Annotated in this window: 62 protein-coding genes, 1 other RNA gene and 2 pseudogenes (2 of these 65 cut by a window edge); 38 read left to right on the top strand and 27 right to left on the bottom strand. The window is 62.9% G+C overall.

Annotated features, from left to right (window positions below):
* From livM to NKH52_RS15215, 9 genes are all read left to right on the top strand, one after another.
* Positions 1-301, top strand: partial view of a high-affinity branched-chain amino acid ABC transporter permease LivM gene (gene livM / locus NKH52_RS15255; RefSeq protein ID WP_127296226.1) — the 3' end only. It extends 1,295 nt beyond the left edge of the window; 301 of the gene's 1,596 nt are visible here — the last part of the coding sequence; its start codon lies beyond the left edge, outside the window; its stop codon occupies positions 299-301.
* Positions 301-1,869, top strand: coding sequence for an ATP-binding cassette domain-containing protein (locus NKH52_RS15250; protein ID WP_352730980.1), 1,569 nt, complete (start codon positions 301-303; stop codon positions 1,867-1,869). The genes livM and NKH52_RS15250 overlap by 1 nt, the downstream gene beginning before the upstream one ends.
* Entirely contained in the window at positions 1,869-2,597 is a 729-nt protein-coding gene (locus tag NKH52_RS15245; RefSeq protein WP_013529095.1) for an ABC transporter ATP-binding protein, read from the top strand. The genes NKH52_RS15250 and NKH52_RS15245 overlap by 1 nt, the downstream gene beginning before the upstream one ends.
* A gap of 111 nt (positions 2,598-2,708) precedes the next feature.
* Positions 2,709-3,056, top strand: coding sequence for a DUF6867 family protein (locus tag NKH52_RS15240; protein WP_127296223.1), 348 nt, complete (start codon positions 2,709-2,711; stop codon positions 3,054-3,056).
* Positions 3,057-3,193: 137 nt separating this feature from the next.
* Complete coding sequence (locus tag NKH52_RS15235; protein WP_127296222.1) at positions 3,194-4,312, top strand: branched-chain amino acid ABC transporter substrate-binding protein; 1,119 nt, start codon at positions 3,194-3,196, stop codon at positions 4,310-4,312.
* A 284-nt stretch (positions 4,313-4,596) separates the two neighbouring features.
* On the top strand, positions 4,597-8,055 hold the full coding sequence (pyc, locus tag NKH52_RS15230) for a pyruvate carboxylase (RefSeq protein WP_352730983.1): 3,459 nt from the start codon (positions 4,597-4,599) through the stop codon (positions 8,053-8,055).
* A gap of 155 nt (positions 8,056-8,210) precedes the next feature.
* On the top strand, positions 8,211-8,471 hold the full coding sequence (locus NKH52_RS15225; RefSeq protein WP_013529099.1) for a DUF2312 domain-containing protein: 261 nt from the start codon (positions 8,211-8,213) through the stop codon (positions 8,469-8,471).
* A gap of 175 nt (positions 8,472-8,646) precedes the next feature.
* Complete coding sequence (locus NKH52_RS15220) at positions 8,647-9,087, top strand: hypothetical protein (protein WP_352730985.1); 441 nt, start codon at positions 8,647-8,649, stop codon at positions 9,085-9,087.
* A gap of 7 nt (positions 9,088-9,094) precedes the next feature.
* Complete coding sequence (locus NKH52_RS15215) at positions 9,095-9,406, top strand: hypothetical protein (RefSeq protein ID WP_127270382.1); 312 nt, start codon at positions 9,095-9,097, stop codon at positions 9,404-9,406.
* 83 nt (positions 9,407-9,489) lie between these two features.
* Here NKH52_RS15215 and msrB read toward each other — a convergent pair whose 3' ends face one another.
* The 5 genes from msrB to NKH52_RS15190 all read right to left on the bottom strand — a co-directional run bounded on the left by msrB (position 9,490) and on the right by NKH52_RS15190 (position 13,477).
* Positions 9,490-9,894: a peptide-methionine (R)-S-oxide reductase MsrB gene (gene msrB, locus NKH52_RS15210; protein ID WP_127270383.1), complete on the bottom strand. Its 405-nt coding sequence runs from the start codon at positions 9,892-9,894 to the stop codon at positions 9,490-9,492.
* A 196-nt stretch (positions 9,895-10,090) separates the two neighbouring features.
* Positions 10,091-10,888, bottom strand: a complete 798-nt coding sequence (locus NKH52_RS15205; protein ID WP_352730987.1) for an MBL fold metallo-hydrolase — start codon at positions 10,886-10,888, stop codon at positions 10,091-10,093.
* 19 nt (positions 10,889-10,907) lie between these two features.
* Positions 10,908-12,098, bottom strand: coding sequence for a vWA domain-containing protein (locus tag NKH52_RS15200; RefSeq protein ID WP_352730989.1), 1,191 nt, complete (start codon positions 12,096-12,098; stop codon positions 10,908-10,910).
* A gap of 7 nt (positions 12,099-12,105) precedes the next feature.
* Entirely contained in the window at positions 12,106-12,552 is a 447-nt protein-coding gene (locus NKH52_RS15195) for a GNAT family N-acetyltransferase (protein WP_352730991.1), read from the bottom strand.
* 85 nt (positions 12,553-12,637) lie between these two features.
* Positions 12,638-13,477 (bottom strand): AAA family ATPase, encoded by an 840-nt coding sequence (locus NKH52_RS15190; protein ID WP_352730993.1) that lies wholly within the window; start codon positions 13,475-13,477, stop codon positions 12,638-12,640.
* Between the two features lie 148 nt (positions 13,478-13,625).
* Here NKH52_RS15190 and ssrS point away from each other — a divergent pair.
* The 4 genes from ssrS (at position 13,626) to NKH52_RS15170 (ending at position 16,195) form a co-directional block, all read left to right on the top strand.
* Positions 13,626-13,781, top strand: a non-coding RNA gene (gene ssrS / locus NKH52_RS15185) — 6S RNA.
* Between the two features lie 96 nt (positions 13,782-13,877).
* Complete coding sequence (locus NKH52_RS15180) at positions 13,878-14,465, top strand: 5-formyltetrahydrofolate cyclo-ligase (protein ID WP_352730996.1); 588 nt, start codon at positions 13,878-13,880, stop codon at positions 14,463-14,465.
* A 69-nt stretch (positions 14,466-14,534) separates the two neighbouring features.
* Complete coding sequence (locus NKH52_RS15175) at positions 14,535-15,359, top strand: TIGR00282 family metallophosphoesterase (RefSeq protein ID WP_023811815.1); 825 nt, start codon at positions 14,535-14,537, stop codon at positions 15,357-15,359.
* Positions 15,360-15,433: 74 nt separating this feature from the next.
* Positions 15,434-16,195, top strand: coding sequence for a TerC family protein (locus tag NKH52_RS15170; protein ID WP_128305329.1), 762 nt, complete (start codon positions 15,434-15,436; stop codon positions 16,193-16,195).
* Positions 16,196-16,211: 16 nt separating this feature from the next.
* Here the strand turns inward: NKH52_RS15170 and NKH52_RS15165 are convergent.
* The 4 genes and pseudogenes from NKH52_RS15165 to NKH52_RS15150 all read right to left on the bottom strand — a co-directional run bounded on the left by NKH52_RS15165 (position 16,212) and on the right by NKH52_RS15150 (position 17,983).
* Positions 16,212-16,638: pseudogene (locus NKH52_RS15165) on the bottom strand (SRPBCC family protein).
* A gap of 26 nt (positions 16,639-16,664) precedes the next feature.
* Entirely contained in the window at positions 16,665-17,027 is a 363-nt protein-coding gene (locus NKH52_RS15160) for a hypothetical protein (protein ID WP_352730999.1), read from the bottom strand.
* A 53-nt stretch (positions 17,028-17,080) separates the two neighbouring features.
* Positions 17,081-17,421: pseudogene (locus NKH52_RS15155) on the bottom strand (VOC family protein).
* Positions 17,422-17,500: 79 nt separating this feature from the next.
* Complete coding sequence (locus NKH52_RS15150; RefSeq protein WP_352731000.1) at positions 17,501-17,983, bottom strand: SRPBCC domain-containing protein; 483 nt, start codon at positions 17,981-17,983, stop codon at positions 17,501-17,503.
* A 52-nt stretch (positions 17,984-18,035) separates the two neighbouring features.
* Here NKH52_RS15150 and NKH52_RS15145 point away from each other — a divergent pair, with 52 nt between their 5' ends.
* The 3 genes from NKH52_RS15145 (at position 18,036) to NKH52_RS15135 (ending at position 19,626) form a co-directional block, all read left to right on the top strand.
* Positions 18,036-18,359, top strand: a complete 324-nt coding sequence (locus NKH52_RS15145; RefSeq protein ID WP_352611388.1) for an ArsR/SmtB family transcription factor — start codon at positions 18,036-18,038, stop codon at positions 18,357-18,359.
* A 207-nt stretch (positions 18,360-18,566) separates the two neighbouring features.
* Positions 18,567-19,316: a YebC/PmpR family DNA-binding transcriptional regulator gene (locus tag NKH52_RS15140; RefSeq protein WP_352440974.1), complete on the top strand. Its 750-nt coding sequence runs from the start codon at positions 18,567-18,569 to the stop codon at positions 19,314-19,316.
* Between the two features lie 13 nt (positions 19,317-19,329).
* Positions 19,330-19,626, top strand: coding sequence for an Rdx family protein (locus tag NKH52_RS15135; RefSeq protein WP_352440973.1), 297 nt, complete (start codon positions 19,330-19,332; stop codon positions 19,624-19,626).
* Positions 19,627-19,644: 18 nt separating this feature from the next.
* On the opposite strand, the gene NKH52_RS15130 is transcribed toward NKH52_RS15135, so the two are convergent.
* Both NKH52_RS15130 and NKH52_RS15125 read right to left on the bottom strand, forming a co-directional pair.
* The gene (locus tag NKH52_RS15130; RefSeq protein ID WP_502895188.1) at positions 19,645-19,806 is read right to left on the bottom strand and encodes a glycine zipper domain-containing protein; all 162 of its coding nucleotides are present in this window, start codon (positions 19,804-19,806) and stop codon (positions 19,645-19,647) included.
* Positions 19,807-19,811: 5 nt separating this feature from the next.
* On the bottom strand, positions 19,812-20,291 hold the full coding sequence (locus NKH52_RS15125; protein ID WP_352554264.1) for an anthrone oxygenase family protein: 480 nt from the start codon (positions 20,289-20,291) through the stop codon (positions 19,812-19,814).
* 129 nt (positions 20,292-20,420) lie between these two features.
* Between NKH52_RS15125 and NKH52_RS15120 the strand changes: the two genes are divergently transcribed.
* The gene (locus NKH52_RS15120; protein ID WP_352554263.1) at positions 20,421-21,062 is read left to right on the top strand and encodes a TetR family transcriptional regulator; all 642 of its coding nucleotides are present in this window, start codon (positions 20,421-20,423) and stop codon (positions 21,060-21,062) included.
* A gap of 63 nt (positions 21,063-21,125) precedes the next feature.
* Here NKH52_RS15120 and rpmE read toward each other — a convergent pair whose 3' ends face one another.
* The gene (rpmE, locus tag NKH52_RS15115; RefSeq protein ID WP_352731004.1) at positions 21,126-21,347 is read right to left on the bottom strand and encodes a 50S ribosomal protein L31; all 222 of its coding nucleotides are present in this window, start codon (positions 21,345-21,347) and stop codon (positions 21,126-21,128) included.
* A gap of 206 nt (positions 21,348-21,553) precedes the next feature.
* On the opposite strand from rpmE, the gene NKH52_RS15110 reads away from it, so the two are divergent.
* Positions 21,554-23,353 (top strand): ABC transporter transmembrane domain-containing protein, encoded by a 1,800-nt coding sequence (locus tag NKH52_RS15110; protein WP_352731007.1) that lies wholly within the window; start codon positions 21,554-21,556, stop codon positions 23,351-23,353.
* 7 nt (positions 23,354-23,360) lie between these two features.
* Here NKH52_RS15110 and NKH52_RS15105 read toward each other — a convergent pair whose 3' ends face one another.
* Genes NKH52_RS15105 through NKH52_RS15095 form a run of 3 tightly spaced genes read right to left on the bottom strand, consistent with a single transcriptional unit; the run spans position 23,361 to position 25,628 of the window.
* Positions 23,361-23,792 (bottom strand): type II toxin-antitoxin system VapC family toxin, encoded by a 432-nt coding sequence (locus NKH52_RS15105; protein ID WP_127296201.1) that lies wholly within the window; start codon positions 23,790-23,792, stop codon positions 23,361-23,363.
* Positions 23,789-24,085 carry a hypothetical protein gene (locus NKH52_RS15100; protein ID WP_127296200.1) on the bottom strand — a complete coding sequence of 99 codons (297 nt, stop codon included), beginning with the start codon at positions 24,083-24,085 and terminating at the stop codon, positions 23,789-23,791. The genes NKH52_RS15105 and NKH52_RS15100 overlap by 4 nt, the downstream gene beginning before the upstream one ends.
* Positions 24,086-24,140: 55 nt before the next feature.
* Complete coding sequence (locus tag NKH52_RS15095; RefSeq protein WP_352731010.1) at positions 24,141-25,628, bottom strand: carboxypeptidase M32; 1,488 nt, start codon at positions 25,626-25,628, stop codon at positions 24,141-24,143.
* A gap of 140 nt (positions 25,629-25,768) precedes the next feature.
* On the opposite strand from NKH52_RS15095, the gene NKH52_RS15090 reads away from it, so the two are divergent.
* Positions 25,769-26,122 carry a DUF1304 domain-containing protein gene (locus NKH52_RS15090; protein WP_352731012.1) on the top strand — a complete coding sequence of 118 codons (354 nt, stop codon included), beginning with the start codon at positions 25,769-25,771 and terminating at the stop codon, positions 26,120-26,122.
* Between the two features lie 59 nt (positions 26,123-26,181).
* On the opposite strand, the gene NKH52_RS15085 is transcribed toward NKH52_RS15090, so the two are convergent.
* The 9 genes from NKH52_RS15085 to NKH52_RS15045 all read right to left on the bottom strand — a co-directional run bounded on the left by NKH52_RS15085 (position 26,182) and on the right by NKH52_RS15045 (position 34,172).
* Positions 26,182-26,610, bottom strand: a complete 429-nt coding sequence (locus NKH52_RS15085) for a hypothetical protein (RefSeq protein ID WP_352731014.1) — start codon at positions 26,608-26,610, stop codon at positions 26,182-26,184.
* A gap of 238 nt (positions 26,611-26,848) precedes the next feature.
* Positions 26,849-27,880: a peptidoglycan -binding protein gene (locus NKH52_RS15080; protein ID WP_023811834.1), complete on the bottom strand. Its 1,032-nt coding sequence runs from the start codon at positions 27,878-27,880 to the stop codon at positions 26,849-26,851.
* Position 27,881: 1 nt separating this feature from the next.
* Positions 27,882-28,907, bottom strand: coding sequence for a MotA/TolQ/ExbB proton channel family protein (locus NKH52_RS15075; RefSeq protein WP_013529124.1), 1,026 nt, complete (start codon positions 28,905-28,907; stop codon positions 27,882-27,884).
* Between the two features lie 104 nt (positions 28,908-29,011).
* Positions 29,012-29,698 (bottom strand): PAQR family membrane homeostasis protein TrhA, encoded by a 687-nt coding sequence (gene trhA / locus NKH52_RS15070; protein WP_352731016.1) that lies wholly within the window; start codon positions 29,696-29,698, stop codon positions 29,012-29,014.
* Between the two features lie 106 nt (positions 29,699-29,804).
* Entirely contained in the window at positions 29,805-30,605 is an 801-nt protein-coding gene (locus tag NKH52_RS15065) for an inositol monophosphatase family protein (protein WP_023811836.1), read from the bottom strand.
* 86 nt (positions 30,606-30,691) lie between these two features.
* The gene (gene efp / locus NKH52_RS15060; RefSeq protein WP_013529127.1) at positions 30,692-31,258 is read right to left on the bottom strand and encodes an elongation factor P; all 567 of its coding nucleotides are present in this window, start codon (positions 31,256-31,258) and stop codon (positions 30,692-30,694) included.
* Positions 31,259-31,432: 174 nt separating this feature from the next.
* A complete protein-coding gene (locus tag NKH52_RS15055) occupies positions 31,433-32,473 on the bottom strand; it encodes a tetratricopeptide repeat protein (protein WP_352731019.1) in 1,041 nt (346 codons plus the stop codon).
* Between the two features lies 1 nt (position 32,474).
* The gene (locus tag NKH52_RS15050; RefSeq protein WP_352731021.1) at positions 32,475-33,122 is read right to left on the bottom strand and encodes a thiamine phosphate synthase; all 648 of its coding nucleotides are present in this window, start codon (positions 33,120-33,122) and stop codon (positions 32,475-32,477) included.
* A gap of 132 nt (positions 33,123-33,254) precedes the next feature.
* The gene (locus tag NKH52_RS15045; protein ID WP_352731024.1) at positions 33,255-34,172 is read right to left on the bottom strand and encodes a DMT family transporter; all 918 of its coding nucleotides are present in this window, start codon (positions 34,170-34,172) and stop codon (positions 33,255-33,257) included.
* Positions 34,173-34,304: 132 nt separating this feature from the next.
* On the opposite strand from NKH52_RS15045, the gene NKH52_RS15040 reads away from it, so the two are divergent.
* The 3 genes from NKH52_RS15040 (at position 34,305) to NKH52_RS15030 (ending at position 36,499) form a co-directional block, all read left to right on the top strand.
* Positions 34,305-34,784, top strand: a complete 480-nt coding sequence (locus NKH52_RS15040) for an Lrp/AsnC family transcriptional regulator (protein ID WP_352731027.1) — start codon at positions 34,305-34,307, stop codon at positions 34,782-34,784.
* A 97-nt stretch (positions 34,785-34,881) separates the two neighbouring features.
* A complete protein-coding gene (locus NKH52_RS15035; protein ID WP_352731029.1) occupies positions 34,882-35,610 on the top strand; it encodes a class I SAM-dependent methyltransferase in 729 nt (242 codons plus the stop codon).
* Between the two features lie 118 nt (positions 35,611-35,728).
* Positions 35,729-36,499: a sulfite exporter TauE/SafE family protein gene (locus tag NKH52_RS15030; protein ID WP_352554255.1), complete on the top strand. Its 771-nt coding sequence runs from the start codon at positions 35,729-35,731 to the stop codon at positions 36,497-36,499.
* Positions 36,500-36,532: 33 nt separating this feature from the next.
* Here NKH52_RS15030 and NKH52_RS15025 read toward each other — a convergent pair whose 3' ends face one another.
* Positions 36,533-37,084, bottom strand: coding sequence for a DUF2269 family protein (locus tag NKH52_RS15025; protein ID WP_352731031.1), 552 nt, complete (start codon positions 37,082-37,084; stop codon positions 36,533-36,535).
* A 331-nt stretch (positions 37,085-37,415) separates the two neighbouring features.
* On the opposite strand from NKH52_RS15025, the gene NKH52_RS15020 reads away from it, so the two are divergent.
* From NKH52_RS15020 to ruvB, 7 genes are all read left to right on the top strand, one after another.
* Positions 37,416-37,796 (top strand): hypothetical protein, encoded by a 381-nt coding sequence (locus tag NKH52_RS15020; RefSeq protein WP_352731034.1) that lies wholly within the window; start codon positions 37,416-37,418, stop codon positions 37,794-37,796.
* Between the two features lie 396 nt (positions 37,797-38,192).
* Complete coding sequence (gene rcdA, locus NKH52_RS15015) at positions 38,193-38,726, top strand: protease adaptor protein RcdA (RefSeq protein WP_352731037.1); 534 nt, start codon at positions 38,193-38,195, stop codon at positions 38,724-38,726.
* A gap of 76 nt (positions 38,727-38,802) precedes the next feature.
* Complete coding sequence (ruvC, locus tag NKH52_RS15010) at positions 38,803-39,312, top strand: crossover junction endodeoxyribonuclease RuvC (RefSeq protein WP_352731039.1); 510 nt, start codon at positions 38,803-38,805, stop codon at positions 39,310-39,312.
* A gap of 56 nt (positions 39,313-39,368) precedes the next feature.
* The gene (locus tag NKH52_RS15005) at positions 39,369-39,638 is read left to right on the top strand and encodes an AbrB/MazE/SpoVT family DNA-binding domain-containing protein (protein WP_027162524.1); all 270 of its coding nucleotides are present in this window, start codon (positions 39,369-39,371) and stop codon (positions 39,636-39,638) included.
* Positions 39,616-40,035: a type II toxin-antitoxin system VapC family toxin gene (locus NKH52_RS15000; protein ID WP_127296187.1), complete on the top strand. Its 420-nt coding sequence runs from the start codon at positions 39,616-39,618 to the stop codon at positions 40,033-40,035. Before NKH52_RS15005 ends, NKH52_RS15000 begins: the two co-directional genes overlap by 23 nt.
* Before the next feature lie 27 nt (positions 40,036-40,062).
* Complete coding sequence (gene ruvA / locus NKH52_RS14995; protein ID WP_027037190.1) at positions 40,063-40,683, top strand: Holliday junction branch migration protein RuvA; 621 nt, start codon at positions 40,063-40,065, stop codon at positions 40,681-40,683.
* 43 nt (positions 40,684-40,726) lie between these two features.
* Positions 40,727-41,764: a Holliday junction branch migration DNA helicase RuvB gene (gene ruvB / locus NKH52_RS14990; RefSeq protein WP_023811851.1), complete on the top strand. Its 1,038-nt coding sequence runs from the start codon at positions 40,727-40,729 to the stop codon at positions 41,762-41,764.
* 102 nt (positions 41,765-41,866) lie between these two features.
* Here ruvB and NKH52_RS14985 read toward each other — a convergent pair whose 3' ends face one another.
* Positions 41,867-43,117: a glycoside hydrolase family 5 protein gene (locus NKH52_RS14985; protein ID WP_352731042.1), complete on the bottom strand. Its 1,251-nt coding sequence runs from the start codon at positions 43,115-43,117 to the stop codon at positions 41,867-41,869.
* A 55-nt stretch (positions 43,118-43,172) separates the two neighbouring features.
* Here NKH52_RS14985 and ybgC point away from each other — a divergent pair, with 55 nt between their 5' ends.
* The 9 genes from ybgC (at position 43,173) to ftsH (ending at position 53,214) form a co-directional block, all read left to right on the top strand.
* Positions 43,173-43,655 (top strand): tol-pal system-associated acyl-CoA thioesterase, encoded by a 483-nt coding sequence (gene ybgC / locus NKH52_RS14980; protein WP_352731045.1) that lies wholly within the window; start codon positions 43,173-43,175, stop codon positions 43,653-43,655.
* A 273-nt stretch (positions 43,656-43,928) separates the two neighbouring features.
* Positions 43,929-44,639: a protein TolQ gene (gene tolQ / locus NKH52_RS14975; RefSeq protein WP_023811854.1), complete on the top strand. Its 711-nt coding sequence runs from the start codon at positions 43,929-43,931 to the stop codon at positions 44,637-44,639.
* 10 nt (positions 44,640-44,649) lie between these two features.
* The gene (gene tolR / locus NKH52_RS14970) at positions 44,650-45,105 is read left to right on the top strand and encodes a protein TolR (protein WP_352731046.1); all 456 of its coding nucleotides are present in this window, start codon (positions 44,650-44,652) and stop codon (positions 45,103-45,105) included.
* Between the two features lie 8 nt (positions 45,106-45,113).
* Positions 45,114-46,271: a cell envelope integrity protein TolA gene (tolA, locus tag NKH52_RS14965; protein WP_352967255.1), complete on the top strand. Its 1,158-nt coding sequence runs from the start codon at positions 45,114-45,116 to the stop codon at positions 46,269-46,271.
* A 66-nt stretch (positions 46,272-46,337) separates the two neighbouring features.
* Positions 46,338-47,621: a Tol-Pal system beta propeller repeat protein TolB gene (gene tolB / locus NKH52_RS14960; RefSeq protein ID WP_502908031.1), complete on the top strand. Its 1,284-nt coding sequence runs from the start codon at positions 46,338-46,340 to the stop codon at positions 47,619-47,621.
* A gap of 248 nt (positions 47,622-47,869) precedes the next feature.
* Positions 47,870-48,376, top strand: a complete 507-nt coding sequence (gene pal / locus NKH52_RS14955; protein WP_352731052.1) for a peptidoglycan-associated lipoprotein Pal — start codon at positions 47,870-47,872, stop codon at positions 48,374-48,376.
* A 226-nt stretch (positions 48,377-48,602) separates the two neighbouring features.
* Positions 48,603-49,712: a tol-pal system protein YbgF gene (gene ybgF / locus NKH52_RS14950; RefSeq protein WP_352731054.1), complete on the top strand. Its 1,110-nt coding sequence runs from the start codon at positions 48,603-48,605 to the stop codon at positions 49,710-49,712.
* Positions 49,713-49,769: 57 nt separating this feature from the next.
* Positions 49,770-51,161, top strand: coding sequence for a tRNA lysidine(34) synthetase TilS (gene tilS / locus NKH52_RS14945; RefSeq protein WP_352731057.1), 1,392 nt, complete (start codon positions 49,770-49,772; stop codon positions 51,159-51,161).
* Between the two features lie 124 nt (positions 51,162-51,285).
* Positions 51,286-53,214: an ATP-dependent zinc metalloprotease FtsH gene (gene ftsH / locus NKH52_RS14940; protein ID WP_023811859.1), complete on the top strand. Its 1,929-nt coding sequence runs from the start codon at positions 51,286-51,288 to the stop codon at positions 53,212-53,214.
* Positions 53,215-53,624: 410 nt separating this feature from the next.
* On the opposite strand, the gene NKH52_RS14935 is transcribed toward ftsH, so the two are convergent.
* Positions 53,625-53,889, bottom strand: partial view of a hypothetical protein gene (locus tag NKH52_RS14935; protein WP_127297436.1) — the 3' portion only. It continues 188 nt past the right edge of the window; 265 of the gene's 453 nt are visible here — the last part of the coding sequence; its start codon lies off the right edge, out of view; the stop codon is at positions 53,625-53,627.

Below are 53,889 nucleotides of genomic sequence, written 5' to 3'. Positions count from 1 at the left end.
GGAATCGGCCATCATCCTGGCCATCGTCGTTCTCGGTGGCATGGGCTCGCTGGTCGGCATCGCGGTCGCCGCAATGGTGATGATCGGCGGTACCGAGGCGTTGCGCGAACTCGACTTCCTCAAGCAGGTCTTCGGACCGGACTTCACACCGGAACTCTACCGCATGCTTCTGTTCGGCATGGCCATGGTCATCGTCATGCTGTGGAAGCCGCGCGGCTTCGTCGGCAGTCGTGAACCAACCGCCTTCCTCAAGGAGCGAAAGGCTGTCTCAAGCTCCTTCACCAAGGAAGGACACGGCTGATGAATGCGAACCCTGTTCAGAAAGCCACTTCGGGCATGAACGACGCTATCCTTCAGGTCGATCATCTGTCGATGAAGTTCGGCGGCCTGGTGGCCATCGGCGATCTGTCTTTCGCCGCCAAGCGCGGCGAGATCACCGCGCTGATCGGCCCCAATGGCGCCGGCAAGACCACGGTGTTCAACTGCATCACCGGCTTTTACAAACCCTCGGAAGGCATGATCACGCTCAACCGGAACGATGGTTCGACCTTCCTGCTCGAGCGGCTGCCCAACCATGAAATCCCGGCGCGCGCCAAGGTGGCGCGCACCTTCCAGAACATCCGCCTGTTCTCCGGCATGACCCTGCTGGAGAACCTGCTGGTCGCCCAGCACAACAAACTGATGAAGGCATCGGGCTACACGGTGCTTGGCCTGTTCGGCTTCAGCGGCTATCGCAAGGCCTCGGCCGAATCGGTGGAACTCGCCAAGCATTGGCTGGAAAAGGCCGATCTTGTCGACCGTGCCGACGACCCGGCCGGCGACCTGCCCTATGGCGCGCAGCGCCGCCTCGAGATCGCTCGCGCCATGTGCACGGGACCCGAGCTTCTGTGCCTCGATGAACCGGCGGCCGGCCTCAATCCGAAGGAGTCGGCGGCGCTCAACGAGCTGCTGATCGACATCAAGAACACATCCGGCACCTCGATCCTGTTGATCGAGCACGACATGTCGGTGGTCATGCAGATATCCGACCATGTCGTGGTGCTGGAGTATGGCCGCAAGATCTCCGACGGCAGTCCGCAGTCGGTACGCACAGATCCGCGCGTCATCGCCGCCTATCTCGGCGTCGACGACGAGGAAGTCGAGGCGGTCCTCACCGAAGTCGGCGACGAAGATGTCATCGAACAGCTCGATACAGGGCCGGATGCCGCGCATGGTCCGGGAACATCGTCGTCCTATCTCGCCGGGCCGGTGACCGACACGGTCGGCCATAGTTCGGGCGAGCGGGTTACGGTGGCCAAGGGAGCGTCAAAGGCCGGTCAGGTCGACGCCAGGTCGCTCGCCGCGGCAAACAAGGCAGCCTCGCTGGCAGCCGTGCCGGCGGCGAAGGCAAAGCCTGCTCCGAAAGCGGCGTCAAAGGCGGCAACCGGCACGGCGGCGAAGTCGGCCGCGTCGGCCAAGCCGGCAGTCAAGGCCACGGCGAAGGCTGGAGAGATCTCCAACCGGCTGGCGGCGCCTCGCGGCGGCAAGGCCGACAATTTGACCCGCATCAAGGGCATCGGCACGGTCAACGAGAAGAAGCTCAACGATCACGGCATCTTCCACTTCGACCAGATCGGAGCCTGGAAAAAGGCCGACGTCGAGGCCGCCGAAGCCTATCTCGCCTTTGACGGACGTATCGCGCGCGAGGAATGGGTCAAACAGGCCAGGTTGCTCGGCCAGGGCAAGGACACGGAATTCTCGCGCCGCGTCGACACGGGCAAGGTGGCGACAAGCCATGCTTCCGCAAAGACTGCAAAGGCAGCCTCCGGAAAGACCGCGAGCAAGACCGCTGCCAAGCCCGTGGCGGGCAAGCGTGGAGGGGGCAAGTGATGGCCGCGACAACGCTGCTCGATATCAAGGGCGTGCAGACCTATTACGGCAACATCCGGGCGCTGAACGGCGTCGATGTCACCGTCAAGCAGGGTGAGATCGTGGCGCTGATCGGTGCCAATGGCGCCGGCAAGTCGACGCTGATGATGACCATTTTCGGCGCGCCGCGGGCTCGCGCCGGCACCATCACCTTTGCCGGCACCGACATCACCCAGATGCCGACGCACGAGATCGCGCGCATGCGCATTGCCCAGTCGCCCGAGGGCCGGCGGATCTTTCCGCGCATGACGGTGATGGAAAACCTGCAGATGGGCGCCAGCCTCGACAACCTCAAGCACTATGACGAGGACGTCGAGAAGGTGTTCACGCTGTTCCCGCGTTTGAAAGAGCGCATCACCCAGCGCGGCGGCACGCTGTCGGGCGGTGAGCAGCAGATGCTGTCGATCGGACGCGCGCTGATGGCGCGGCCGAAGCTGCTTTTGCTCGACGAGCCGTCGCTGGGTCTCGCGCCGCTGATCGTCAAGCAGATCTTCGATGCCATCCGCGAACTGAACCGCACCCAGGGGCTGACCGTGTTCCTGGTCGAGCAGAACGCCTTCGGCGCGCTCAAGCTCGCCACGCGCGGCTACGTCATGGTCAACGGCAATGTGACGATGAGCGGCACCGGCAAGGAGCTGCTCGCCAATCCCGAAGTGCGCGCCGCCTATCTCGAAGGCGGACACCACTGAGTTAGGAGCGGAATGCGTGCATTCGCCATTCCGCTCCAGATTGTTTGTTTGTCGCATGATCTTGTCCGGAAAGTCCGCAACTTTTCGGGGTCATGCTAAGGAGACTTCACCATGCAGGGCATTCTTTACGAGGAACCCTCGATCTGGCAGTTTTTCTTCGTCACCTGTCTGCTCGGCGGCTGGGCGGCCTGGATGACCGGCAAGGCCAGTGCTCAGACGTGGCGCAGCTTCATCCAGCTGTTCGCCTATATGCTGGGCCTCGGCATCGCGATCCGCTTCATCCATCACGCGCTGTTCGGCGGCACCATGTTCTCGCTGCACTACTACATCGTCGACACCATCGTGCTGATGATCCTCGGCTTCGTCGGCTATCAATACACGCGCACCAACCAGATGGTGACACAGTATAATTGGCTCTACGAAAGAGCTTCACTCTTGAGCTGGAAACCGAAAGGTTGACGTTCATCATTAACGCCGTCTCGAAATTGAATCGGCGTGACAAGTGCCTGAAAATCGGCAAACTATGCTTTCTGCGATAAGGGTGGGCATCGCATGAAAGCTTCATCCACGCCCACTCCGTAAATGGGAGCGTTTAAATGAAAAAGTCACTTTTGTCCGCCGTCGCCCTGACCGCGCTGGTCGCGTTCGGCGGCAACGCGTGGGCTGACGTCATGTTCGGCGTCGCAGGTCCGATCACCGGTCCGAACGCCGCCTTCGGCGCGCAGCTTCAGAAGGGCGCGGAAGCTGCTGTCGCCGACATCAATGCCAAGGGCGGCATCAATGGCGAGCAGATCAAGCTCGAAGTCGGCGACGACGTTTCCGATCCGAAGCAGGGCATCTCGGTCGCCAACAAGTTCGTCGGCGACGGCGTCAAGTTCGTGGTCGGCCACTTCAACTCGGGCGTCTCGATCCCGGCATCGGAAGTCTATGCGGAAAACGGCATCGTCGAAGTGACGCCGGCCGCTACCAACCCGCAGTTTACCGAGCGCGGTCTGTGGAACGTGTTCCGCACCTGCGGACGCGATGACCAGCAGGGCAGCATTGCCGGTGCTTATCTCGCCGCGAACTTCAAGGACGCCAAGATCGCCGTCGTGCACGACAAGACCACCTACGGCCAGGGCCTTGCCGACGAAACCAAGAAGGCAATGAATGCCAAGGGCCTGACGGAAGTCATGTATGAAGGCATCAATGTCGGCGACAAGGACTTCTCGGCGCTGATCGCCAAGATGAAGGAAGCCGGCGTTTCGATCATCTATTGGGGCGGCCTGCACACCGAAGCCGGCCTGATCATCCGCCAGGCGGCCGACCAGGGCCTCAAGGCGACGCTGGTCTCCGGCGACGGCATCGTGTCGAACGAACTGGCTTCGATCGCGGGTGACGCTGTTGCGGGCACGCTCAACACGTTCGGTCCGGATCCGCGCCTGATCCCCGCCAACAAGGAACTCGTCGAGAAGTTCCGCGCGCAGGGTTTCGAACCGGAAGCCTATACGCTCTACTCCTACGCCGCAGTACAGGCTATCGCCGAGGCAGCGACCGCTGCCAAGTCGAACGACCCGCAGGCAGTTGCCAAGGCGCTGCATGAAAACGGCCCGTTCAAGACCGTGCTCGGCGATCTGTCCTATGACGCCAAGGGCGACCCGACGCTGCCCGGCTACGTGATGTACGAATGGAAGAAGGGCGACGACGGCAAGTACACCTACATCCAGAAGATGTAAGACTCGTCAGTCTCCAGACCGTTTACGGATGCCCGGCGCCTCGCGCCGGGCATTTTCTTTTGCCATCAGGCGGTGGCCGATGGAGCCGGGTCCCTTAGCCGGGAATGATCGTGCGTCACGGCAGAGCCGGCGCTTTTTCTGGCTGTTTGGATGAATGCGAAGGCCTCTGGCGCAATGATTCCATTTCAATCGGTTTAAATTCGCGTCAAATTTGTTTGCACTGCAGCATTTTCACGCTAATCATTGCGCCGATTTCTCTTCCTTCCGTTGCTGGAGCCCAGTCCTTGGCCATCACGAAGATCCTCGTCGCCAACCGGTCCGAAATCGCCATTCGCGTCTTTCGCGCGGCCAACGAACTCGGCCTCAAAACCGTGGCGATCTGGGCCGAAGAAGACAAATACTCCCTGCATCGCTTCAAGGCCGACGAGAGCTACCAGGTCGGACGCGGGCCTCATCTGACCCGGGACATGGGGCCGATCGAAAGCTATCTGTCGATCGAGGAGGTGATCCGCGTCGCCAGGCTGTCGGGTGCCGATGCTATCCATCCCGGCTACGGATTGTTGTCGGAAAGTCCCGAATTCGCCGACGCCTGTGCCGAAGCCGGCATCACGTTCATAGGGCCGAAGCCGGACACAATGCGGCGGCTCGGCAACAAGGTCGCGGCGCGCAATCTCGCCATCGGGGTAGGCGTGCCGGTGATCCCCGCCACCGATCCGTTGCCGGATGACATGCAGGCGGTCAAGAAACTGGCCAAGGAAATCGGCTATCCGGTGATGCTGAAGGCATCATGGGGTGGCGGCGGACGCGGCATGCGCGCCATCCGCGCCGAAGCCGACCTTGCCCGTGAAGTCACCGAAGGCAAGCGCGAGGCGAAAGCCGCCTTCGGCAAGGACGAGGTCTATCTCGAAAAGCTGATCGAACGCGCTCGCCATGTCGAGGTGCAGGTGCTGGGCGACACGCATGGCAATGCGGTGCACCTGTTCGAGCGCGACTGTTCGATCCAGCGCCGCAACCAGAAGGTCGTCGAGCGGGCACCCGCGCCATACCTTGAAATGTCGCAGCGCGAGGAGCTTTGCGGCCATGCGCTGAAGATCGCGCGCGAGACCAGCTATATCGGCGCCGGCACGGTCGAGTTCCTGCAGGACGCCGACACCGGCAAATTCTATTTCATCGAGGTCAACCCGCGCATCCAGGTCGAGCACACCGTCACCGAGCAGGTGACCGGCATCGATATCGTCAAGGCGCAGATCCATATCCTCGACGGCTTTGCCATCGGCACACCGGAATCAGGCGTGCCGGCGCAGAAGGACATAAGGCTGAACGGCCACGCGCTGCAGTGCCGCATCACCACGGAAGACCCCGAGCACAATTTCATCCCCGACTACGGACGCATCACCGCCTATCGCGGCGCAACAGGCTTCGGCATCCGCCTCGATGGCGGCACCGCCTATTCGGGCGCTGTCATCACCCGCTTCTACGATCCGCTGCTGGAGAAGGTGACGGCGTGGGCGCCGACGCCGGCCGAGACGATCGCCCGCATGAACCGGGCGCTGCGCGAGTTCCGCATCCGCGGCGTCGCCACCAATCTGACCTTCCTCGAAGCGATCATCAACCATCCGAGCTTCGCCGACAATTCCTACACGACCAAGTTCATCGACACGACGCCGGAACTGTTCCAGCAGGTCAAGCGCCAGGACCGCGCCACCAAGCTCATCAACTATCTCGCCGACGTCAGCGTCAACGGCCATCCCGAGACGCGCGGCCGGCCGCAGCCGAAGGCCGATGCGGCCGCACCCGTGGTGCCTTACCTCAACGGCAATGTGCCCGGCGGCAGCAAGCAGAAGCTGGATGTGCTCGGGCCGGAGAAGTTCGCCGCCTGGATGCGCGATCAGAGGCAAGTGCTGGTCACCGACACGACGATGCGCGATGGCCACCAGTCGTTGCTCGCCACCCGTGTGCGAACGCATGACATTGCCGGCATCGCCGGTACCTATGCGCGTGCCTTGCCCCAGCTTCTATCGCTGGAATGCTGGGGCGGCGCCACCTTCGATGTCGCCATGCGCTTCCTCACCGAGGATCCGTGGGAGCGGCTGTCGCTGGTGCGCGAGGCGGCGCCCAATCTGCTGTTGCAGATGCTACTGCGCGGCGCCAATGGCGTCGGCTACACCAACTATCCCGACAATGTCGTGCAGCATTTCGTCAAGCAGGCAGCAAGCGGCGGCATCGACCTGTTCCGGGTCTTCGATTGCCTGAACTGGGTCGACAATATGCGCGTCGCCATGGATGCGGTCGGCGCCGAGGGCAAGCTGATCGAAGCGGCGATCTGCTACACCGGCGACATCCTCGATCCGGCGCGGGCGAAATACGACCTGAAATACTATGTCGGCCTGGCCAGCGAATTGCAGGCGGCGGGCGCCCACATCATCGCCGTCAAGGATATGGCCGGCCTGCTGAAGCCGGCGGCGGCACGCGTGCTGTTCAAGGCGCTGCGCGAGGCGACCGACCTGCCGATCCATTTCCACACCCACGACACGTCGGGCCTGTCGGCGGCGACGGTGCTGGCGGCGGTGGAAAGCGGCGTCGACGCCATAGACGCGGCGATGGATGCTTTCTCCGGCAACACCTCGCAGCCATGCCTTGGCTCGCTCGTCGAGGCGCTGAAGGGCACCGAACGCGACCCCGGTCTCGACCCGCAATGGATCAGGAAAATCTCGTTCTACTGGGAAGCGGTGCGCAACCAGTACGCCGCCTTCGAAAGCGATCTCAAGGGGCCGGCCTCGGAAGTCTATCTGCACGAGATGCCGGGCGGGCAGTTCACCAATCTGAAGGAACAGGCGCGCTCGCTCGGACTGGAGACGCGCTGGCACGAGGTGGCGCAGACCTATCACGACGTCAATCTGATGTTCGGCGACATCGTCAAGGTGACGCCGTCCTCCAAGGTCGTCGGCGACATGGCATTGATGATGGTCAGCCAGGATCTCACCGTTGCCGATGTCGAAAACCCGGACAAGGATATCGCATTCCCGGATTCGGTCGTCTCGATGCTGCGCGGCGACCTTGGCCAGTCGCCAGGCGGGTGGCCGGCGGCGCTGCAGGGGAAGGCGCTGAAGGGCGACAAGCCGATCACGGTGCGGCCCGGCTCACTGCTCAAGCCAGCCGACCTAAAGGCCAACCGCAAGGAAATCGAGGAGAAGCTCGAGCGCAAGCTGTCGGAGTTCGAATTCGCCTCGTGGCTGATGTATCCAAAGGTGTTTACGGATTTCGCCGGAGCGCAGGAAACCTATGGGCCGGTCAGCGTCCTGCCGACGCCGACCTATTTCTACGGCATGAAGCCGGAAGACGAGATCTTCGTCGACATCGAGAAAGGCAAGACGCTGGTGGTCCGATGCCTTGCCATCGGCGATGTCGACGAAAAGGGCATGGTCACCGTGTTCTTCGAGCTCAACGGCCAGCCGCGTCGTGTCAAGGTGCCCGATCGGGCGCATGGCGCGTCCGCCGCCAAGGCCCGCCGCAAGGCCGAACCCGGCAACGAGGCGCATGTCGGCGCACCGATGCCGGGCGTCGTCTCGGCGCTTTCGGTGGCTGCCGGCCAAGCTGTGAAGGCCGGTGACGTGCTGCTTTCCATCGAAGCGATGAAGATGGAGACGGCGCTGCATGCCGAGCGCGACGGTACGGTCGCCGAGGTGCTGGTCAAGGCAGGCGACCAGATCGATGCCAAGGATCTGCTGATCGCTTTCAATTAGAGTTCGCAAAACGGACTGGTTGTCGGCTTCTGGCGGCAGCCCGCGTGGCTTGGTCGATAACGGCTTGACCCGTCGCCGCCGGTCGGGCATCGAACCGGCTCAAATTTTGCCGCAGTCGTCCGCGAGTCGCGGAGCCGATGCTTTTGGAGAAAAATATGGCCGACGATATCACCGATACCAGCCAGACTGTTGCCGCCGGCCAGCTGCGTGCCTTCATCGAGCGCATAGAGCGGCTCGAGGAAGAGAAGAAAACCATTTCCGACGATATCAAGGAAGTGTTCGCCGAGGCCAAGGGCACTGGGTTCGACACCAAGGCGATGCGCACGATCATCCGGCTGCGCAAGAAGGACCAGGCCGAGCGGCAGGAAGAGGAAACCATCCTCGATCTGTATAAGGCCGCACTCGGCATGGTGTAGAGACTGTCTGGAAATTCTACTCTGGCGGCCATCTGATGGCGTTTTCTGCGCTTCCGGTGCTCGCGTACTTTAAGTACGCTCCGCTCCGGTTCTCGAAACCACCACCATATGACTCGCCAGGGCGAATTTCGAAACAGTCTCGGGCCGAGCATGATGCCGGAGCGAGCATCGAGCCATGAGCGAATTCGACTTCGGCGCCCGCCGCGCCTCTGAATTCCGCCAGCGCGGCTTCTGGACGCTGTTCGCCGAGCGGCATCCGGAAGAAAGGGCTCTGATGGCGAGGCGCGGACCCTGGTTCTGGCAGCGCGGGCTGCCCGACTTCGCCTTGGTCCTTTCCATGTATGTCGCGCCGGCGCAGAGCCAGGTCGGCGTCTTCTTCGGTCGCAACGAGAAGTTCGGCGCCACGCAAGCCTGGTCGCGGCTGAACCCGTTTCAGCGTGAAATCGAAGACAGGCTGAAGCTCAGGCCGGAACAGAGTTGCGAGGGCCTCGGCATCAATTCGATGTGGCGGGTGAACTGCTATGCCGAGGACAACTGGCCAGCCATGGCCGACTGGCTGGTGACCGAATGTTCGCGCTTCGAGCGTGCGGTAACCGAAGTCCTGGGGCAGGGATAGACATCCGGTGTTGCCAGAAGGTATCGGCTCCTTTTTCCGTTCACGCTGGCAAGGCCAGGTGCCGCTCGACCGGCTGTTCTGGCGCGACCTTGTCCTCGTCGGCACCGCGGTCAGCATCGCCGCATCCGTGCTGGCGCTCGTCTTGCTCGGACTGAAGTTGCCGCTCGGGCTTGTGCTGGCAGTGCATTTCGCGTCGGTGCCCTACAGCCTGTTCCTGACCTTGGCGGTGTGGCGGACCACCGAAAAGATTCCCGGTGCCAAGGCCTGGATGATGACGCTGGGCGCCACGCTGTGGCTGGTGGCGATGATCGTGGTCTGATCGTCTGCCCAGAGGGGGGCGACGGATATTTAAACGAAAAGGGCGACAGATGCCGCCCTTTCACAGTGTCGAACCCGGATGGCTCAGGCCGAGGGCTCGAATTTCAGCGCCACGCCGTTGATGCAATAGCGCAGGCCGGTCGGCGGCGGGCCGTCCTCGAAGACATGGCCGAGATGGCTGCCGCAGCGGGCGCAATGGCATTCGGTGCGAACCATGCCATAGCTGCGGTCGACGGTGTTTTCGACCGAGCCCGGCACCGGGTCGTTGAAGCTCGGCCAGCCGGTGCCGCTCTCGAACTTCAGCTTGGATTCGAACAAGGGCTGGTCGCAGCCGGCGCAGGAAAAGGTGCCGGCGCGCTTCTCGTAGAGCAAAGCGCAGCTTCCCGGCCGCTCGGTACCGTGACCGCGCATGACGGCATACTGCTCCGGCGTCAGCCGGGCGCGCCATTCGGCGTCGGTGCGGGTTACAGGGTAGGTGTGGGTGTCCATGTGATCTCCTCAGCCTTGCCGGCTTGCTCCTACAGCGCCGCGCGTCCATCGGACGCGCAAGGGACGCTATAGCACTTTGGTTTTGCGCATGACCCTTTCCGAACCGGAGGTTCGGGGTCATGCGCGGATTGCAACCTCATATTCGCACCAAGATAGGCATTTGTTACGGCATTTTCCCGCATTTTCGATTGGGTTCTCATGCGATCGCCCTGAGATAGCGATCGACCGAAGCAGCCAACGCCGCTTTTGCGCCCCCGATGATGTTCTGGTTCCACCACGCGCCGTAGATATGCTCGAACGCGAATGGGTCCATCGCCGCCGCGATGCGGCGGACGGCCGCTGCATTGAGCGGAATGTAGTTCGGATAGCTGTACATGAAGCTGACATGGCGGCGCGTCGGCGTCACCTGCAGGATATCGCCGGCCAGCAAGACGTCGCCGCCATCGCGTTTCCAGTGCAGCACCTGACCGCCGGCAAAGTGGCCACCGCAGCGGATGAGCGTCAGCGAAGGGTTTATGGCCAGCGTCTCGCCTTCCCAGCTGACGATCGCCTTGTGCGGCCGCATGACCCACTGGCGGTCATCGGCGTGGAGATAGATCGGCACGCCGCCAAACGCCTCGCTCCAACAGACCATCACCGAATAATAATGGCAGTGCGAGATGGCGATCGCCGTCAGACCGCCGCGGCGGTTGATCTCGGCCACCGCCTTGTCGCTGACCATCGAAACGCAGTCCCACAGCACGTTGCCGTGTGGCGTCTGTGCCAGCAGCGCCCGCTGGCCGATGGCGAAGCGCGGCTCGATGCCGAAGGCAAGAACGCCGGCATCATCCTTCATCACAAGCCGATGCCCTTCGGCAAGTTCCTCCGGCGTGATCCACGCCTGCCCTTCCCAGCGCACATATTGGCGCTCGTCCTCGCAGATCGGGCAATATTTTGGAGGCGCCTCTGTCGCCGCGAACTGGACGCCGCATTGCAGGCAGAGAAAGCAGGTCATCGGATCTCCTGTCGGTCTTTCAGTGCTTTCTTGAAAGCTGCCTGGTCGCGCCTTCAAGCCCGGCCAAAGTCAGCGGGAACATGCGGCCGCCGAAGATGTCGCGGATCATCGCAATCGAATGGGTGTAGCCCCAGTTCTTGGGGTCTTCGGGGTTCAGCCATACCGCGTTCGGCCATTGCTGCAGCAGACGGCCGAGCCAGACGCTGCCTGCCTCCGGATTCCAGTGCTCGACCGAACCGCCGGGATGAGCGATCTCGTAAGGGCTCATCGAGGCGTCACCGACGACGATCACCTTGTAGTCCGGGCCATATTTGTGGAGGAGGTCGAAGGTCGGAATCACCTCGGCATGCCTGCGGCGATTATCCTTCCACACACCCTCATAGAGGCAGTTGTGGAAATAGAAATATTCGAGCTGGCGGAATTCGGCGCGGGCGGCCGAGAACAGCTCCTCGACGCTCTTGATGTGGTCGTCCATCGAACCGCCGACATCGAAGAACATCAGAAGCTTCACCGCGTTGCGCCGTTCGGGCCGCGTCTGCACGTCGAGATAGCCATGTTCGGCGGTGGCGTGGATGGTGCCGGGCAGGTCGAATTCCTCCTCGGCGCCCTCGCGCACCCAGCGGCGCAAGCGCTTCAGCGCGATCTTGATGTTGCGGGTGCCGAGCTCGACCGCATCGTCGAAGTTTTTGAACTCGCGCCTGTCCCAGACTTTCACGGCGCGGCGGTTGCGGCTTTCATGCTGGCCGATGCGCACGCCTTCGGGATTGTAGCCATAGGCGCCGAAGGGCGAGGTGCCGCCGGTGCCGATCCATTTCGAGCCGCCCTGATGGCGGCCTTTTTGCTCTTCAAGCCGCTGTTTCAAGGTCTCCATCAGTTTCTCGAAACCGCCCAGCGCCTCGACCAGTTTTTTCTCTTCGTCGGTCAGGTGCTTTTCGGCGATGCGGCGCAACCATTCCTCGGGAATGTCAGCGACATCGACGGCGTCCGGCCCGCCCAGTGTTTCGATGCCCTTGAAGACATGCGCGAACACTTGGTCGAAGCGGTCGATGTGGCGCTCGTCCTTCACCAGCGCCGCACGGGCGAGGTAATAAAAGCCTTCGACGTCGTAGTCGACCAACCCGGCTTCCAGTCCCTCCAGCAGCGACAGATATTCCCTGAGCGAAACGGGAACACGCGCGGCCTTCAGTTCGAGGAAGAAGGGGATGAACATTGTCTATCTACAGCAGATCATACTCGATGAAGCCGGTGCGGCGCGCGACATGATCGTAGAGTTTGCGTGCGGTGGTGTTGGTTTCGTGCGTCATCCAGTAAACGTTCTTGACGCCGATTTTCGCGGCTTCTTGTCTTACTGCCTCGATTAGCGCCGCGCCGATGCCCTTGCCGCGCACGTCAGGGTCGGCGAACAGGTCCTGCAGATAGCAGTTGTTTTTTTCCGACCAGCCTGAGCGGTGGTAGAGATAGTGGGTGAGCCCAACCGCCTTGCCGTCCAGCGTGGCGATGAAGCCTTTCGGCTCGAACTCACCCTCGGTGAACAGCCGCTTCCAGGTGACGGCGTAAACCTCTTCCGGCAGCTTCGTCTCATAGAAGGTGAGGTAGTCGGTCCACAGGCGGCGCCAATTGGCGTGGTCGGACTGCGCGAGCGGGCGGACGATAATCTCAGACATGTCATCTCCTCTGAAGGTTTGGCCGAGGCTGCCTGCCTGTTCGGCTGCGGGCAACGGTCCACAGAAGGGAAAGCGCTGCTGCTACCTATTGCTGCCTTCGTGCCATGAACGCCAGCCGCTCGAACAAATGCACGTCCTGCTCGTTCTTCAGCAATGCGCCATGCAACTTGGGCAGGGCGTTCTTCGGATCGGCGCGCAGATCTTCCGGCGCGATGTCGTCGGCGACCAGCAGCCTTATCCAGTCGAGCGCCTCGGAGGTCGACGGCTTCTTCTTCAAGCCGGGCACGTCGCGGATTTCGTAGAACTGGGTCAGCGCCGCGCGCACCAGGTTCTGCTTGATGCCGGGATAGTGGACATCGACGATTCTATGCAGCGTGTCGACGTCGGGAAAGCGGATGTAGTGGAAGAAGCAGCGGCGCAGGAACGCGTCCGGCAACTCCTTCTCGTTGTTGGAGGTGATGATGACGATCGGCCTGACGGCGGCGCGGATGGTTTCGCCGGTCTCGTAGACGAAGAACTCCATCCGATCGAGTTCCTGCAGGAGGTCGTTGGGGAATTCGATGTCGGCCTTGTCGATCTCGTCGATCAAAAGCACGACCTTCCTGCCGGCGGCGAACGCCTCCCAGAGCTTGCCGCGCTTGATGTAGTTCCTGATGTCGTTGAAGCGCTCGTCACCAAGCTGGCTGTCGCGCAGGCGCGAGACGGCGTCATATTCGTAAAGGCCCTGCTGCGCTCTGGTGGTCGACTTGACGTGCCATTCGATGAGTTCGAGCCCGAGTGCAGCAGCCACCTGGCGGGCGAGTTCCGTCTTGCCGGTGCCGGGCTCGCCCTTGACCAGCAAAGGCCGCTCCAGCGCGATCGCCGCATTGACGGCCACCATCAGATCCTTGTCGGCGACATAAGCCGCCGTGCCTTCGAAACGCATTCTTGCTCCTCGGTTGATCATGGCAACCGTAAGGACGCGGCTCACCCTGTGCAAGGGTGCGCCGGCCGCGACGAATGGGCTTGAACCCTGATGGAAACATATGCCCGTCTCACTGGCGCTTAGCCGGCCGGCAGCCTATATTGGGCGGGACGGTCTGTGCTTCCCGGCAGGAGAACATTTTCCCCGGGGCCTTAACGATCCTTAGGGAGCTGTCCCTGGGAAGACCCGTGGGTTTTCTCACACGGCGCCCACCTACTTTGTAGGTTCCCGGGATCGCTCTCTCCACCGGTTGTGTGGATCGTCACTTATTGCCACGCGTCCCGCATTTCGGTGGATGATTGCGGTGGAAAACGTCGCTCCCAAAACTCCATCCAGATCTGACCTTTTCTACCCTGGCTGCATGACCTCTCTCAAAGACCTGAAAAAGCAGCTTCGCCGTGAGGCCCTCGGACGCCGCGATGCGCTCGATGAGTTCTGGCGGGTGGAGGTCGCGCTTGAAATGGCCGAGACGGCACGCGACCGCCTCCACGTCGAGCCGGGCCAGATCGTTTCCGGCTTCTGGCCGATGCGTTCCGAAGTCGACGTTCGGCCGTTGATGTTTGTCTTGCGTGAAAAGGGCGCGCGGCTTTGCCTGCCGGCCATTCTCGACAAGACCACCATTGTCTTTCGCGAGCTGGTGCGCGGCGCGCCGATGGTCGAGATGGGTTTCGGCACGGTCGGCCCTCACGAGGAAGCCGAGGTGCTCGACCCCTCTGTGATGCTGGTGCCGCTCGCCGCTTTCGATGCGCGCGGCCATCGCATCGGCTATGGTGCCGGCTATTACGACCGCGCCATCGCCAAGTTGATCGACAAGGGACAGCCGCCGCGGCTGGTCGGCATCGCCTTCGACTGCCAGGAGGTGGCAATGGTGCCGGATGAGGAACATGACGTCGTCATTCCGGAAATACTGACCGAGAGCGGGTTGCGCCGCTTCGCGCCAAAATTGTAGATAAGTACAAGGGACGCATGATCTTCACTGGCGTCATGCAGCTTTCGCTGACCTTCGGTGCGGGATCATATGAGACTTCTCTTCCTCGGTGACATGGTTGGAAAGACAGGACGAACGGCGGTGTGGGAACAACTGCCCGGCCTGATCTCCGACTTCAAACTCGATTTCGTCATCGTCAATGGCGAGAACGCCGCGGGCGGCTTCGGCATCACCGAAGATATTTTTCGCGAGACGATCGCCGCCGGTGCCGATGTCGTCACCACCGGCAACCATGTCTGGGACCAGCGCGACGCGCTCGCCTTCGCGCCGCGTGAAGAGCGCTTCCTGCGTCCCTCCAACTTTCCCAAGGGCACGCCCGGGCGCGGCTCCGGTGTCTATATCGCCAGGAGCGGCGCGCGCGTGCTGGTCGCCAACATCATGGGCCGGGTGTTCATGCATCCCGAACTCGACGATCCGTTCCAGGCCGGCGAACGCGAGCTTGCCGCCTGTCCGCTCGGCGAGCAGGCGGATGCCGTGATTATCGACTTCCACGCCGAGGCGACCTCGGAAAAGATGTGCTTCGCGCATTTCGTCGACGGCCGCGCCAGCCTCGTCGTCGGCACCCACACCCACCAGCCGACCGGCGATCACCAGGTCCTCAACGGCGGCACCGGTTATATGTCCGACGCCGGCATGTGCGGGGACTACGATTCCTCGCTCGGCATGGACAAGGAGGAGCCGCTCAACCGGTTCCTGTCGAAGGTGCCGAAAGGCCGCTTCGAGGCGGCGACCGGACCGGCGACCTTGTGCGGCGTTGGCGTCGATATTTCCGACCGCACAGGGCTGACCGAGCGGATCGCGCCGTTTCGTCGCGGGCCACGGCTGGAAGAAACCGCACCGTCCTTCTGGTCCTGACATTGATATAGGCACGCTTAGTACCTAACTGCCGGCGACACTGCTCTAGATCGTTAAAAGAGGGGACGACCTCCATGCAGCTCATCGAATTCCTGGCGCCGCATTTCCAATTCGTGTCCGACCCGACCGCCTGGGTCGCGCTGCTGACGCTGATTGTGCTCGAGGTCGTGCTCGGCATCGACAACCTGATCTTCATCTCGATCCTGACCAACAAGCTGCCGGAAGCACAACGGGCCCGTGCCCGCCGGCTCGGCATCTCGGCGGCGCTGATCATGCGGCTGGTGCTGCTGGCCACCATTTCGATCATCGTCCAGCTGACCACGCCGGTGTTCACGGCCTTCGGCCACGGTTTTTCCTGGCGCGACCTGATCCTGATCGCCGGCGGCCTGTTCCTGGTCTGGAAGGCGACCAAGGAGATCCATCACACGGTCGATCCCGACGACCACAAGGATACGATGATGGGCGAGACGCTGCAGATCAGCCTTGCCGGCGCGATCTTCCAGATCCTGCTGCTCGACCTGGTCTTCTCGATCGATTCAATCATCACCGCCGTCGGCATGACCGACGAGATCGCCATCATGTACATCGCCGTGATCGTGGCAGTGAGCGTGATGATGCTGGCGGCCGGGCCGCTGGCCAACTTCATCGCCAAGAACCCGAGCATTGTCATGCTGGCGCTGGGCTTCCTTCTGATGATCGGCATGACGCTTATCGCAGACGGCATGGGTTACCATGTGCCCAAGGGCTACATCTACGCGGCGATGGGCTTTTCGGCGCTGGTCGAGGGGCTCAACATGCTGGCGCGGCGGCGCAAGAAGTCGGGCGGCGGGCATTGAGGCAGCCCCTGAGCACCTAGTGCCCTGGCACGCCCTTCGGATGACGGTCGCCGATCAGGCCGAGCGTCAGGCCTTGTTCCAGCCACGCCTTGGCGCCGGCCAGCACCAGCGTGAAGCCGCCGGTTGAGCCCGAAATTGCGAACCTCGAGAAAGGTCGTCTCGCCAGGCATTTCCGTGAAAGTCCAGACCACGGTGGTCGGCGGATCGCTCCATTGCATGACGATCTTTTCGTTCGCGACGATCTCGCTGACGTCGACTGTCGTCGAGACGCCGTACATGCGCCACTCCCAGCGAACTTCCTTGCCGCTGTCAAGCCGGCCGCTGGCGTGGGTGAACCAGAATTTCGTGGTGACGGCCGGGTCGACGATGGCCTCGAAGACTTCGCCGACAGGCCGCCGGATCAGCATGCCGGCTTCGGCGGTTGGTGTTTCGCGGATTTCCATCGGATTGTCCTTTCGGGGCTTGGCGCTCACCATGCGTCCGGCTCGCGCAGCATGTGAATGATATTGGCGGGGTTGGTGATCCAGCCGCCGCGGAAGCCCTCGCCCAGGGGCTCGATGGCATCGCAACGCACAACGCCAGCCTTGGCTAAATGATCCGCAGCCATGGGGAAATCCTTGGTGAACAGCTCCAGCCACACCTCGGCCTGGCTCATCATCGGCGCCTCGTCGATCCACAGGCGGTTGGGGCCAAGCTCGAAGCCGATGGCCGGCGCCTTGTCCGTGAAAGGCTTCAGGCCGACGACGTCGCGGTAGAAGGCGATCGTCGCCTGATACTGGTGCGGCGGCACCTTCATGGCGATGTTGATGCCGCCGGTGATCTTCGCGGTCATAGCTGGCTCCCTTGTCGTGTTCAGCTGTTGTTGGTCGGCTTTGCCCAGGCTGGTTATGCGAGATTGACCTGCCAGGAGACCCCGAACCTGTCGTTCAGCCATGCGAAGCGGCGGCTGAAGCCGTAATTGTCGGGCGGCATCAGAAACCCGCCGTCCTTTGCCAGTGTCTCGACAATTCGGTTCAGTTCGTCCTCAGAGGAACAGTCCACATAGAGCGAGACCGACGGCGTGAACGTGAAGGCGTGGTGCACGGGGCTGTTGAAGACCATGACTTCCAGGCCAGCGATCGACACGCGCGCCAGCTTGACCGTTCCGTCCGGGCCATCTTCGCCGGGGCCGTAATTTGTGACGTCAAGGACGCCGCGTCAGGAATGGTCTCGCAATAGAGCGTCATTGCCTCTTCGGCCTTGCCCTCGAACATCAGGAATGGCGTTACTTTCTTCATCGCGGATCTCCATCCTCCCCATGGTGGCTCAGATATTGGTCTCGTTGGCGGGTTCGCCCTTCATCTCGCTGCGATAGTAGCCGTCGCGCAAATTGATGCCGTATTCGACATAGGCCTTCATGCAGGCCAGCATCTGCGACCAGCCCTCGCAATTGAGGTAGGACTTCTTCAGGCCGACGGCGCCTTCCTGCCAACCGCTCTCGGCGATGGTGACGAAGGTGCCGCCATCGTCCAGCTGCTCGAAATTCATCTCGATACGGGTCTTGTAGGCGGGTTTGCCGTCGGCGTCGGTGGCATCCCAGCGCAGCACGATGCGGCTGTCCTTGACCACTTCGTCGACCTCGACCGGCACCTTGCCCCACCAGACGACGCCGGCGCCAGCTTCCAGCGGGGCGCTGGCGCCGCCGATCGTGGTGAAATAGCCGCTCAGTTTCTTCGGATTGACGACCGCGTCGAAGACGTCGGCGACCGGCTTGCCGATGCGTCCGGAAACACTGAATCCAAGTGACATATCCACAACTCCTTCCCTTGATCGGCCCAACAATATGTTATATAAACATAACATGTCAAGCCGATCGCAAGACGACAATGTTTTCAAGGCGCTGGCGCATCCGCGCCGGCGTGAAATACTGGATCAGCTGAAGGACGCGCCGAAGACGACCGGCATGCTGTGCGAGGCCTTTCCCGACATCGATCGCTGCACCGTCATGCTGCATCTCAAGGTATTGGAGGAGGCCGACCTGATCGTTGCGCGGCGCGACGGCCGCGAGCGCTGGAACCATCTCAACGCGCTGCCGATCAAGCAGATCCACGACCGCTGGATCAGCCAGTATGCCGGACATGCGCTCAGCATCATCGACCGGCTGAAGTCGGACCTCGAGGCGTGAGCGGCCGCAGCATGCCATGCAGTGCCATGTCTTGCGCGGTGCGGCTGGACGAATTGAGCCGATTTATCTATAAGCCGGCCATTCCGACAGAGAACGCCGTGCTTCCACGAGTTGCACCTGGGACGCTCTGAAATTTTGAATTCGGGCATGCGGAAGACGAGGTCAGATCGCTTCGCTTCGGGATGCTCTAGCCGAGAAGACGACACCATGGCTGGCCATTCACAGTTCAAGAACATCATGCACCGCAAGGGCCGCCAGGATGCGGTGCGGTCTAAAATGTTTTCCAAGCTGGCGCGCGAAATCACCGTCGCCGCCAAGAGCGGCACGCCCGATCCATCGATGAACCCGCGCTTGCGCCTTGCGATCCAGAACGCCAAGGCGGTGTCGATGCCGAAGGACAACATCCAGCGTGCCGTCAACAAGGCCTCGATGGGCGACGCCGAGAACTACGAAGCCGTGCGGTATGAGGGCTATGGCCCGGGCGGCGTCGCGGTCATCGTCGAAGCGCTGACCGACAACCGTAACCGTTCGGCGTCGAATGTGCGCGCCGCCTTTACCAAGGCCGGCGGAGCGCTCGGTGAAACCGGCTCGGTGTCGTTCATGTGGGACCGTGCCGGCGAAATCTACTATCCGGCCTCCGCAGGCAGTGCCGACAAGGTCATGGACGCGGCAATCGAAGCCGGCGCCGATGATGTCGAGTCGGATGAGGAAGGCCACACGATCTATTGCGCCTTCGAAAATCTCGGCGAGGTCTCGAAGGCGCTGGAAGGCGCTCTCGGCGAGGCGGAATCGGTGAAGCTGATCTGGAAGCCGCAAAACAATGTTCCGGTCGACGAGGACCGGGCACAGTCGCTGATGAAGCTGGTTGCCACGCTCGAGGACGACGACGACGTGCAGAGCGTCTACGCCAACTTTGAAGTCGACGACGAGACCATGGCCAAGCTCAGCGCGGCATGAGCGGAAGCCCGGCATGAGCGAGCAGATACTCCCCGCCATCCGCATCACCTACTGCACGCAGTGCCATTGGCTGCTGCGCGCCGGCTGGATGGCTCAGGAACTGCTGTCGACCTTCGGCACCGATCTCGGCGAGGTGACATTGGTGCCCGGCACTGGGGGCATCTTCACCATCAGCTGCAATGACGTGCTGGTCTGGGACCGCAAGCGCGACGGCGGTTTTCCGGACGCGGCCAAACTGAAGCAACTGGTCCGCGACGTCATCGACCCGGATCGCGACCTCGGTCATTCCGATCGGAAGACAAAGGCGTAGAGGTCGCCGGCGCTGCCGTCACTTGCGTGGCCACGCACCGAAGGCGGCGCCAATCGCAATACCCACGGCGACGCCCATCGGAAGGTCATCCAGAGCGGTGCCGATCGCGGCACCGACACCAACTCCGATTGCCATGCCGAAGGCCATATTTGCGTATTGATCCTTCATCGGTCGCTCCATCGTCGTCAACGCGTGGCGAACCAGAAGGATGCCAGCGCGGCCATGCCGCTGATGGCGCGGACATGGTTCCACATCACCCATTCATTGAGGTAGCGTGGCCACAGGGCTGCGCCATTGCTGCTGGCTGGATCGACGGCGGCGAGCGCATCATTCAGCGGGACGTTGAAGATCATCGTCACCACCACGATGCCGATGAGATAGAGCAGGCTGCCGGCAATCAGCCAGAGCGAACCCGGCTGGCTCCAGCCAATCACCGCACCGATGGCGACAACGATGCAGACGAGCGCCGTGCCGAACAGCGCTGTCATGAACAGCGGGGTCACAGCTGTGACATTGATCGAATTCATCGCGGCAATGCCGCTTGCGGCCGGCATGCGGGCGAGGCCCGGCATGACGAAGCTGGAGAAAGCAAAGAAGACGCCGCCGACGACGCCTGAGCCGAGTGCGGCAATGAAGATGAGGGTGGGAAGAAGTTTCGCGATCATGTCATTTTGCTCCATATGCCCGTTATGTTTTCCTTCGCGCCAAAACATGAATAATCCTCACGTTTGCAAAACGTGATAAACCCTCGTATTTTGTGAGTCAAGCGATTTTGATGCATTTGGAGTCAGTCATTGGAAGACACGGCAGCCCCCGTTTCCCCGCAGGAGCAGGTTGCTTCACCGCGCCGGGCGCCGAGCCAGCAGCGCAGCCGCGAGCGGGTCGAGCGCATGCTGGCGGCTGCCTCGGCGCTGATCGCCGAGCAAGGCAGCGATGCCATGCGCATGGGAGAAGTGGCGGAACGGGCCGGTGTGTCGATCGGCTCGCTCTACCAGTTCTTTCCGGACAAGCGGGCGATCATCTGGGCGCTGGCCGAGCGCTACACCGCCGAAAGCCAAGCCTGCATCTCGGCGGCACTCGCCGGCGTCAGCGACGCCGAAGGCCTGCAGTCCGCGTTTTCAGAGTTAGTCGACATCTATTACCGGCTGTTCCTGGCCGAGCCGGTGATGCGCGACATCTGGTCGGGCACGCAGGCCGACAAGGCGCTGCGCCAACTCGAACTCGCCGACAGCCGCGCCAACGCCGAATTCCTCACCGCGGTGCTGAAACGGCTGCGGCCGGCGGTCGATCCGGCGACACTGGAAACCACGGCGTTTCTGGTCTGGCAGATGGGCGAGGCCGCCATGCGGCTGGCGATCTCGGTTGAGCGCCAGGAGGGCGACAGGCTGGTCGCCGCCTACAAGCGCATGGCGCTAAGGGAATTGCTGGCCGAGTAGCGCCGCGCCGCAACAAAAAACCCGCCACAAGGACGGGTTTTCGATCTGTGAAAGCTCGTTGAGTTAGATGCCGAAACCTTCGAAACGCTTCTTGAACTTCGACAGGCGGCCGCCGCGGTCGAGCAGGGTCTGCTGGCCGCCGGTCCAGGCCGGGTGGGTGGTCGGGTCGATATCGAGGTTCATCGTATCGCCTTCCTTGCCCCAGGTCGAACGGGTCGAGTATTCGGTGCCATCGGTCATGACGACCTTGATGGTGTGGTAGTCGGGATGAATAGCGCTCTTCATGGCTCGGTTCCTGGCTTGCCGGCGCTGCCGACGGGCATAAGCCTGCGTCGATGCGCCTCTTTTTAAAACTCGAAGCCGCAGCTATTGAGGAGCCACGGCTTCTAAAACGGTCGGCGAGCCTATACATCAGCCGGAATTGAATCACAAGGCCGCGGCAAGCGCATATTGAGGCGTAGACCCCAAGGGCGGCTGGAGGAAACATCGGGATGGCGCAAATCACCAGCGCAGACGAGCGCCGGCGTTCGCTCAAGCCGCTCCGGCGCCTGTTCCCGTACATCACGCACTATCGCACACTGGTCGTCGGCGCCATTATCTCGCTGGTCATCGCGGCGGCAACCACGCTGGCGCTGCCGCTGGCGGTGCGACGCATGATCGATCATGGTTTTTCGTCGTCCAGCACTACCTTCATTGCCGAATATTTCGCCGCCCTGGTGGCGATGGCCGCCCTGCTGGCGGCGGCATCGGCCGGCCGCTACTATTTCGTCATCACGCTAGGCGAGCGCGTCGTCGCCGACATCCGGCGCGATGTCTTTGCCCATGTGACGACGCTGTCGCCTGCCTTCTTCGACACCGCCCAGTCCGGCGAGATCGTGTCGCGGCTTGCCGCCGACACGACGCAGGTCAAGTCGGCGGTAGGAGCCACGGCCTCGGTGGCGCTGCGCAATGTCATCCTTGGTCTTGGCGCGGTGGGAATGATGGTCATCACCAGTCCGAAACTGTCGGGCCTGGTCATTGCCGCCATTCCTGTCATCGTGCTGCCGCTGGTCGCTTTCGGCCGTTCGGTGCGGCGCAAATCACGCCAGGCGCAGGATACGCTGGCCGATGCCACGGCCTATGCCAGCGAGCAAATCGGCGCGGTGCGCACGCTGCAGGCCTTCACCAATGAGAGGCTGGTCACCGGGCATTTCTCGGCCGCGGTGGAAGCTGCTTTCGAGGCCGCACGCTCCTCGATCTTCGCGCGCTCCTTCCTTACCTTCTTCGCCATTTTCACCATCTTCTCGTCCGTCGTGGCGGTGCTGTGGTTCGGCTCGCGCGACGTGCTCGAAGGCTCGATATCGCCGGGTACGCTCGGCCAATTCCTGCTCTATTCGGTGTTCGCCGCCGGTGCACTTGGGGCGTTGTCGGAAGTCTGGGGCGAGCTTGCGCAAGCGGCGGGTGCCGCCGAACGGCTGACCGAGATCCTGGCCGAGAAGCCGGCGATCCAGGCTCCCGCCGATCCGAAGCCGCTGCCGGTCGTCGCCAAGGGCGCGATCGTCCTCGACAATGTCTCCTTCTCCTACCCGGCGAGGCCCGACCGCGCCGCCGTGCACGGCTTGAGCTTTCAGGTCATGCCGGGCGAGACGGTGGCGATCGTCGGGCCGTCAGGGGCCGGCAAGAGCACGGTGTTTTCACTGATCCTGCGCTTCTACGATCCCGAAACAGGCAAGATCCTGATCGACGGTGTCGACGTGCGCGAGGCCGATCCCGTTTCGGTCCGCCAGCGCATCGCGATCGTGCCGCAGGACGTCACCATTTTCGCGGCAAGCGCGCGTGACAATATCGGTTTCGGCCGGCCGGGAGCCAGCAAGGCCGAAATCGAGACGGCGGCGAAGGATGCACTTGCCGATGAATTCATCCTCAAGCTGGAAAAAGGCTATGACAGCCAGGTCGGTGAGCGCGGCGTGACGCTGTCAGGCGGCCAGCGCCAGCGGGTTGCGATCGCCCGCGCCATCCTGCGCGACGCCCCGATCCTGCTGCTCGACGAGGCCACCTCCGCCCTCGACGCCGAAAGCGAGACGCTGGTGCAGACGGCGCTGGAACGGCTGATGCAGGGCCGCACCACGATCGTCATCGCCCACCGCCTGGCAACGGTGCTGAAGGCCGACAGGATCCTGGTCATGGATGGCGGCTCGATCGTCGAGGAAGGCACGCATCAAAGCCTTGTCGCCAAGGGCGGCATCTATGCGCGGCTGGCCAAGCTGCAGTTCGAAACCGGCGCCAGCGCCTTCAGGGGTGCGGCGGAGTAGGCTCAGCTCAGTCCGGTTTCCAGTCCGCGAGTAGGACAACGCTGCCAAACTGTTTGGCTTTAGCAAAATGGCGCTGGTCAGCCGTGACAAAAGTGCCGCCACGTTCGATAGCCATTGCGTGATAGATGCTGTCAAACAGAGTTGGGTGGCCCTTGTCAGCAGTGGCCGACGTTGCAATTTTCTCGGCTGTAGCCAAGTCCTGGATAGTCGGCTCTTCAATTGCCAGCCCCAACTCTCGAAACTGATCGAAAAGCTGGCCGACTACGGCAAGCGGCAATTCGACATGCAAGGCGGCTGATAGTGCTTCATACAACACTATTGACGGAGCGAGATAACCTTGTCCCTGCTCCAACATGCGATCGACCAAATCGCGTGCGGCCTTGCTGTCCTCCTCTTGCTTGAGAAGCTTCACGAACACGGAAGCATCTACGACGATCATTTCTTGGTGCCTTCGAGCACGTCGAAGGGGCGGCCATCCCACTTCATCCGCTGGAGGCGTAGGAAATCGGTGGTACTTTCACCTCGAACGCTGGATTCGCGCGGCAGTTCGTCCAGCATTTTTTTAAGGCGCTTGACCGCAACGGCACGTAGCGCCTGATCTATTGCCTTCTCCACGAAACGCGATCTCTCGCTTTTCGGCACTTCGTCCTCCAGCCGGTTCTTGATTTCAGCGGCGATGGAAAAGGTGGCACGTTCTTTCGGAGTAGAAATTCCCACGATGCGTTCCTTCAATTCCTCATACGGAAATATATGCTCCAAGGGTATGAAACGCAATGCTCCTACGGCGTCAGGCCTTCCCGTACCGGTTCTTCAGGTGATCGGTGAAATAAATGGCGTTGAGCTTTTCGCCGGTGGCGCGTTCGAGCAGATCCGGCGTCGACCAGCGTGATCCCTGCGCCCAGATTTTTTCGCGGCGCCACTCGTTGATCGCCTCGAAATTGCCTTTGGAGAGATCGTCATCGGCGGCAGGATGATCCCGCGTCAGCGCCGCCCATTGCTGCGCCGCCATCATCGCGCCCAGCGTATAGGAAGGGAAATAGCCGAAGGCGGCCCCTGGCCAATGCACGTCCTGCATCGGCCCGTCGGCCGGATTGTCGATGGTGGAAAGACCGAGGTAATCGCGCATCTTGGCGTCCCAGGCTTCGGGCAGGTCGGCGACCTCCAGCCGGCCCGCGACGAGCTCCTGCTCCAGTTCGTAGCGCAGGATGACATGCAGGGGGTAGGTCACCTCGTCGGCATCGACACGGATCAGGCCGCGCTCGACGCGATGCACATGCGGCAGGATATCGTCGAGCGACCAGGCCTCACCGAGATGCTTTTCAACCACCGGCAGCGCCCAGCTCCAGAAGGCCGGGTTGCGGCCGAGCTGTTTTTCGACGAACAGGCTCTGGCTTTCATGCACGGCCATGCCGCGCGCCTTGCCGAGCGGCCAGTGCGACCATGCCTTCGGCAGGTTCTGTTCGTAGAGCGCATGGCCGGTCTCGTGCAGCACGCCCATCAGCGCCGACAGGAAGTCGGACGTCTTGTAGCGGGTGGTGATGCGCACGTCGCTTGGCACGCCGCCGCAGAAAGGATGGTGCGACACCGACAGCGACCCGTGTGTCAGGTCGAAGCCGACCGCCGCCATCATGGCAAGGCCGAGCTCGCGCTGCCGGTCGATCGCATAGGTGCCTGAGAGCGGCTTCAGCGGGTGCTTGCGCAGCCGTGCGTCCTGGATCGCCAGCGCCTCCGGCACGAAGCCTTTCAGGAAAGCCTTCAGGTCGGCGAAGACTGGCGTGATGTCGGCGGTGCGGTTGCCGGGGTCGTACTGCTCCATCAGCGCGTCATAGGGGGCGAGGCCGAGCATGTCGGCACGCAGCGCCGCTTCCTCGCGCACCAGCGCCACGACGCCCTCCAGCGCCGGCTGGAAGCCCGCCCAGTCGTTCTTGGCGCGCAGGCCGCGCCACAGCTGCTCGCAACGCATGCGCGCGGTCGTCTGGCGTTCGACGAATTCGACCGGCAGGCAGGTCAGGTTGGTATATTGGCGCCGCAGTTCCGAGACCGCGGTGCGCTGCTCTTCACCCAACGCTTCCTGCTCTGCCGCGGCGATCCAGTCTGCTATCTCCGGCGCCGTTGCCCTGGTGTGATACATGCCGGCCAGTGCCGACATCGCCTCGGCACGCTTCTCGCCGCCGCCGACGGCCATGTGGGTGGCCTCGTCGGCACCGAGGATGGCCAGCGCGTGCTCGAGTGCTTCGAGCTTGTGACCGAGGTCATCGAGTTTCTGAAAGGACATGGCGGCTTCCGCGATTGGGGACGGCGCGAAAAGACACCAACGCAAATGTGTTTGCAACCCTCAGGCACCGCGCAACGGACGCATCTTGCGTGGGGGCGGTCATGCGTGAAATGCTGCCGGCAACAATTGGGGGAAACAACATGATCGGCAACATCCTGGTCGCGCTGGTGGCCTTGATCCACGTCTACATCGTCTATCTGGAGATGGTGCTGTGGGACACGCCGCGTGGGCACAAGGCATTCAATCTGACGCCCGAATTCGCCAGTGCCTCGAAGGTGCTCGCCGCCAATCAGGGGCTCTACAACGGGTTCCTCGCCGCCGGCCTGATCTGGGGGCTTTACCTCGGTGCGGCCGGTTTTCGGGTCAAGCTGTTCTTCCTGTCGTGCGTGGCCATTGCCGGCCTCTATGGCGCGGCAACGGTTGGCCGCAAGATCCTGTTCATCCAGACCGTGCCGGCGGCGATTGCCCTGATCGCGGTGTGGCTCGGCTGGTAAAAAGGACGCCCGCGGGATGGCTCCCCGAAGGCGTCAGCGGTCCCTTCCTCTTGGACCGTTCAACCGTTCGGGTAGTTGCCGCCGTCGGCGCCGTCGCCTATCAGGAAACCGCTACCGGTATCGATCATCAACCGCTGATCGACATTGTCGAGACGACGCAACAGGTCGTGGTATTGCGCGGCCGGTATCCTGCCATGATAGGACGCGGCGACTTTCTCGGCCGCTTGACCGATGTGGGCCGTGCGCATTTCCAGGCGTTCCGCCACGGCCGGGGTGATGTTGTTGGCCTGTCTCGCGTCCACGATGCCCTGATGCACGCCCTGCACCTGTTGGATGAGCGCCTCGACACGCGGGCCGGTCATGTCGGTCGGATCGGTCGCGTCGAGAGCGCCCTTGTGATGGCCCGCGGCATAGGCACCGGCAAGCGGAACAGCGATGAGGAACGCCGTGAGTGTAGCAGTTCTAAGCGAGGTCTTGAAAGAGCGCATCACGCGTCTCCTCTTGTGGAGGAAAGCGGCGGTTGTCCGCCCGCCTTCCGGCCTTGGGCCGTCCGGTTCCGTCGCGTCGCGATGAGGGGGATTCATCGCCGGCGGTTCTCGGCCCAGGCGGCAAGCTAGGACCGCCCCGCGACAATGTGTAATTAAAAAAAGATAATCTTTTCAGGCCTTGCCGGCCTCGATATGCGCCCTAGAGTTGAGCCGACGAACAAGTTCGCGTGATGATGGATCAACGTTCGGTGAGCTTCAGTTCAATACGGCGGTTCTTGTTGCGCGCCTCTTCGGTGTCGGCGGGATCGAGCGGCTGGAACTCACCGAAACCGGCGGCGACGAGGCGGTTGGCCGGCACGCCGTTCTCGATCAGGAATTTCACCACCGAGGTCGAACGGGCCGTCGACAGCTCCCAATTGTCGCGGTAACGGCCGGCGCCGGAGAGCGGCTTGTTGTCGGTATGACCGTCGACGCGCAGCACCCAGTTGATCTCGGGCGGGATTTCCTTCTGCAGCTCGATGATGGCGTCGGCGAGCTTCTTCATCTCGACCTTGCCGGCATCGTTGATCACCTCGGAGCCGGTCGGGAACAGCACTTCCGACTGGAAGACGAAGCGGTCGCCGACGATGCGGATGTTCTCGCGGTCGGCGAGGATTTCGCGTAAGCGGCCGAAGAAGTCGGAGCGGTAGCGGTTCAACTCCTGCACGCGCTGTGCCAGTGCGACGTTGAGGCGACGGCCGAGGTCGGCGATCTTGGTGTTTGAATCGCGGTCGCGGATTTCGGAGACGTTGAGCGCATCCTCGAGCGCGCCGATCTGCTTGCGCAGTGCCGCGATCTGCTGGTTGAGGATCTCGACCTGGCTCAGTGCCTGCTGGCTGATCTGGCGCTGGCTGTCGAGTTCGCCGCCGAGCGCCGCGGCGCGCTGGTTGGCGGCGTCGCCGGCGCCCGCACCTTGCGCCAGCAACTGCTGGAGCCGGCTCCTTTCCGCTTCCGCCGCCGACAGCGATGCCTGCAGATTGGCCAGCGAGTCATCCTTGTCCTGCGCCGTCGAGCGCTCCAGCGCCAGCAACTGCGTCAGTTCGTTGATCTGGGAGTTGAGGCGCGAGAGTGCCGTATCCTTGCCGGAGATTTCGCGTCCCAGCAGGAACTGCGCCAGCACGAATACCGTGAGCAGGAACATGATTGCCAGCAACAACGTCGACAGCGCGTCGACGAAGCCCGGCCAGTAGTCGATGCGGCGATCGGTGCGCCGGCCCCTGGCGAGTGCCACTTCAGTGCACTCCGGGCTTCTTCAGGGCATCGGCGATCTTTTCCAGTGTGTTGCGCATCGCCTTCTGCTCGTCGGACTGGGCTTCGACCCAGTCGCGCATGATCTGCTGTTCCGAGCGCATGTTCTTGACCAGGCCGGAAATGCCGTCGGCGAGATTGGCCATGGCGGTGGCGACGCGCGGGTTGGAGCCGCCGCCATTCTCCTGCATGCTGCGCAGCCGTTCCGACAGCACCCGGATCTCGTCGGAGGATTCGGTCTTGGCCGGGTCGGCGACGACGATGTCCGACGACAGGTCGGTCACCGAGGACAGCCAGTTTTCCAGTTCGGTGTAGAAGCGCGTCTGGGCGCGGCCGGCCTGCAGGTCGAGGAAGCCGAGCACCAGCGAGCCGGAGAGGCCGAACAGCGAGGACGAGAAGGCCGTGCCCATGCCGGCCAGCGGCGCGGAAAGCCCCTGCTTCAGGGAATCGAGCACCGCGGCGGCGTCACCGGTGCCGGGATCGAGCGATTCGATGGTCTCGCGGATCGAACCGATGGTGTTCAACAGTCCCCAGAAGGTGCCGAGCAGGCCAAGGAACACCAGCAGGCCGACGAGATAGCGCGAGGTGTCGCGGCTTTCGTCGAGGCGGGTGGCGATGGAATCGAGCATGGTGCGCATCGAACTGGTCGAGAAGGCCATCGCCGAGGAGCGGCCGATCATCGCCTTCATCGGAGCCAGCAGCACCGGTTCGGTCGTCTCCGAGCCGGCACGGAAGGAGTTGACCCAGCGCACTTCGCGAAACAGCCGCCCGACCTGGGCGAAGGCCAAAAGGATGCCGACCACCAGCACGCCGACGATCAGGCCATTGAGGCCGGGATTGCTGCCAAAAGCGGTTGAGATCTGTCGGGTCAGAATGGCGGCGATGAAGGCGACGATGACCAGGAAGATCACCATGGTCAGCAAAAAGACCTGCGGGCTCGATAGTTTATGCGGGTCGTAGATCAGGACATCAGAACGTCTGCCCATGCCGAAGGATCTGAGAAAAGCCATCCGTGCCCCGTTTCCGATGCCGCCGCCGATCACGTAAACCGCGACTCTAAACGGAATTGTGACCAAATTGAATGGCGCTTGGCAATATAGCCGCGTCGATAGTGTCAGAGGCGATTGATGACCAGACAGTCGACCATGGCGGCCAGATGCAGGCCGGCGCCGGTGACGACGAAACCGTGCCACAGCGCGTTGTGGAAGCGCAGCCCCTTCCAGGCGAAGAAGATGACGCCGCAGGAATAGACGATGCCGCCGGCGACGATCAGCGCTATCGATGTCGTCGGCAGCGTCTGGACAAGCGGCTTGACCAGGATGATGCCGCTCCAGCCGATGGCAAGATAGAAGCCGATCGCCAGCCGGTCGAAACGGCCGGGAAAGAATACCTTGATGGCAATGCCCAGCACTGCCGCGGTCCAGACCAGCACGATCATCCAGCGCGCCAGCGGCGAGCCTTCGAGCTGCGCCAGGAAAGGCGTATAGGTCGCGGCGATCAGCAGATAGATCGCGGCGTGGTCGAAACGCCGCAACACCCATTTTGCCGGCGACGACACCGGCCACAGATTGTAGGTCATCGACACCGAGAGCACGGTGAGCAGCGAAACCACGTAGAAGGCGGCGGCGATGTATTCGCCCGGTCCGACACGAAACGCCGCCAGCGCCAGCAGTGCGGAACCGGCCGATATCGCCAGCACGATGCCGACCGCGTGGACGATACCGTCTGCGATCGTCTCGGCACGCGAATAGTGCCAGCGTCCGATGAACGGGATATCGGGGTAGGGTTCGTTGTCTCTCACTAAGCCGGGTTCCTGCACCGCGCCCTCCAATTTGGGCGCATGCCGGGCAGTATTTCAAGCTTTCGTTGCGGTTTTGCGACTGCGGCGCATCAGCGCGGCGTGCCTGTCAGCGGGAGGAGAGCGGCTTCTTGACGACCTTCAGCAAAGCGCGCTGGATGACCTCGTTGCCGGCGACGACCGAACCGTTGTCGAGCATGTCCTGGCCGCCATCCATGTCGGAGACGAAGCCGCCTGCCTCGCGGATCAAAAGCAGCCCGGCGGCGATGTCCCAGGCCGACAGGCCGGTTTCCCAGAAGCCATCCATGCGGCCGGCGGCGACATAGGCGAGATCGAGCGAGGCGGAGCCGAGGCGGCGGACGCCGGAAACCTCGGCCATGACGTTGCGCAGTTCGACCAGGAAATTGCCGTGGTGGCCGCGGCCGAGATGCGGCATGCCGCAGCCGATCACGGTGTCGACCAGCTTGATGCGGCCAGCGACGCGCAAGCGGCGGTCGTTCATGAAGGCGCCGCCGCCGCGTTCGCAGGTGTACAGTTCGTCCATCGCCGGATTGTAGATGACGCCGGCGACGATCTGGCCCTGGCGCTCCAGCGCGATCGAAACGGCAAAGAGCGGAATGCCGTGCAGGAAATTGGTGGTGCCGTCGAGCGGGTCGACGATCCAGCGATGCTGGCCGTCGTCGCCTTCGACCACGCCGCGCTCTTCCATCAGGAAGGAATAGCCGGGCCGAGCCTTGGACAGTTCGGCAAAGACGATGTCCTCTGCCTTGCGGTCGGCCTGGCTGACATAGTCGCCGGGGCCTTTCATCGAGACCTGCAGGTTCTGCACCTCGCCGAAGTCGCGCGACAGCGAGCGGCCGGCCTTCATTGCGGCCTGGACCATGACGTTGAGAAGGGCTGAGCGTGCCATAGTGCTTTTTCCCGGTGCTGCGCTTTAAACTCCGCCTCGATGCATGTCGGTGACCCAGAACCGAGGCCACTTTTGGGCGACATGCGTCAGTCGGCGCGGCGCACGTAAGTGATTTCGTTGGTGTCGACGATGATGCGCTCGCCGGCGCCGATGAAGGGCGGCACCAGGACGCGGATGCCGTTCTCCAGGATCGCCGGCTTGTAGGACGATGCCGCCGTCTGACCCTTCACCACCGGGTCGGCCTCGGTGATGGTCAGCGTCACATAGTCGGGCAGCGAAATGCCGATCGGCCGCTCTTCGTAGAGCTGGACCGTCACCATCATGCCGTCCTGCAGGAAGGCGGCGCGATCGCCGACGAAGTCCTTGTTCAATTCGAGCTGCTCGTAGCTCTGGGTGTCCATGAACACCAGTGCGTCTTCCTGCGCGTAGAGGAAGGAAAAATCCTTCAGGTCGAGCCGGATCTGTTCGACGGTCTCGGCCGAGCGGAAGCGCTCGTTGAGCTTGGTGCCGTTGATGAGATTCTTCAGTTCGACCTGATTGTAGGCGCCGCCCTTGCCGGGCTTGACGGTGTTGGTCCTGACCGCCACCCAAAGGCCGCCATCATGCTCGATGACATAGCCGGGACGGATTTCGTTACCATTGATCTTGGCCATGATGAGATGATCCGGAATGATGCCAACGGCCACGCCGTTGGTATGGGATGTTCGCTGGGAAAGCGATTTCGGGCTCCCAAGACCACAAATCGCCAGAAGAGGCAAGGGAGCGGGCAGGTCGGTGCCAGGCGAGGGGAGCCGAGGTTACACTTGCAATGACCGCGAGAACCGCCGTCAAGGCAGCCGGTTGGCCTTCTGCAGCGCCTGCTTGGTCTGGTCGTCGTCCAGCCCCTGCAGGAAGTCGTCCATCTGTGGGTCGATGAGGCCGGCACGGCGGGCGACGACGTACCAGGCGCCGGCAAGCACAAGGTCCGGATCGGTGCCGATGCCTTGCATGTAGAGCTTGGCCAGGCGGTTCTGGGCGGCGACATTGCCGCCTTCCGCCGCCTGCTTCATCCAGCCGAAGGCGGATTTCAGGTCGCGCGCACCGCCGCGGCCTTCGATCATCCAGGCGGCGAGATCGATCTGCGCGGTGTCGTAGTTCTGCCTGGCTGCCTGCGCCAGCAGGCGCCTTGCCTGGGCGTCGTCGCGTGGCTTGCCGCCGACGCCATTGGCGTAGATCTGCGACATCGCATATTGCGCGTCCGCGAGGCCGGTCGCGGCGGCGCGCTCATAGTAGGAGACCGCCTTGGCCATGCCGGCATCGCCGGGGTCCTGCTGGACCAGCATCTGCGCGAAATTGAATTGCGCCAGCCGGTTGCCGGCTTCGGCGGCGGCCTGCATCAAGGCGTAGGCCTCTTTTCCATCCTTTTTGACATAGCGGCCGTCGAGCAGCATCAGCGCATACTGGAACTGCGATTCCGGCACACCCTGTTCGGCGGCCAGCGCGTACCATTTCGCCGCTTGCGCCGAATTGACCGGTACACCGAGCCCCCGCGACAGGATCTCGGCCACCAAGGTCTGCGCCGCCGGATCGCCGTTTTGCGCCCGGACCAATGCCAGATTGTAAGCTGTCTTGTAGAGACCGCGCTGGAAGGCGCCATAGGCCGCGTCGGCGGGTTTTGCGCCGAAGCGGTCGGGATTGACCGTGTCGGCCGACGGCAGCGGCGCGGGCTCGGCCGTGGTGGCGGGCTGCGGCAATGGCTTGTCGATCGGCTTGCCGGTGTGGACGCCGATTTCCGGCTTGGGCTGCGGCAGGGGGACGGTCTCCGCGGCGGCAGCCTGGACCATCAGCACCGCAAGCAGAGCCTGGAGGGGAAGCGTCGCCGGGGACATTTCAGTCCTCGAAGCGCGGCGCGGTCTCGTCGAGCAGCGCGTTGGCGCTGGCGACCGCTGTCTTGGGATCGGTGCCGTCGGCGAACACGGCGCTCGACAGTGCCACGAATTCGGCACCTGTGGCGCCCACGGCTTCGACCGAGGCGATTTCGGATCCGGCCATGACGATGCACGGGATCTGGATCATGTCCGCCCACCATGCGCCGAGCGACAGGTTGCGCGGGTGTGGTTCGGGCTTGTTGTCGTAACCGAAGCGGCCGAAGAAGATGTAATCGGGCCGTGTCTCGCCGAGCTCAAGCGCGTCGTCACGCGTCTTGGCGCCGCCGGTGCCGACCATCATCTTTGCCTGGAAATGCTCGATCGTCTCGGCGAGCTCGGCCTTGGAGACCTCGACATGGATGCCGTCGGCCTGGACGCGGCCGGCTATGCGGGTGTCGCCGGCGATGATGACAGCAACGCCGGCGGCTTGCGCTGCCGGCACGATCTGTTCGGCGAAAGCCTGGAAGGAGGCTTCATCCATGCCGTTCTCGGGCAGGATCAGCGAAGCGACATCGCCGCCATCGAATGCCGCGATAATACGGGCAGCCGGCACGCCGGACGGCGCGATCAGCACGATGCGACAGCGATTGGGGGGCGTTGCGTCATTCATGGTTCTTCGGGTCCCGAGTTTCGCCTATGCCGGGCGAAGATGGTTGGATTGCGGCATAGAGCAAAGTGCCCGCTTTGAACAGGCGGGCAGCCGGGATCGCGATGTTGCCCCGCCGGACGCCGGCGGACCGCTTTACTTGATCGGGTGTGGGCTCGCGACTGGTGGTTTGGTCCTCCACAGCGTCCAGCCGAGATTCATGCCGGCGGCGGCGATCAGGATGGTGGTGGCGCCGACGATCTGGCTCAGGTGCAACCGATGGCCGAAGGCCACGACATCGACCAGGATCGCGACCACCGGGTAGATGAAGGACAGCGACCCCTGCAGATGCGTCGGCAGCTTCTGGATGGCACCGTACATCAATATGTACATCAGGCCGGTGTGGACGATGCCGAGCGTCGCCAGCATGGTCCAGCTCCACGCATCGGCCGGAAGCTGGGAAAAATTGGCGAACGGCGCCAGCATGACGACGCCGACGCAGACCTGGATCAGCGCGATGAGGTGCGGCGGCGTGCCCTTGAGCTTCTTGGTGACGATGGCGGCGACGGCCCAGAAGAAAGCCGCGCCCAGCGCCATGACGATGCCGGTAAAATAATCCGTGCCGGCCATGTCGGCATTGGGGGCGGCGTCAGGAGCGGCCTGCACGATCAGCACCATGCCGGCGAAGGCGATGGCCAGCCAGGCCAGCTTGGTCAGGGTCAGCCGCTCGGCGAAGACGAGCGCGCCGAAGCCGACCAGCATGAAGGGCTGCGTGTTGTAGACGGCGGTGGCGATCGAGATCGACGCGCGGGAAAACGCGCTGAACAGCAAAAGCCAGTTGACGACGATGGCGACGCCGCCGAGCGCGGCGATGCCGATGATGCGCAACGACAGTCTGTTGCGCAGCAAGCCCAGCCCGGCGCAGATGATGAGCAGCGTCAGCGCGCCGAAAGCGCAACGCCAAAACACCACATCCATGATCGGCTGGCCGGACAGGACGACGAACCATCCGATCGTTCCCAGTATCGCCATAGCGGCCGACATTTCGACCGTGCCGCGCACTGTATCGTTCACAACAAACCTCCATATCAGTTGAGCCATTATAATCTCATGCGGAAACGCGGCTTTCCATCGAATGAGAAAGGAGGTATGGGTAAATGACCTAGTTATATTAGGCCATGGTTCCAAATCAGCGAGAAATGTAAAATGCTTGATGATCTCGACCGAAATCTCCTTGAAATCCTGATCAGGGATGCGCGGACCTCGCTGAAGGAACTGGCCGCCCAGGTCGGGCTGTCGTCGCCCAGCGTTTCGGAGCGGCTTCGACGACTCGAGGAGCGCGGCGTCATCCGCGCGTTCACCGTCGAAATCGATCCGCTGGCGCTTGGCTATACCTTGCAGGCGATCGTGCGCATCCGGCCCCTGCCGGGCAAACTGCACATCGTCCAGAAGCTGATCGAGGAGATCCCCGAATTCGGCGAATGCGACAAGGTGACGGGTGATGACTGCTTCGTCGCCCGGCTGTTCGTGCGCTCGATCAGTGATCTCGACGGGATTCTCGACCGCATCGCCGACAAGGCCGAGACCAGCACCGCCATCATCAAGGCGCAGCCCATCCGGCGGCGGCCGCCACCGCTCGATGCAACCGCGCCTCGTGACAGGGTAAGGGCCTTGCAGGCTTCCTGAGCCAGGCTGGGCTCGGCCATGTTTTCAGAGGGCCGATCGAAGCCGGGTGGAAAGCCGGCGGCCGGTTGGTTAGGGTGCCGGCCCAAACGAGACCGTCATGGCGCAGAATATATACGACCGGGAGGATTTCTTCGCAGGCTACAGCCAGCTCGGCCGTTCCGTCGAAGGTCTGGATGGCGCCGCCGAGTGGCCGGCGCTGCGCGCAATGCTGCCCGATGTCAGCGGTTCGAGGATCGCCGATCTCGGCTGCGGCTTCGGCTGGTTCTGCCGCTGGGCCCGCGAGCATGGGGCGGCGCAGGTGCTTGGCCTGGATCTGTCGGAGAAGATGCTTGCCCGGGCAAGGGCCGCCCACCCGGATGCGGGCATAGACTATGAGACGGCCGATCTCGATCGGCTCAGCCTGCCGGAAGCCAGCTTCGATCTCGTCTACAGCTCGCTCGCCCTGCACTATGTCGAGGATGTGTCGCATCTGTTCGGGACCGTGCATCAGGCCCTGGCGCCTGGCGGGCATTTCGTCTTGTCGACGGAACATCCGATCTTCATGGCGCCGACCAAACCCGGCTGGGTGATCGATGCCGAAGGCCGCAAGACGTGGCCTGTCGACCAGTATCTGGTGGAAGGACCGCGCAGCACCGACTGGCTGGCCAAGGGTGTCGTGAAACATCACCGCACGATCGGCGCCACCATCAACGCACTGATCCGGTCCGGCTTCACCATCGGCCATGTCGAGGAATTCCGGCCGACAGCCGAGCAGATTGAGGCCAAACCCGAACTGGCTGAGGAACTCGAGCGGCCGATGTTCCTGCTGGTCTCGGCGCGTCGGTAGGCACAGGCCTGCGTCGGCTCGCAGGCGCGGCCGCCACGCTCATATTTGCTGTCGCTCCGCCCGGCATTCTGGGCTATTCAAGCGTCGACACGCTTTCCCTCCGGACCAGCCCCCTCCCATGTCAGGCCTGCTTCTCGATCCGTGGTTCTATGCGGCCGCCATTCCGGCGGTCATTCTGGTCGGCCTGTCCAAGGGCGGCTTCGGCGGCGCCGTCGGCTTCGTCGGCGTGCCGCTGATGGCGCTGACCATGCCGCCGGTGCAGGCGGCAGCCATCCTGCTGCCGATCCTGTGCCTGATGGATATCGTCTCGGTATGGACATGGTGGGGCGTTTATAACAGAAAGATGCTGGTCGACATGATGCCGGGCGCCGTCATCGGCATCGGCCTTGGCTGGCTGACGGCGGCACTGGTCACCGAAGAGGCGGTGCGGCTGATCGTCGGCGCCGTCGCCATCATCTTCGTCCTGCGCTGGCTTTATCTGCAGTTCCGCCATGGCGCCGATCACGCGGCGGCGCCCAACCGCGTGGCCGCCGCGGTCTGGGGCACGGTCGCCGGGTTCACCAGTTTCGTCGCCCATGTCGGCGGCCCGCCCTTCCAGGTCTATGCCTTGCCGATCCGTCTCGATCCAAAGGTTTTGTCGGGCACCGCCGCGATCTTCTTTGCCGCCACGAATGCGCTGAAGCTTGTGCCTTATTTCGCGCTCGGCCAGTTCGACACCGCCAATCTGACGGCATCGGCGGCGCTGATGCCGCTGGCGCCGCTGTCGACCATTGCCGGGGCCTGGCTGGTGCGCCGGATGCGGCCGGAAACCTTCTATCCCTTCACCTACGCAACCGTCGCGGTCGTGGCGCTGAAGCTGCTGTGGGATGGTATCGCCGGACTGATGTAGAAAGGCGACCGCGCAGGTTCCTCACCATCAGGGTCAGGCGGGGCTTGGCAGGAGGCGACGGTTACCGCCAAACGCCAGCGTGGCACCCACCACGACGACCAGCATCATGCCGGCGAGGATGCCGATGTCATGCACGGTCGGTTTGAACACCATGTCGGCAATGATCACCAGCATCACCGCATAGTCGAAGCGTGCCGCGCTCATCATGCGCTGGCCGATGGCAAGAACGGCTGGCGTGACGCCCTCCCTGGCGATCATCTCGCCCATGCGCTCGCCGGTCGGCTTGAAGATGAACATGCCGATCGAAAAGGTCGTGGCGTAGCCGGCCAGGCCGATCAGGATCCACAGGTCGGAGAAGCCGACCCAGAACCAGCACATGATGAGGCCGAAAATCAGCGTCAGCATCGACATCGGCGCAAAGAACCTGCCGCCCAGCTGACCGCTGGCGCGCATTGCCTGCAGTTTTTCCTCTATGTTGCCCGCCCGCTCGGCAAGCATGCCCAGCAGGAACAGCACGAAGCCGCCACCGACCCACAGAATGGCGGTAGTGACGTGGAGGAATTTGACGATCGAGTACCAGTCCATGGTTTGCTCCTGCAGTGTTCCGGTCAGGTTTGTGGCGGCGCGGATGGCGCCGCCGTCAGAGGAGCGGGCGTTTAGCGCGGTGCCTGTTTCGGTACGATGTCGCGAAAAATCCGGCTCTGTTTCAGCCTGCCCTCAACTTACGAAGTCGCCGAGATTGTGAATGCACTATCTGATTTTCTGCTAATATACGGATGTCGGGAGGGGTTGGCGCGACATCGTCCGGATACGCTGCCGATGCTAGTGCGCCAATGCCGGGAGCCCGGTGGCGACAACAATCGCCTGACGATCAACCCATTCCCGCAAACGGGAAAAGGCAATTCGGGGGACCATTATGCAAGGGATAGCACGGAATTTCTTCACCCTGGCCATCATCTATTCGCTGTGCGGCATGGCGCTCGGCCTGTACATGGCGATCAGCCAGGATCACGGACAGATGCCGACCCACGCCCACACGATGGTGGCCGGATGGCTGATGTCGGCGGTCTTCGCCTTCTTCTACCATTTGTTTCCGGCAATCGGGCAGAAGACGCTCGCTACCGTTCATTTCTGGCTGACCGCAATCAGCGGTATCGGCCTGCTGATCGGCCTCTATTTCCTGCTTGCCGGCAATGCCGCGGTCGAACCGCTGGTGGCGGCCTCCTCGATGGGCTTCTACGCAGCCATGCTGTTGTTTGCCTTCATCGCGTTGCCCGCCGTCTGGAGGACAGCCTGAGCTAGCCTGACGTAGGAGATGATGTGCTGTTACGGCACAGTATGGCGGCGTTCGGTCAAAAAACATCCGCGCCGTTAAGGCTTCATTAAGCTTTACAGGTGTTTACTATGTTTATCCAGTGATCTGGATTCTTACCGAGTGGTTGGAGCCACTTTGTTTGACGCCTCCCTGTTAACTCCTGAGAGCCGCCTTATCCGCGGCTCTTTTTTTGTCTTCATTTCCCTTTTGTCCGCATCTCAGCGGGGGCCGCCCAATGGCGGCTCGCCGTTAACCTTCTGTTAAACATGTGCTTGCCTTCGCCAGTGACGAAGCGCATTTTCAAGCTTCAGTCAGATAGGGTTCCGGGTGTATCGGCAGGGAGCCGAATCGGCCGGTTGCAAGTGCAGGGGCGTATCAATGAACGAGCCTTCGAAGGGCAGTGCGAAAACCGTCAAGCTGGCGGAGCGCCGGGTTTTCTCGCAATCCTTCAAGCCGCTTTACCAGGAAGGCATGGGCCTGGTCGAACAGGCCGCCGAATATCTCGACGGCAAGGGCCGGGCCGAGGCAAAGAAACTGTCGCGGCTGGGCGCCACGCTCTATGCGGCCGAATCGATGCGGCTGACCACCAGGCTGATGCAGGTTGCGTCCTGGCTGCTTTTGCAGCGCGCCGCCAATTCCGGCGAGATGACCCGCGACCAGGTCGCGTCGGAAAAGTCCAAGGTGCGCCTCGACACCGCTTCCGCCCATGACGAAGCCACCGGCTGGGCCGAGCTGCCCGAGGATTTCCTCGACCTCGTCACCCGCTCGCTGCGCCTGCAAGCACTGGTGCGCCGCATGGACGACGAGATCTATGGTTCGGGCGCCTTGATCGACATGCAATCGATGGCTCGCCGCCTCAATCCGGTTTCCGACCAGATCAGCCTGCTCAACACGGCTTTCGCTCGGGGTTAAAACCTCGGCCCGCCTTCTGTTTCCGGTTTGTTCACATTTCGCTGGCATCGCTGTCCGCCGGAGGTAAACTCGGCAAATGGCGGAAGCGATTCGCATCATCGGTATCGACCCTGGGCTTCGGCGCACCGGCTGGGGCATCGTCGAAAGCCTCGGCAATTCGCTGCGCTTCATTGCTTCCGGCACTGTGAAGTCCGACGACAAGGCGGCGCTGGCAACGCGGCTGTGCCAGTTGCATGACGGGCTGGCGGATATCCTGCACAGCGCGATGCCGCACGAGGCGGCGGTCGAGCAGACCTTCGTCAACAAGGACGCGGTGGCAACGCTGAAGCTTGGCCAGGCACGCGGCATCGCCATGCTGGTGCCGGCGCGTGCGGGTCTCGTCGTCGCCGAATATGCGCCCAACGCCGTCAAGAAGGCTGTGATCGGCGTCGGCCATGGCGACAAGAAGCAGATCCACATGATGGTGAAGGTGCTGTTGCCGAAAGCCGTCTTCGACACCGAACATGCCGCGGACGCGCTGGCCGTCGCCATCTGTCACGCGCATCATCGGCAAAGCGTGGCCTACAGAATGGCGCTGGCCGGCTAGCTATGTTCTTGACTTGTTCACGTTGCAGGGATAAGTAATACCGCTGAGGTATTACCATGCGCGTGACCACCAAGGGGCAAGTTACAATCCCCAAGCCGATAAGGGACCGTCTGGGCATCGCCCCGGGCTCCGAGGTGGAGTTCGTGGCCACCGACGAGGGCGTACGGCTGGTTGCCGTCAACGAGAACCTCTCCCAGGAAGAGAAATTGCGCAGGTTCAGCGATGTCCTCGACCGGATGGAGGGGACGTTGGATCTGGGAGGCATGACCACCGATCAGTACATGGAGTGGTTGAGGGGGCCGCGTGAAGATCTCGACGTTGATTGACACAAATGTCCTGCTCGACGTTTGGGGTCCAGCCGGACCGCTGAAAGGATGGTCGGCATCGGCAATCGCCTCCTGCCGCCGCGACGGCGCGTTGGTGGTCAACACGATCGTCTGGTCCGAGTTGGCGCCGCTGATTGCGACGGAAACGGCGCTTCGAAAAGCAGTCGACATGCTTGAGATGGATCGCGAACTTGTACCTTGGGACGCGGCATTCCTTGCCGGCGTCACGCATTCCCGCTATCGCCGGGCCGGTGGCATCAGGGAAAGAACCTTGCCCGATTTCTTTATCGGCGCTCACGCGACCGTCGCTGGACATCGTCTTTTGACCCGCGACGCTGCTCGTTACCGCAGTTACTTCCCGGAGCTCGACATCATCTCTCCTGAGACGCACCCATGAGAGCCCATCTTCCATGAAAGGTTTGGCATGATCGGCAAGCTCAAGGGCACGCTCGACGAGGTCGACGAGGATCATTGCCTCGTTGACATCCATGGCGTCGGTTACGTCGCCTATTGCTCGGCGCGCACGCTGGCCGCGCTGCCTTCGCCGGGCGAAGCGGTGGTGCTGTTCATCGAGACCTATGTGCGCGAGGACATGCTGCGCCTCTACGGCTTCCAGTCGCAGCTCGAGCGCGAGTGGTTCCGGTTGCTGATGAACAATGTGCCGGGCGTGGGCGCCAAGGTGGCGCTGGCCATCCTGTCGACGTTGGCGCCGGCGGATCTCGCCAACGCCATTGCGCTGCGCGACATCGCCATGGTTTCGCGCGCGCCCGGCGTCGGCAAGAAGGTGGCCGAGCGCATCGTCACCGAATTGAAGAACAAGGCGCCGGCCTATGCCGGCACCGCCTCGGGCACCATCGGCCTGAAGCAGGAACTCGGCGACGGCGTGGCATCCGCGCCGATCACCGACGCGGTCTCGGCACTGGTCAATCTCGGCTATTCGCGCGACACCGCCGCCAATGCGGTGGCGGCGGCGCTGAAGACGGCGGGCGAGGATGCGGATGCACCGAAGTTGATCCGCTTCGGGCTGAAGGAACTGGCGCGGTGAACCGTCGCTTGTTCAGCTGCTTGCCATGTGCAAGGAAGGCGTCATGAGCCTGTCGCCCCGCCTGATTGCGCCGGAAAAACGCGGCGAGGATGCCGAGCAGACCTTGCGGCCGCAGACGCTCGACGATTTCGTCGGCCAGGCGGCGGTGCGGGCCAATCTCAAAGTGTTCATCGAGGCCGCCAAAGGCCGCAACGAGGCACTCGACCACGTACTGTTCGTCGGGCCACCCGGTCTGGGCAAGACGACGCTGGCGCAGATCATGGCGCGTGAGCTCGGCGTCAATTTCCGCTCGACCTCCGGCCCGGTCATCGCCAAGGCCGGCGATCTTGCCGCGCTGCTGACCAATCTCGAGGAAGGCGATGTGCTGTTCATCGACGAGATCCATCGGCTGAGCCCGGCGGTGGAGGAGATCCTTTATCCGGCGATGGAGGATTTCCAGCTCGACCTGATCATCGGCGAAGGACCGGCGGCGCGTTCGGTCAAGATCGACCTTGCCCGCTTCACCCTGGTCGCCGCCACCACGCGGCTTGGGCTACTGACCAACCCGCTGCGCGACCGTTTCGGTATTCCGGTGCGCCTCAATTTCTACACGGTCGAGGAGTTGGAGCAGATCGTGCGGCGCGGTGCTCGCATCCTGCAGATGCCGCTCGGCGACGACGGTGCGCTGGAGATCGCGCGGCGCGCGCGCGGCACGCCGCGCATCGCCGGTCGGCTCTTGCGCCGCGTGCGCGATTTCGCCTCGGTCGCCGGCGACGGCCATGTCGACCGCAAGATCGCCGACGAGGCCTTGACCCGGCTGGAGGTCGATGCGCTCGGCCTCGACGCGCTCGACCGCCGTTATCTCAGCATGATCGCGCGCAATTTCGGCGGCGGGCCGGTCGGCATCGAGACGATCGCCGCCGGCCTGTCAGAGCCGCGCGACGCCATCGAGGACATCATCGAGCCCTATCTGATCCAGCAGGGCTTCATCCAGCGCACGCCGCGCGGCCGCATGCTGACGGCCAATGCCTGGCGCCATCTCGGCCTCGACGCGCCGAAAGATCTGGCGCAGCAGCAGATCAACCTGTTCCAGGAAGAGTAATTTTCCAGCGCGCCGTCCCGTCGTCTCGGGCCTGGCTCAGCATTGCGTCGGCACGTTTTTTGAATGCGCCCGGAATCTTGTCGATCGATCTTGGCTGAGCGATCAACGCAGCCCGCGGATCACGTCCATTACATCCGGCTCGGCCTTGTCGCCGTTGAAGGCGTCGACGAGGCCGAAGGCACCGCCATAGCTCCACACCGACCATGAGAAGCCATGTGCTTCGGCACGCCCGATCATGTCCCTGACATAGGCGGCCCGGTACTCGGCTGGCATCACATAGGCGTTGCCGTATTCCTGGCGGATCATGCCGAACTCGCCCAGGGTGATGTTTTCCGGCTTGATGCCGTTGGCCTGCGCCCATGTCTCGACCTTTTCGAACGGCGCATCCATCAAGCCGAGCAGCTTGTCGGGGCTGTCCATGCTGGCGACCTGTTCGTCGAGATATGCAAGCAGACCGCTCTGCCGTGTCCATGGCGCCTCGGCCTTGATCCTGGCGCGGATGGTGTCGAGCGTCACCCCAAGCTGCGCCTTGGGCACCGCGGTCAACGGATAGGGCAGGCCGGTCACGTAAGGAATGAAGTCGCCGGCCCAGGTCGCGCCCTGATGGGTGAGCAGGAACGGATCATAGGAATGAAAGGTCCAGATGACGTTGTCGTCGGGGATCATCTTCGGGTCGATCGTGTCCAGCGAACTCGCGGCGGAATAGCAGGCGCCGGTCAGCACCAGGGTCAGTTTCGTCGCCGAGGATCGCGCTGCGGCGAACAGTTTGCGCTGGCGGTCCGGCCACAGGCTGGTGCCGTCGCTGTCGCAATCGACGATCGGTTCGTTCATCGGCTCGAAAGCGACCTCGGCGGCATCTTCGCTCGCCAGCGTGCGCGCCATCCTGCGCACCATCTCGACATAGAGATCGAAGGTCTGCGGGTCGTCCATCACTTGCGCCATGCCGATCTTGCGGCTGCCGCCGGCCGGGATCAGGTGCATGTCGACGACTACCTTCAGCCCGGCGCGGTTGATCATGCGCACCGAGTCCAGCACGCTGGCATAGAGGTTGTCGCGCAAGGCCACGGTCTGGCCGGACAAGAAAGGCGACGGGTCGACCGGCATGCGCAGGAAATCGAAGCCCGCATCCTTCAGTGCCTTGAGGTCGTCTTCCCCAAGGAATTTGCGCCATTCGGGATAGGGCAGGATCGCCTTGGCATCGCCCCATTGGTCTTCGCCCGGCCACGTCGTCCACTGGTCGAGATTGAGGCCGCGCTTCATCGAGAAGGTTGCCGCCTGGCTGGGCCACACCAACGCCGCGAGCACAAGCAACACCGCCATCAAGGTCTTGATCATCGCCGTCAACAGTGCCATCCGATGCTGCCACGCGGGAAACAGGTGCCTCGTCGGGGCTGAAAAAGGAAGCGCAATGGGCGATCATGGTGAATCGGCGACGCTGCTGGCCGGCATTTCCGGTGCGCTGACAGCGTTCGGCCACCGGCTGATGGCGCGGGTCTATTACGCCGACACCGATTTCTCCGGTGTCGTCTATCATGCACGCTATCTCGAATTCTTCGAGCGCGGCCGCTCCGACTATCTCCGGCTGACCGGCGTGCATCACACCGAACTCGCCGACGGTAAGCATGGCGAAAAAATAGTCTGGGTGGTGCGGCGCATGGAGATCGACTTTCGCGGCCCTGCCCGCATCGACGACATCCTGACGGTCGACACCCGCACTGAGGACATTTCCGGTGCGCGCATCTTCATGGCGCAGCAGCTCAAGCGCGGCGACGAGGTGCTGGTCGAGGCCAAGGTCGAGGCGGCGATCATCGGCGAGAATGGCCGCCCAAGGCGCTTTCCCAAGGAATGGGTGGCGGCGTTCATGCCCAAGGCCTTGCCCGCAGCTGATTAGCCCCATTGCGATCAACAGCGATGGCTTGCGCATTGTCAGTAGGCGTGGCAATGCGCCGCGCCTTATATACTAACCCATCCTTAACCATAACGGTTCATGAAGAGATTGGTGAAGATTGGCGTTATCCGAGCGCCTTCCTTTCACCAATATTTGCCCCGAAAAGGCCGAGAACGGCACAGTTTGGGGTTGTTCCGGTCGCTTCGTGCGAACCGACCACAAGGGATGCCAGGGGCCAGCCGCCAGCTTCGCCCGGAAAATCTTAAGGACGTAACGATGGAAAATATCGCACTCGCCGACCCGGGCGCGCAATTGTCGGTTTGGTCGCTGTTCGTTTCGGCCAGCTGGGTGGTCAAGCTGGTCATGATCGGCCTGCTCTGCGCCTCGGTCTGGACCTGGGCGATCATCGTCGACAAGCTGGTTTCCTATGCCCGCATGCGGCTGGCGCTCAACCGGTTCGAACAGGTGTTCTGGTCCGGGCAGTCGCTGGAAGAGCTTTACCGCACGCTCGCCGATCGCAAGACAACCGGCATGGGCGCCATTTTCGTCGCCGCCATGCGCGAGTGGAAGAAGAGTTTCGAGAAGGGCGCCAAAACGCCGCTCGGCCTGCAGACCCGCATCGACAAGGCGATGGACCTGGCGCTGACGCGCGAAATGGAAAAGCTTGAGGGCCGCCTCGGCTTCCTCGCCACCACGGGCTCGGCGGCACCCTTCATCGGCCTGTTCGGCACTGTCATCGGCATCATGACGTCGTTCCAGGCAATCGCCGGCTCCAAGAACACCAGTCTCGCGGTGGTTGCGCCAGGCATTGCCGAAGCGCTGCTGGCGACGGCCATCGGCCTGCTCGCCGCCATCCCCGCCGTCATCGCCTACAACAAGCTGTCGTCCGATGCGAGCAAGATAGCAGTGCGCATGGAGGGGTTCTCCGACGAGTTCTCCGCCATACTCTCGCGCCAAATCGATGAAAAAGTGGCCCCCAAGGCCTGAGGAGTAGCAGATGGGTATGTCCATGGGCATGGGAGGAGGACGCGGCGGACGCGGCCACAGGCGGCGCGGCCGTCACCATGCGCTGATGTCCGAGATCAACGTCACGCCGATGGTCGACGTGATGCTGGTGCTGCTGATCATCTTCATGGTCGCGGCGCCGATGCTGACGGTCGGCGTGCCGATCGACCTGCCGGATACGCAGGCCAAGGCGATGAATGCCGACACGCAGCCGATTACCGTCTCGATCAACGCCGCCGGCCAGATCTATCTCCAGGAAACCGAAATTCCGATCGAGGAGCTGGTGGCCAAGCTGCAGGCAATCTCGAAGACCGGCTATGAGGAGCGCATCTTCATCCGCGGCGACAAGTCCACCGACTATGGCACCGCGATGAAGGTAATGGCCCGCATTTCGGCCGCCGGCTACAAGAACATCGGTCTGGTTTCATTGCAGGAACAGGGTCAGTAGACAAGAAGATGAAGACCGGCCTCACCACATCGGTGGTCTTGCATGCGGCGGCGCTGACCTTTGGCCTGTTCACGCTGACGGCGCCGGCCGCGCTTCCGTCGTCCGACGTCGAGTCGGTCGCGGTCGACATCGTTCCGATGGAAGCCATTGCGCAGACGTTGCAGGGCGACAAGAAGGCCGTGATGCATGAAAAGCCGGCACCCGTGCCGACGCAGCGCCCGGACATCGTTCCGGATGCGCAGAAGGTGGGCGAGAACAGCGTCGACACGGACAAGCCGATAACGCCGGAAGCCAAGCCCAAGCCCGTCGACATGACCTCGGCTCCGCCGCCCGCGCCGACCCCGATCGAAAAGCCGAAGCCCGAGGACGTGCCGAAGCCGCAGGAGACGCCCAAGCCCCCGCCGCCAACGGAAGTGGCGCCGGCGCCGACGCCCAAGGAAGAGGTCAAGCCCGAGCCGGTCAAGCAGCCCGACCCCAAGCCGACACCGGCCAAGCCGGCGCCAACCCCGCCGCCGCAGGACAAGACCGCCGCCATCGATCCGACGCCCGAGGTCAAGCCCGACGCCGTCGCCGAAGCCATAGCGCAGGAGCCCCCCGCCGAGGCGACGCAGCTGCCCGACTCGGCGCCCGCGCCGGAGGCACGGCCGAAGCCGCAGCCGGCGCAGGCCGAAAGCGCCAAGGCGCCGGAGCGCAAGAACGCCGACAAGCCGGTCAAGGAAGCGTCGTCGAAGCCGAAGTCCGATGACAAGCAATTCAACGCCGACGAGATCTCCGCGCTGCTCGACAAGCAGAAGCCATCCGGCGGCGGCGCCAAGCGCTCGACCCAGCAGGCGTCGCTCGGCGGCGACAAGGATCAGGGCCAGAAGCTTTCCAGGTCCGAAATGGGCGCCCTGGAAAGCCAGCTTGGCGGCTGCTGGACCCTTCCCGCGGGCCTGGAAGGTTCCGAGAACTTCGTCGTCGTCGTGCGGTTCAACCTGGATGCCTCCGGAAAGCTGGACGGGCGCCCGGCGGTCGAAACGTCAAGCGGAAACCGTCAGTTCGACGAAAGTGCGGTTCGTGCAGTGCAAAAATGCGATGTCACCGGCCTGCAGGTTCCTGCCGGCAAGCAGGACATCTGGGCCGACGTCCGCGTCACCTTCGATCCAAGGGAAATGCTCGGCCTCTAGGCCCGCGCATCCGAAAATCAGTACGAGAAGCGAGAAGACATGAAATCAATCCTCAAGCCGCTCCTGATGATCGCAGCAATGGCGATGGGCATGACCGCGGCCGGCACGCTGCCGGCGCTGGCGCTCGTCGAGCTCAACGTCAACAAGGGCAATGTCGAGCCGCTGCCGATCGCCATCACGGATTTCCAGGGCGGCGACGCGCTTGGGGCGCAGATTTCGCAGATCGTCACCGCCGATTTGAAGCGCTCGGGCCTGTTTGCGCCAATCGACAAGAGCGCCTTTATCGAGAAGATCACCAACCCCGATGCAGCGCCGCGCTTCGACGACTGGAAGGTGATCAACGCGCAGGCGCTGGTCACCGGCAGCGTCAGCAAGGAAGCCGACGGCCGCATCCGCGCCCAGTACCGGCTGTGGGATACCTTTGCCGGCCAGCAGATGGCTGGCGAGCAGTTCTTCGCCAACGACGCCAATCAGCGGCGTGTCGCCCATATCATCGCCGACGCGATCTATGAGCGGCTGACCGGCGAGAAGGGCTACTTCGACACCCGGGTCGTCTTCATTGACGAATCCGGCGCCAAGAATGCGCGCAAGAAGCGCCTCGCGATCATGGACCAGGACGGCGCCAATGTGCGCTATCTCTCGGACGGCAGGTCGATCGTGCTGACGCCGCGTTTCTCGCCGAACCGGCAGGAAATCACCTATATGTCTTATGAAAGCGGCCAGCCGCGGGTCTATCTGCTGCAGATCGAGACCGGCCAGCGCGAACTGGTCGGCAATTTCCCCGGCATGACCTTTGCGCCGCGCTTTTCGCCCGACGGCCAGAAGGTGATCATGAGCCTGCTGCGCGATGACGGCAATTCCAACATCTTCGCCATGGACCTGCGCAGCCGTTCGACGACGCGGCTGACCAATTCGACCGCCATCGACACCTCGCCGTCCTATTCGCCCGACGGCAGCAAGGTGGTGTTCACCTCCGACCGTGGCGGCCGCGCACAGATCTACGTGATGGGCGCCGACGGCTCGGGCCAGACCCGCATCTCCTTCGGCGACGGCGTCTATTCGACACCGGTCTGGTCGCCGCGCGGCGACCTCATCGCCTTCACCAAACAGACCGGCGGCGAATTCCAGATCGGCGTCATGAAGACCGATGGTTCGGGCGAGCGCATCCTGTCTTCCGGCTTCCAGCAGGAGGGGCCGACCTGGGCGCCGAATGGCCGCGTGCTGATGTTCTTCCGCGATTCCGCCGGCGGCCCCAAACTGGTTTCGGTCGATCTGACCGGACGCAACGAGCAATCGATCCCGACGGCGAACTTCGCTTCGGACCCCGCTTGGTCGCCGCTGCTCGAATAGGTTCGGCTGAATTGCCACACATGCTGAAAAGGGGCCGTTTCGGCCCCTTTTCCATGCCTTGGTCGCGTTTTGGCCGTATTTCCGCCTAGGGTCCGCGTGAAATGTGGCCTCACGCCAACGGCTGCGGACGGGCAGCCTAAACCAATTTTTAACCGTGTTTCTTGAATGCCGGTTAACCCAAACGTGGTTACTGGGTGATCAACGAAATCACTCAAATTAGATCACTCGAAATACGAAGGAGAGGCGGCATGGGCCGTATCGCAGCACTTACCAGAAACCCGGTTATGATCGCGCTGGTGGCGATGCTCGCCATCGCAGGTTGCGCCTCGAAGAAGACGCCGAACAGCGCTCAGGATCTTGGCCTTAACGGCGCCGGCGCGGCAACGCCCGGCTCGGCGCAGGACTTCACCGTCAACATCGGTGACCGCATCTTCTTCGATACGGACTCGACCTCGATCCGTGCCGACGCGCAGACGACGCTGGCTCGTCAGGCACAGTGGCTGAACCAGTACAAGCAGTATGCCATCGTCGTCGAAGGCCATGCCGACGAACGCGGCACACGTGAATACAATCTGGCGCTCGGCGCCCGCCGCGCCGCCGCTACCCGTGACTTCCTTGTCGCCAAGGGCGTCTCGGCCAGCCGTCTCAAGACCATTTCCTACGGCAAGGAACGTCCGGTCGCGGTTTGCGACGACATCTCCTGCTGGTCGCAGAATCGCCGCGCGGTCACCACGCTTAGCGGTGCTGGCTCCTGAGGCATCATGCAGCCGACCGGCGCGTCAAAGAACGTGCGGCCGTCTTAGCGATAAAAATGCAACATACCTGTGCGAAAGGCGGCCCTGGGGCCGCCTTTTTCATATCCGGATGCTCGAAACAAAATTTGGCCGAAGTCTCGGCTCCTGCTATGAGCCGAGGGCGCTTGGCTGGTCCCATGCTGATTGGAAGGCGCGAACAAGCTAACGAAATCACTGCGAGAGGCACATGCATTTGAGATCGGTTCTGAGCGGCACGCTTGCGCTGCTGCTCCTATCAGGCGTCACCGCCCTGGCTAGCGGCACCGGGGCGAGCGGCACAGGGCAATCAACCGACAGCGGCTTTACCTTTCATCTTCCCAGTATCGAATTGCCCAGCTTCTTTGGTCAAAAGAAGAAACCGGACCAGGTGCAGCTGGTGCAGTCCGATCCTGCCGCTGTCACCAGCCTGGAAGAGCAGCTGCGGCAGATGAACGGCAAGATCGAGGAACTCAATTTCCAGGTCCTGCAGATGCAGGAGCAGATCCGCAAGCAGCAGGAAGACAATGAATTCCGCTTCCAGCAACTTGAAGGCGGCGGCACGCAAGGCGGACAGCCGCCGGCACAGAAGAAGTCGGACGCCGCCACCGGCGCCGACACCGACGTGGCAACAGCCCCGGCAATACGGGCGCCGGCCGATGCCGGCGCCGCGGCCGGCAACGGTCAATCGGCAGGCGGCAAGACGGTCGAGGACGTCATCGTCGAATCTCCCGATGGCGACCCCGGCAAGGTTATTCCCGGTACCGGAGCGCCGGAAAAGAATTTCGGCACCATCACGGTCGACAAGAACGGCAATGTCATCGATGCCGGCGGCAACACACAATCGACCGCGCCGGCGCAGGACACCGCGCCAGTCGCCGGGGCGGCGCCCAAGGCCGGCAAATCCGATACGGTGGTCGCGGCGTTGCCCGCCACCAATAACCCGGAGGAGCTCTACCGCAACTCCTACCAGTTCATCCTCTCGGGCGACTACGGCACCGCCGAGCAGGGTTTTCGCGACCACATCGCCCGCTTCCCCAGGGATGCGAAGGCGGCGGACGCGCATTACTGGCTGGGCGAGTCATTGCTCGGCCAGCAGAAATACCGCGATGCGGCCGAAACGTTCCTTGCCGCCAGCAAGGATTACCCCAAGGCCAAGAAAGCTCCCGACATGTTGCTGAAGCTCGGCGTGTCGCTGGTCGGCCTCAAGCAGCACGACGTTGCCTGCGCCACCTTCAGCGAGGTCGGCAAGCGCTACCCTGATATTTCCAGCGCGCTCAAGGAACGCGTCAAGCAGGAGAAGGCTCTGGCTGCCTGCTGATCCTTGTCATACATGTCGTTGTCCTGAAACCGGGATCACTTTTGGGCGACATGCATTATGCTCGACACCGAGCCGGACCTTTCGACTAACCCTTTTTCGCATATCGATTTTACCAGCGGCGCTGTTGCGGCCGTGTCCGGCGGCAGCGACTCGACCGCCCTGCTTCTTCTTCTCAAACACCATCTCGACCGCACGGCGCCGGCAACCAGGCTGCTGGCGGTGACGATCGACCACGGTTTGCGGTCCGGTTCGGCTGCGGAAGCGCAAACAGTGGCGAAGCTGTGCGCCAGACTCGGAATTTCACATCGCATCCTGACATGGTCGGGCCCCAAGCCATCGACCGGCCTGCCCGCCGCCGCTCGCGAGGCGCGCTACCGGCTTCTGGCCGAAGCGGCACAGGCCGAAGGCGTCGGCATGATCCTTACCGGCCATACCGCCGACGATCAGGCGGAGACGGTGCTGATGCGGCAAGCGCGCGCAGAAGGATTGGCGCGGGACGAGGGCCAAGGCCATGCCGAAATGGCAGGCCGGGGACTTGCCGGGATGGCGCCGGCCACCCTGTATGACTGGCGCGCGTGGATCGTTCGGCCGCTTCTCGGGTTGCGGCGCGCGGCACTGCGCGATTTCCTGCGCCGTCAAAATGTCGGCTGGGCCGACGACCCGACCAATGTCGACGCGGCTTTCGAGCGGCCGCGCATGCGGGCGGCCCTTGCCAAGAGCAACGGTGCGCGGCGTGTCGATGATGCGCTGGCGCTGGCCGCGCATGAGGGCCGTGCGCGCAGTCAACTCGGCCTCGCTGCCGCAAGCTTGATCGGCGGGTTCGCGGCCCAGCCGGTTCGCGGGCTCGTTCGCCTTGATCCAGGCTTGTTGACCGCCGGCGACGAGCGAGCGGCTGTCTATGCGTTGCGCATCCTGCTGGCCACGACCGGCGGGGTTGCCTTCCTGCCGGATCAGGCCCGCAGCGAGGCTCTGTTCGGTCGGCTGAAGGCGGGATTTCTTTGCGCCACATTGTCGCGGACGGTTGTCGATTCCCGGCGCTCCGGCATCTTCCTGCGCCGCGAGGCGCGCGGCCTGTCCGCCGCCGCCGCCACCGGCAGCACCCTGTGGGATGGCCGCCGGCGCATCACATTGAACGACAGCAGCAGCGTATTGTTGATTGCCCCCTTGGGCCCTGCAGCGGCGAAGCGGCTGGCGACGGGCGAAGTAAAAACCCCGCCGAGCCTGATGCGCGGGGCGCTCGCGGCCGAACCGGCGTTGTGGCACGCCGGGGAATGCCTTGGTTTGCCTGGATATGGGCTGAAGTCGGCGATGATGGAAGTGCGGCCGGTCGTTACCCCCTTTGCCCGCTTCCTGCCGTCCTTCGACCTGGCGCCGGCGCAGGCCGTCGCCGGGCTGATTGGCGCGGCCCCGGTCCCGCCCTTGCCTTTCAGCGGCCATAGTGCCGGCTGATGGTGCGCGAAAGCTTAACCCAGACGTGCTGTTATGCTTGGCAAGGGGAGGTGCTCTCCCTATGTTAGGCGCAAGTTTCCTCTCATGACGCGTGTCCGCCCTGCGGACGCCAACGGGACAATTGATGAATCCGAACTATCGCAACCTCGCGCTCTGGGCGATCATAGCGGTCCTGCTCATAGCCCTGTTCAATCTGTTCCAGACGCCGCAGACGCGAGGGGCTTCCAGCGATGTGCCCTATTCGCAGTTCCTGCAGGATGTCGCGGCGGGCCGGGTCAAGACGGTGACCATCGCGGGCGCCCGTATCAGCGGCACCTACACCGACAATGCCAGCGGCTTCCAGACCTATTCGCCCGGCGATCCTTCGCTGGTCTCGCGGCTGCAGGACAAGAACGTCACCATCAATGCGCGGCCTGAAACGGACGGTTCCAATTCGCTGTTCGGCTATTTGATCTCGTGGCTGCCGATGATCCTCATCCTCGGCGTCTGGATATTCTTCATGCGCCAGATGCAGTCCGGCTCCGGTCGCGCCATGGGCTTCGGCAAGTCGAAGGCCAAGCTGCTCACCGAAGCGCATGGCCGCGTCACCTTCCAGGACGTTGCCGGCGTCGACGAAGCCAAGGAAGATCTGGAAGAGATCGTCGAGTTCCTGCGCGATCCGCAGAAATTCCAGCGGCTCGGCGGCAAGATTCCGCGCGGCGTGCTGCTCGTCGGCCCTCCGGGAACCGGCAAGACGCTGCTCGCCCGCTCGGTTGCCGGCGAAGCCAATGTGCCGTTCTTCACCATTTCCGGTTCCGACTTCGTCGAGATGTTCGTCGGCGTCGGTGCAAGCCGCGTCCGCGACATGTTCGACCAGGCCAAGAAGAACGCGCCCTGCATCATCTTCATCGACGAAATCGACGCTGTCGGCCGTCATCGCGGCGCCGGCCTCGGCGGCGGCAATGACGAACGCGAGCAGACGCTGAACCAGCTGCTGGTCGAGATGGACGGCTTCGAATCCAACGAAAGCATCATCCTAATCGCTGCCACCAACCGGCCCGACGTGCTCGATCCGGCACTGCTCAGGCCAGGCCGCTTCGACCGCCAGGTCGTGGTGCCGAACCCCGACATCGTCGGCCGCGAGAAGATCCTCAAGGTGCATGTGCGCAACGTGCCGCTGGCGCCCAATGTCGATCTCAAGGTGATCGCGCGCGGTACGCCGGGCTTTTCCGGCGCCGACCTGATGAACCTTGTCAACGAATCCGCGCTGATGGCGGCACGGCGCAACAAGCGCCTCGTCACCATGGCCGAATTCGAGGACGCCAAGGACAAGATCATGATGGGCGCCGAGCGCCGCTCGTCGGCCATGACGCAGGCCGAGAAGGAGCTGACCGCCTACCACGAGGCAGGCCACGCCATTCTTGCGCTGAACGTGCCATCGGCCGATCCGCTGCACAAGGCCACGATCATCCCACGCGGTCGCGCGCTCGGCATGGTCATGCAGTTGCCCGAAGGCGACCGTTATTCGATGAGCTACAAATACATGATCTCGCGGCTCGCCATCATGATGGGCGGCCGTGTCGCCGAGGAGTTCAAGTTCGGCAAGGAAAACATCACCTCGGGTGCCTCTTCGGATATCGAGCAGGCGACCAAACTGGCGCGCGCCATGGTCACGCGCTGGGGCTTTTCCGACAAGCTCGGCCATGTCGCCTATGGCGACAACCAGGAAGAAGTGTTCCTCGGCCATTCGGTGGCACGCACGCAGAACGTCTCGGAAGAGACAGCGCAGATCATCGATGCCGAAGTACGCCGCCTGATCGACGAGGCCTACTCATCGGCGAAGTCCATCCTGACCAAGAAGAAGAAGGAATGGATCGCGCTGGCGCAGGGCCTGCTGGAATACGAGACGCTGTCCGGCGAGGAGATCAAGCAGTTGATCGCCGGCCACAAGCCGGCGCGCGACCTTGGCGACGATACGCCGCCGAGCCGTGGCTCGGCCGTGCCGAAGTCCGGTGGCCGCCGCAAGAAGGGGCCGGAGCCCGAAGGCGGCATGGAACCGCAGCCATCGAGCTGAGCTTGACCACTGATTTCATCGAACGCCGCGGCTTGCTCCGCGGCGTTTTTTGTTTTTGGCGTTGGGGAGGAGTTGTCCGCGACCTCGCATCTGCGACGGTGACGATTGGCGAAAGCCTAGGTGATAGCCAATCTCCCCCCTTGCGGGGGAGATGCCCGGCAGGGCAGAGCGGGGTGTGAAGGATCGCCTACCCTTCCAATTAATCCCGTTCTTTCTTTATCCGTAATCGGTGAAGGCGTGGGCTGTGACTGTTGACTGGTCGGCGGGACAGCACCCCCTCTGTCCTGCCGGACATCTCCCCCGCAAGGGGGGAGATTGGCAACGTCGCCGCGGGCGTGCCCTCGAAGGCAACAAAAAGGCCCGCGAACCCTGCGGTTCGCAGGCCTTCTCTTCTTCAGATGTCTTGTCGCTCAGCTCTTCAGCTTGGCATTGCACAGGCTGTAATAACCGCCGCCCTTCTGGATCCAGCGAAGGCCGTTCAACGTGCCCGCGTCCTTGTTGCCATGGTAGCCCTGGAGACAGGTCTTCATGCGCGCCTTCGCGGGCTTTTCGGTCTTGAACTCGGCGGCCAGCGTGGTCGGGAATGTCACGCCCGCGGGCGCTACAGTGGGGGCGACCGACGCGCTGGTTTCCGTTTTCGTCTGCGGCTCGGTTTTGACCGTATCCTCGCTGACA

It is taken from the genome of Mesorhizobium sp. M1066 (assembly GCF_040318635.1).
Taxonomy (GTDB): Bacteria; Pseudomonadota; Alphaproteobacteria; order Rhizobiales; family Rhizobiaceae; genus Mesorhizobium.
This window is presented reverse-complemented; position numbering and strand designations above follow the sequence as displayed.

What these genes read in the sequence shown, in the direction of transcription:
- NKH52_RS15250 (WP_352730980.1), top strand. Translation starts at nt 301, where the DNA reads ATGAATGCGAACCCTGTTCAGAAAGCCACTTCGGGCATGAACGACGCT.
- NKH52_RS15245 (WP_013529095.1), top strand. Translation starts at nt 1,869, where the DNA reads ATGGCCGCGACAACGCTGCTCGATATCAAGGGCGTGCAGACCTATTAC.
- NKH52_RS15240 (WP_127296223.1), top strand. Translation starts at nt 2,709, where the DNA reads ATGCAGGGCATTCTTTACGAGGAACCCTCGATCTGGCAGTTTTTCTTC.
- NKH52_RS15235 (WP_127296222.1), top strand. Translation starts at nt 3,194, where the DNA reads ATGAAAAAGTCACTTTTGTCCGCCGTCGCCCTGACCGCGCTGGTCGCG.
- NKH52_RS15225 (WP_013529099.1), top strand. Translation starts at nt 8,211, where the DNA reads ATGGCCGACGATATCACCGATACCAGCCAGACTGTTGCCGCCGGCCAG.
- NKH52_RS15220 (WP_352730985.1), top strand. Translation starts at nt 8,647, where the DNA reads ATGAGCGAATTCGACTTCGGCGCCCGCCGCGCCTCTGAATTCCGCCAG.
- msrB (WP_127270383.1), bottom strand. Translation starts at nt 9,894, where the DNA reads ATGGACACCCACACCTACCCTGTAACCCGCACCGACGCCGAATGGCGC.
- NKH52_RS15205 (WP_352730987.1), bottom strand. Translation starts at nt 10,888, where the DNA reads ATGACCTGCTTTCTCTGCCTGCAATGCGGCGTCCAGTTCGCGGCGACA.
- NKH52_RS15200 (WP_352730989.1), bottom strand. Translation starts at nt 12,098, where the DNA reads ATGTTCATCCCCTTCTTCCTCGAACTGAAGGCCGCGCGTGTTCCCGTT.
- NKH52_RS15195 (WP_352730991.1), bottom strand. Translation starts at nt 12,552, where the DNA reads ATGTCTGAGATTATCGTCCGCCCGCTCGCGCAGTCCGACCACGCCAAT.
- NKH52_RS15190 (WP_352730993.1), bottom strand. Translation starts at nt 13,477, where the DNA reads ATGCGTTTCGAAGGCACGGCGGCTTATGTCGCCGACAAGGATCTGATG.
- NKH52_RS15180 (WP_352730996.1), top strand. Translation starts at nt 13,878, where the DNA reads ATGACCTCTCTCAAAGACCTGAAAAAGCAGCTTCGCCGTGAGGCCCTC.
- NKH52_RS15175 (WP_023811815.1), top strand. Translation starts at nt 14,535, where the DNA reads ATGAGACTTCTCTTCCTCGGTGACATGGTTGGAAAGACAGGACGAACG.
- NKH52_RS15170 (WP_128305329.1), top strand. Translation starts at nt 15,434, where the DNA reads ATGCAGCTCATCGAATTCCTGGCGCCGCATTTCCAATTCGTGTCCGAC.
- NKH52_RS15160 (WP_352730999.1), bottom strand. Translation starts at nt 17,027, where the DNA reads ATGACCGCGAAGATCACCGGCGGCATCAACATCGCCATGAAGGTGCCG.
- NKH52_RS15150 (WP_352731000.1), bottom strand. Translation starts at nt 17,983, where the DNA reads ATGTCACTTGGATTCAGTGTTTCCGGACGCATCGGCAAGCCGGTCGCC.
- NKH52_RS15145 (WP_352611388.1), top strand. Translation starts at nt 18,036, where the DNA reads ATGTCAAGCCGATCGCAAGACGACAATGTTTTCAAGGCGCTGGCGCAT.
- NKH52_RS15140 (WP_352440974.1), top strand. Translation starts at nt 18,567, where the DNA reads ATGGCTGGCCATTCACAGTTCAAGAACATCATGCACCGCAAGGGCCGC.
- NKH52_RS15135 (WP_352440973.1), top strand. Translation starts at nt 19,330, where the DNA reads ATGAGCGAGCAGATACTCCCCGCCATCCGCATCACCTACTGCACGCAG.
- NKH52_RS15130 (WP_502895188.1), bottom strand. Translation starts at nt 19,806, where the DNA reads ATGGAGCGACCGATGAAGGATCAATACGCAAATATGGCCTTCGGCATG.
- NKH52_RS15125 (WP_352554264.1), bottom strand. Translation starts at nt 20,291, where the DNA reads ATGATCGCGAAACTTCTTCCCACCCTCATCTTCATTGCCGCACTCGGC.
- rpmE (WP_352731004.1), bottom strand. Translation starts at nt 21,347, where the DNA reads ATGAAGAGCGCTATTCATCCCGACTACCACACCATCAAGGTCGTCATG.
- NKH52_RS15110 (WP_352731007.1), top strand. Translation starts at nt 21,554, where the DNA reads ATGGCGCAAATCACCAGCGCAGACGAGCGCCGGCGTTCGCTCAAGCCG.
- NKH52_RS15105 (WP_127296201.1), bottom strand. Translation starts at nt 23,792, where the DNA reads ATGATCGTCGTAGATGCTTCCGTGTTCGTGAAGCTTCTCAAGCAAGAG.
- NKH52_RS15095 (WP_352731010.1), bottom strand. Translation starts at nt 25,628, where the DNA reads ATGTCCTTTCAGAAACTCGATGACCTCGGTCACAAGCTCGAAGCACTC.
- NKH52_RS15090 (WP_352731012.1), top strand. Translation starts at nt 25,769, where the DNA reads ATGATCGGCAACATCCTGGTCGCGCTGGTGGCCTTGATCCACGTCTAC.
- NKH52_RS15085 (WP_352731014.1), bottom strand. Translation starts at nt 26,610, where the DNA reads ATGCGCTCTTTCAAGACCTCGCTTAGAACTGCTACACTCACGGCGTTC.
- NKH52_RS15075 (WP_013529124.1), bottom strand. Translation starts at nt 28,907, where the DNA reads ATGGCTTTTCTCAGATCCTTCGGCATGGGCAGACGTTCTGATGTCCTG.
- NKH52_RS15065 (WP_023811836.1), bottom strand. Translation starts at nt 30,605, where the DNA reads ATGGCACGCTCAGCCCTTCTCAACGTCATGGTCCAGGCCGCAATGAAG.
- efp (WP_013529127.1), bottom strand. Translation starts at nt 31,258, where the DNA reads ATGGCCAAGATCAATGGTAACGAAATCCGTCCCGGCTATGTCATCGAG.
- NKH52_RS15055 (WP_352731019.1), bottom strand. Translation starts at nt 32,473, where the DNA reads ATGTCCCCGGCGACGCTTCCCCTCCAGGCTCTGCTTGCGGTGCTGATG.
- NKH52_RS15050 (WP_352731021.1), bottom strand. Translation starts at nt 33,122, where the DNA reads ATGAATGACGCAACGCCCCCCAATCGCTGTCGCATCGTGCTGATCGCG.
- NKH52_RS15040 (WP_352731027.1), top strand. Translation starts at nt 34,305, where the DNA reads ATGCTTGATGATCTCGACCGAAATCTCCTTGAAATCCTGATCAGGGAT.
- NKH52_RS15035 (WP_352731029.1), top strand. Translation starts at nt 34,882, where the DNA reads ATGGCGCAGAATATATACGACCGGGAGGATTTCTTCGCAGGCTACAGC.
- NKH52_RS15030 (WP_352554255.1), top strand. Translation starts at nt 35,729, where the DNA reads ATGTCAGGCCTGCTTCTCGATCCGTGGTTCTATGCGGCCGCCATTCCG.
- NKH52_RS15025 (WP_352731031.1), bottom strand. Translation starts at nt 37,084, where the DNA reads ATGGACTGGTACTCGATCGTCAAATTCCTCCACGTCACTACCGCCATT.
- NKH52_RS15020 (WP_352731034.1), top strand. Translation starts at nt 37,416, where the DNA reads ATGCAAGGGATAGCACGGAATTTCTTCACCCTGGCCATCATCTATTCG.
- rcdA (WP_352731037.1), top strand. Translation starts at nt 38,193, where the DNA reads ATGAACGAGCCTTCGAAGGGCAGTGCGAAAACCGTCAAGCTGGCGGAG.
- ruvC (WP_352731039.1), top strand. Translation starts at nt 38,803, where the DNA reads ATGGCGGAAGCGATTCGCATCATCGGTATCGACCCTGGGCTTCGGCGC.
- NKH52_RS15005 (WP_027162524.1), top strand. Translation starts at nt 39,369, where the DNA reads ATGCGCGTGACCACCAAGGGGCAAGTTACAATCCCCAAGCCGATAAGG.
- ruvA (WP_027037190.1), top strand. Translation starts at nt 40,063, where the DNA reads ATGATCGGCAAGCTCAAGGGCACGCTCGACGAGGTCGACGAGGATCAT.
- ruvB (WP_023811851.1), top strand. Translation starts at nt 40,727, where the DNA reads ATGAGCCTGTCGCCCCGCCTGATTGCGCCGGAAAAACGCGGCGAGGAT.
- NKH52_RS14985 (WP_352731042.1), bottom strand. Translation starts at nt 43,117, where the DNA reads ATGGCACTGTTGACGGCGATGATCAAGACCTTGATGGCGGTGTTGCTT.
- ybgC (WP_352731045.1), top strand. Translation starts at nt 43,173, where the DNA reads ATGGGCGATCATGGTGAATCGGCGACGCTGCTGGCCGGCATTTCCGGT.
- tolQ (WP_023811854.1), top strand. Translation starts at nt 43,929, where the DNA reads ATGGAAAATATCGCACTCGCCGACCCGGGCGCGCAATTGTCGGTTTGG.
- tolR (WP_352731046.1), top strand. Translation starts at nt 44,650, where the DNA reads ATGGGTATGTCCATGGGCATGGGAGGAGGACGCGGCGGACGCGGCCAC.
- tolA (WP_352967255.1), top strand. Translation starts at nt 45,114, where the DNA reads ATGAAGACCGGCCTCACCACATCGGTGGTCTTGCATGCGGCGGCGCTG.
- tolB (WP_502908031.1), top strand. Translation starts at nt 46,338, where the DNA reads ATGATCGCAGCAATGGCGATGGGCATGACCGCGGCCGGCACGCTGCCG.
- pal (WP_352731052.1), top strand. Translation starts at nt 47,870, where the DNA reads ATGGGCCGTATCGCAGCACTTACCAGAAACCCGGTTATGATCGCGCTG.
- ybgF (WP_352731054.1), top strand. Translation starts at nt 48,603, where the DNA reads ATGCATTTGAGATCGGTTCTGAGCGGCACGCTTGCGCTGCTGCTCCTA.
- tilS (WP_352731057.1), top strand. Translation starts at nt 49,770, where the DNA reads ATGCTCGACACCGAGCCGGACCTTTCGACTAACCCTTTTTCGCATATC.
- ftsH (WP_023811859.1), top strand. Translation starts at nt 51,286, where the DNA reads ATGAATCCGAACTATCGCAACCTCGCGCTCTGGGCGATCATAGCGGTC.